This window comes from Kineosporiaceae bacterium, assembly GCA_016713225.1.
Lineage (GTDB): Bacteria > Actinomycetota > Actinomycetes > Actinomycetales > Kineosporiaceae > JADJPO01.
This window is the reverse complement of the sequence record JADJPO010000001.1, coordinates 115,344-173,014: the sequence shown is the minus strand read 5'-3', so window position 1 is coordinate 173,014 and position 57,671 is coordinate 115,344. Positions and strand designations below refer to the sequence as shown.

General features: G+C 70.3%; 40 protein-coding genes (1 of these 40 only partly in view). 29 read left to right on the top strand and 11 right to left on the bottom strand.

Going from position 1 to position 57,671, the window contains the following annotated elements:
- The 3 genes from IPK24_00695 to IPK24_00685 all read left to right on the top strand — a co-directional run.
- Window positions 1-493: the 3' portion of a PadR family transcriptional regulator gene (locus IPK24_00695; protein ID MBK8074091.1), read on the top strand. The gene continues 128 nt to the left of window position 1, outside the view; only the last 493 of its 621 coding nucleotides appear in the window; its start codon lies beyond the left edge, outside the window; it ends in the stop codon at window positions 491-493.
- A gap of 60 nt (window positions 494-553) precedes the next feature.
- The gene (locus tag IPK24_00690; protein MBK8074090.1) at window positions 554-1,627 is read left to right on the top strand and encodes an inositol-3-phosphate synthase; all 1,074 of its coding nucleotides are present in this window, start codon (window positions 554-556) and stop codon (window positions 1,625-1,627) included.
- A 103-nt stretch (window positions 1,628-1,730) separates the two neighbouring features.
- Complete coding sequence (locus IPK24_00685; protein MBK8074089.1) at window positions 1,731-1,922, top strand: hypothetical protein; 192 nt, start codon at window positions 1,731-1,733, stop codon at window positions 1,920-1,922.
- A 200-nt stretch (window positions 1,923-2,122) separates the two neighbouring features.
- Here the strand turns inward: IPK24_00685 and IPK24_00680 are convergent, their stop codons facing one another.
- Entirely contained in the window at window positions 2,123-4,336 is a 2,214-nt protein-coding gene (locus IPK24_00680; GenBank protein MBK8074088.1) for a 6-phosphofructokinase, read from the bottom strand.
- Between the two features lie 86 nt (window positions 4,337-4,422).
- Window positions 4,423-5,622 (bottom strand): DUF418 domain-containing protein, encoded by a 1,200-nt coding sequence (locus tag IPK24_00675; GenBank protein ID MBK8074087.1) that lies wholly within the window; start codon window positions 5,620-5,622, stop codon window positions 4,423-4,425.
- A gap of 249 nt (window positions 5,623-5,871) precedes the next feature.
- On the opposite strand from IPK24_00675, the gene IPK24_00670 reads away from it, so the two are divergent.
- From IPK24_00670 to IPK24_00615, 12 genes are all read left to right on the top strand, one after another.
- Window positions 5,872-6,489: a PilZ domain-containing protein gene (locus IPK24_00670; protein MBK8074086.1), complete on the top strand. Its 618-nt coding sequence runs from the start codon at window positions 5,872-5,874 to the stop codon at window positions 6,487-6,489.
- 232 nt (window positions 6,490-6,721) lie between these two features.
- A complete protein-coding gene (locus tag IPK24_00665) occupies window positions 6,722-8,548 on the top strand; it encodes a HAMP domain-containing protein (protein MBK8074085.1) in 1,827 nt (608 codons plus the stop codon).
- Window positions 8,545-9,210 (top strand): purine-binding chemotaxis protein CheW, encoded by a 666-nt coding sequence (locus IPK24_00660; GenBank protein ID MBK8074084.1) that lies wholly within the window; start codon window positions 8,545-8,547, stop codon window positions 9,208-9,210. The genes IPK24_00665 and IPK24_00660 overlap by 4 nt, the downstream gene beginning before the upstream one ends.
- On the top strand, window positions 9,194-10,036 hold the full coding sequence (locus IPK24_00655) for a methyltransferase (GenBank protein MBK8074083.1): 843 nt from the start codon (window positions 9,194-9,196) through the stop codon (window positions 10,034-10,036). Before IPK24_00660 ends, IPK24_00655 begins: the two co-directional genes overlap by 17 nt.
- Before the next feature lie 21 nt (window positions 10,037-10,057).
- Window positions 10,058-10,543: a chemotaxis protein CheD gene (locus IPK24_00650; protein MBK8074082.1), complete on the top strand. Its 486-nt coding sequence runs from the start codon at window positions 10,058-10,060 to the stop codon at window positions 10,541-10,543.
- Window positions 10,540-11,643, top strand: a complete 1,104-nt coding sequence (locus IPK24_00645; protein ID MBK8074081.1) for a chemotaxis response regulator protein-glutamate methylesterase — start codon at window positions 10,540-10,542, stop codon at window positions 11,641-11,643. Before IPK24_00650 ends, IPK24_00645 begins: the two co-directional genes overlap by 4 nt.
- 85 nt (window positions 11,644-11,728) lie before the next feature.
- Window positions 11,729-12,787, top strand: coding sequence for a chemotaxis protein (locus IPK24_00640; GenBank protein MBK8074080.1), 1,059 nt, complete (start codon window positions 11,729-11,731; stop codon window positions 12,785-12,787).
- Between the two features lie 9 nt (window positions 12,788-12,796).
- Window positions 12,797-13,165, top strand: coding sequence for a response regulator (locus IPK24_00635; GenBank protein MBK8074079.1), 369 nt, complete (start codon window positions 12,797-12,799; stop codon window positions 13,163-13,165).
- The gene (locus tag IPK24_00630; GenBank protein ID MBK8074078.1) at window positions 13,162-13,473 is read left to right on the top strand and encodes an STAS domain-containing protein; all 312 of its coding nucleotides are present in this window, start codon (window positions 13,162-13,164) and stop codon (window positions 13,471-13,473) included. The genes IPK24_00635 and IPK24_00630 overlap by 4 nt, the downstream gene beginning before the upstream one ends.
- Window positions 13,470-15,674 (top strand): chemotaxis protein CheA, encoded by a 2,205-nt coding sequence (locus tag IPK24_00625; protein MBK8074077.1) that lies wholly within the window; start codon window positions 13,470-13,472, stop codon window positions 15,672-15,674. Before IPK24_00630 ends, IPK24_00625 begins: the two co-directional genes overlap by 4 nt.
- A 106-nt stretch (window positions 15,675-15,780) precedes the next feature.
- The gene (locus IPK24_00620; GenBank protein MBK8074076.1) at window positions 15,781-20,496 is read left to right on the top strand and encodes a toll/interleukin-1 receptor domain-containing protein; all 4,716 of its coding nucleotides are present in this window, start codon (window positions 15,781-15,783) and stop codon (window positions 20,494-20,496) included.
- Between the two features lie 257 nt (window positions 20,497-20,753).
- Entirely contained in the window at window positions 20,754-22,688 is a 1,935-nt protein-coding gene (locus IPK24_00615) for a chorismate-binding protein (GenBank protein MBK8074075.1), read from the top strand.
- Between the two features lie 159 nt (window positions 22,689-22,847).
- On the opposite strand, the gene IPK24_00610 is transcribed toward IPK24_00615, so the two are convergent.
- The 4 genes from IPK24_00610 to IPK24_00595 form a co-directional block, all read right to left on the bottom strand.
- Window positions 22,848-24,041, bottom strand: a complete 1,194-nt coding sequence (locus tag IPK24_00610) for an iron-containing alcohol dehydrogenase (GenBank protein MBK8074074.1) — start codon at window positions 24,039-24,041, stop codon at window positions 22,848-22,850.
- Between the two features lie 216 nt (window positions 24,042-24,257).
- Window positions 24,258-25,646 (bottom strand): glutamine synthetase, encoded by a 1,389-nt coding sequence (locus IPK24_00605; GenBank protein ID MBK8074073.1) that lies wholly within the window; start codon window positions 25,644-25,646, stop codon window positions 24,258-24,260.
- A gap of 26 nt (window positions 25,647-25,672) precedes the next feature.
- The gene (locus IPK24_00600) at window positions 25,673-27,202 is read right to left on the bottom strand and encodes an aldehyde dehydrogenase family protein (GenBank protein MBK8074072.1); all 1,530 of its coding nucleotides are present in this window, start codon (window positions 27,200-27,202) and stop codon (window positions 25,673-25,675) included.
- Window positions 27,203-27,288: 86 nt separating this feature from the next.
- The gene (locus IPK24_00595) at window positions 27,289-27,981 is read right to left on the bottom strand and encodes a FadR family transcriptional regulator (protein MBK8074071.1); all 693 of its coding nucleotides are present in this window, start codon (window positions 27,979-27,981) and stop codon (window positions 27,289-27,291) included.
- Window positions 27,982-28,151: 170 nt separating this feature from the next.
- Between IPK24_00595 and IPK24_00590 the strand changes: the two genes are divergently transcribed.
- The 5 genes from IPK24_00590 (at window position 28,152) to IPK24_00570 (ending at window position 35,967) form a co-directional block, all read left to right on the top strand.
- A complete protein-coding gene (locus IPK24_00590) occupies window positions 28,152-29,771 on the top strand; it encodes a methyl-accepting chemotaxis protein (GenBank protein ID MBK8074070.1) in 1,620 nt (539 codons plus the stop codon).
- A 205-nt stretch (window positions 29,772-29,976) separates the two neighbouring features.
- Window positions 29,977-31,275 (top strand): MFS transporter, encoded by a 1,299-nt coding sequence (locus IPK24_00585; GenBank protein MBK8074069.1) that lies wholly within the window; start codon window positions 29,977-29,979, stop codon window positions 31,273-31,275.
- Between the two features lie 848 nt (window positions 31,276-32,123).
- Entirely contained in the window at window positions 32,124-33,236 is a 1,113-nt protein-coding gene (locus IPK24_00580) for a hypothetical protein (protein ID MBK8074068.1), read from the top strand.
- Between the two features lie 66 nt (window positions 33,237-33,302).
- Window positions 33,303-34,361 (top strand): GNAT family N-acetyltransferase, encoded by a 1,059-nt coding sequence (locus IPK24_00575; GenBank protein ID MBK8074067.1) that lies wholly within the window; start codon window positions 33,303-33,305, stop codon window positions 34,359-34,361.
- Between the two features lie 325 nt (window positions 34,362-34,686).
- On the top strand, window positions 34,687-35,967 hold the full coding sequence (locus IPK24_00570; GenBank protein ID MBK8074066.1) for an HlyC/CorC family transporter: 1,281 nt from the start codon (window positions 34,687-34,689) through the stop codon (window positions 35,965-35,967).
- A 131-nt stretch (window positions 35,968-36,098) separates the two neighbouring features.
- Here the strand turns inward: IPK24_00570 and IPK24_00565 are convergent, their stop codons facing one another.
- Window positions 36,099-37,484: a CCA tRNA nucleotidyltransferase gene (locus tag IPK24_00565; protein MBK8074065.1), complete on the bottom strand. Its 1,386-nt coding sequence runs from the start codon at window positions 37,482-37,484 to the stop codon at window positions 36,099-36,101.
- A gap of 285 nt (window positions 37,485-37,769) precedes the next feature.
- On the opposite strand from IPK24_00565, the gene IPK24_00560 reads away from it, so the two are divergent.
- The 7 genes from IPK24_00560 (at window position 37,770) to trxA (ending at window position 48,261) form a co-directional block, all read left to right on the top strand.
- On the top strand, window positions 37,770-38,255 hold the full coding sequence (locus tag IPK24_00560) for an NUDIX hydrolase (GenBank protein MBK8074064.1): 486 nt from the start codon (window positions 37,770-37,772) through the stop codon (window positions 38,253-38,255).
- 2,627 nt (window positions 38,256-40,882) lie between these two features.
- Window positions 40,883-42,487, top strand: a complete 1,605-nt coding sequence (murJ, locus tag IPK24_00555) for a murein biosynthesis integral membrane protein MurJ (GenBank protein ID MBK8074063.1) — start codon at window positions 40,883-40,885, stop codon at window positions 42,485-42,487.
- 219 nt (window positions 42,488-42,706) lie between these two features.
- A complete protein-coding gene (locus IPK24_00550) occupies window positions 42,707-44,722 on the top strand; it encodes a hypothetical protein (GenBank protein MBK8074062.1) in 2,016 nt (671 codons plus the stop codon).
- A gap of 9 nt (window positions 44,723-44,731) precedes the next feature.
- Entirely contained in the window at window positions 44,732-45,511 is a 780-nt protein-coding gene (sigM, locus tag IPK24_00545) for an RNA polymerase sigma factor SigM (GenBank protein ID MBK8074061.1), read from the top strand.
- A gap of 5 nt (window positions 45,512-45,516) precedes the next feature.
- Window positions 45,517-46,692, top strand: a complete 1,176-nt coding sequence (locus IPK24_00540) for a hypothetical protein (protein ID MBK8074060.1) — start codon at window positions 45,517-45,519, stop codon at window positions 46,690-46,692.
- Between the two features lie 145 nt (window positions 46,693-46,837).
- A complete protein-coding gene (trxB, locus tag IPK24_00535; GenBank protein MBK8074059.1) occupies window positions 46,838-47,833 on the top strand; it encodes a thioredoxin-disulfide reductase in 996 nt (331 codons plus the stop codon).
- Between the two features lie 101 nt (window positions 47,834-47,934).
- Window positions 47,935-48,261, top strand: coding sequence for a thioredoxin (trxA, locus tag IPK24_00530; protein ID MBK8074058.1), 327 nt, complete (start codon window positions 47,935-47,937; stop codon window positions 48,259-48,261).
- A 116-nt stretch (window positions 48,262-48,377) separates the two neighbouring features.
- Here the strand turns inward: trxA and IPK24_00525 are convergent, their stop codons facing one another.
- From IPK24_00525 to IPK24_00510, 4 genes are all read right to left on the bottom strand, one after another.
- A complete protein-coding gene (locus tag IPK24_00525) occupies window positions 48,378-49,025 on the bottom strand; it encodes a GNAT family N-acetyltransferase (GenBank protein MBK8074057.1) in 648 nt (215 codons plus the stop codon).
- Window positions 49,026-49,414: 389 nt separating this feature from the next.
- Complete coding sequence (locus tag IPK24_00520) at window positions 49,415-49,813, bottom strand: VOC family protein (protein ID MBK8074056.1); 399 nt, start codon at window positions 49,811-49,813, stop codon at window positions 49,415-49,417.
- Between the two features lie 4 nt (window positions 49,814-49,817).
- Window positions 49,818-50,954, bottom strand: coding sequence for a ParB/RepB/Spo0J family partition protein (locus IPK24_00515; protein MBK8074055.1), 1,137 nt, complete (start codon window positions 50,952-50,954; stop codon window positions 49,818-49,820).
- Window positions 50,951-52,042, bottom strand: a complete 1,092-nt coding sequence (locus tag IPK24_00510; protein MBK8074054.1) for a ParA family protein — start codon at window positions 52,040-52,042, stop codon at window positions 50,951-50,953. The genes IPK24_00515 and IPK24_00510 overlap by 4 nt, the downstream gene beginning before the upstream one ends.
- Before the next feature lie 3,100 nt (window positions 52,043-55,142).
- Between IPK24_00510 and IPK24_00505 the strand changes: the two genes are divergently transcribed.
- Window positions 55,143-55,538 carry a hypothetical protein gene (locus IPK24_00505; GenBank protein MBK8074053.1) on the top strand — a complete coding sequence of 132 codons (396 nt, stop codon included), beginning with the start codon at window positions 55,143-55,145 and terminating at the stop codon, window positions 55,536-55,538.
- 97 nt (window positions 55,539-55,635) lie between these two features.
- Window positions 55,636-56,661 carry a nitrogen fixation protein NifH gene (locus IPK24_00500; GenBank protein MBK8074052.1) on the top strand — a complete coding sequence of 342 codons (1,026 nt, stop codon included), beginning with the start codon at window positions 55,636-55,638 and terminating at the stop codon, window positions 56,659-56,661.
- Window positions 56,662-57,671: the final 1,010 nt, after the last annotated feature.

The window sequence follows — 57,671 nt, the reverse complement described above, 5'->3', positions numbered from 1 at the left end:
GTCCTACGGCACGCTCTACCCGACCTTGAAGGGCCTGGTCGCCAAGGGCTGGATCCGCGAGAGCGCCACGGACGACGCGGCATGTGACGCGCCGCTGCCCGACGCCCCCCTCGCCGGGGCACTCACCGGACGGCGGGGCCGGATCGTCTACGAGATCACCGCCGAGGGCAAGGAGCACTTCCAGAACCTGGTGACCGACGCCGGGCCGCAAACCTGGGAGGACGACACCTTCGACGTCCACTTCGCGTTCTTCGCCCGCACCGACGCCGGCACCCGGCTGCGCATTCTCGAGGGGCGCCGGATGCGACTGCAGGAGCGGCGCGAGGCCGCCCGCGTCGCGATGCAGCGCACCCGCGAACGCCGCGACGCCTACACCCAGGCGCTGGCCCGGCACGGTCTCGAGGCCGTCGAGCGCGAGGTGCGCTGGCTGGACGAACTGATCGACTCCGAACGCGCCGGGAACATGACCCACCTCATCGAGCCACCCGCCTGACCCCGCCCCACCCTCACCGCCCCCGCCCCACCCTCACCGCCCCACCACGGAAGGAACACCATGGGTTCGATCCGCGTCGCCATCGCCGGAGTCGGCAACTGCGCTGCCTCCCTCGTTCAGGGAGTGCACTACTACGCCGATGCCGACCCGAGCGGCAGCGTCCCCGGTCTGATGCACGTGCAGTTCGGCGACTACCACGTGCGCGACATCGAGTTCGTCGCCGCCTTCGACGTGGACGGCAAGAAGGTCGGGCTCGACCTGGCCGATGCGATCGGGGCGTCCGAGAACAACACCATCAAGATCTGCGACGTGCCGCCGTCGGGCGTCACCGTGCAGCGCGGCCACACCCTCGACGGACTGGGCAAGTACTACCGCGAGACCATCACCGAGTCGGACGCCGAGCCGGTGGACGTCGTCCAGGTGCTGCGCGACGAGCGGGTCGACGTCCTGATCTCCTACCTGCCGGTCGGGTCGGAGGAGGCGGACAAGTTCTACGCGCAGTGCGCGATCGACGCCGGGGTGGCGTTCGTGAACGCGCTGCCGGTGTTCATCGCGAGTGACCCGGTGTGGGCCGAGAAGTTCCGCGCCGCGGGCGTGCCGATCGTCGGGGACGACATCAAGTCGCAGGTGGGCGCGACGATCACGCACCGGGTGATGGCGCGGCTGTTCGAGGACCGGGGGGTTGTCCTCGACCGGACGTACCAGCTCAACGTCGGCGGCAACATGGACTTCAAGAACATGCTCGAGCGTGACCGGCTGGAGTCGAAGAAGATCTCCAAGACCCAGGCCGTGACGTCGAACCTCGACCACGATCTGGGTGCCCGCAACGTGCACATCGGCCCGAGCGACTACGTGGCCTGGCTGGACGACCGCAAGTGGGCCTACGTGCGGCTCGAGGGCCGCGCGTTCGGCGATGTGCCGCTGAACCTGGAGTACAAGCTCGAGGTCTGGGACTCCCCCAACTCGGCCGGCGTCATCATCGACGCGCTGCGCGCCGCCAAGATCGCCAAGGACCGGGGCCAGGGCGGCCCGGTGATCCCCGCGGCGGCCTACTTCATGAAGTCCCCGCCGGTGCAGGTCGAGGACCGCCAGGGCCGCGCCGACCTCGAGGCCTTCATCCGCAACGAGGCCTGACAACCCCTCAACAACCTGCTCATGCTCCGCAGGTGACCGCTCATGCTCCGCTGGTGCGCTCCAGAAAGCCACATATCGGGCAGCGGCGCGGCACCTACGGAGCATGAGCCGGTTCGAGGGTGACGCGCGCGGCGCTGCAACAGGGGATGCCGGGCGGGCAGCGCCCGGCGTCCGAACCGGCCTTTCCGGTGCCGGTGCCTCGCGCACGCGACGCAGTCACCGAGCCCGAACCGGCGCTGCCCGGTGGATGCCGCCGCCGTGGAACGTGGTGCAGCGTTCGGCGATCTTCGTCTGAGCGCGCTCCCCTCACGCAGATGGTGAGCGACAACGTCGCGTTCCTGCGTCTGCAGCTCCGCAGCCCCTGGACCCGAGTCAGCCTGCCGCCCGCCCATGCTCCGCAGCGACCAGCATTCATACCCGAAATGCCGGTTTCATCCCCTCACCCGCGGAGCATGACCCGTCACCCACGGAGCATGAGCGGGTTTCTTGGGGTGGTCAGGTGGGGCGGTCGGCGAGGGCGGCGAGGGTGGGCAGGTGGGCGAGCCACCACTGGTCACGCGGGCGGCGGGACTCGGGGTCCAGGTGATCGGTCAGTCTCGCCAAGGGTGCCGTGCGGAGCTCGCCCTCGACCGAGCCCAGGTAGACCGCCTCGCAGCGGCCGTCGGCGCGTTGTTTGGTGATCACATCCAGCGCCTCGGTGACCAGGCGAACGGCCAGGATCCGATCGAACGGGGACGGCGCGGCGCCCTGCTGGACGTGTCCGAGCACCAGACTCCGGACGTCGAACAAGCCCTCGCTCTCCTCGGTGAACAGCCGGGCCAGGACGTCGCCGGTGTAGTTGTCGTTGGCCCCCTCGGCGCGCAGCACCAGGAACAGCCGGCGCCCGGCGCGGAACGCGGCCCGCATCGCCTCGAGGTCGCCCTGAATGCCCGGCAGGTCGACGCCGGTCTCGTGCAGGTAGACCCGCTCGGCGCCCCCGGCCAGGGCGGCCATCGTGGTCAGGTACCCGCAGCGACGTCCCATCAGGTCGACGATGAAGCAGCGTCGGTGCGCCCCGGCGGACTGCTTGATGCCGTCCAACGCCTCGACCGCCACCCCGAGCGCGGTGTCGGCGCCGATCGTGACGTCCGAACCGGGCAGGTTGTTGTCGATGGTCGTCGGCACGCACACGATCGGCAGCCGCAGCGCCGGGAACCGCGCGCTCTCGGCGACGAACGAGGCCGCCGACAGGTAGCCGTTGTAGCCACCGATCACCAGCAACGCATCGAGCCGGTGCTCCTCGACAGCCCGGCTGATGGCGTACAGGTGCTCGACGTCCGGGATCGCGCGCTGGGTACCCAACGCTGCGCCGCCCTCGGCGATCCACCCGTCGACCTCGTGCCACGACAGCTCGCGCACCGTCCCCGCAGCCGAGCCCGCCGCGAGGCCCTCGAACCCGCCGAACACCCCCATCATCCGCAACCCGCGGGCGATCCCGAGCCGCACCGCCGCGTACACGGCACTGTTCATGCCCGGCGCCAACCCACCGCTGTGGATCACGCCGACGCGCGGGGCGTCGTCCGGCAGCGCCTGCTCGGGCGGCGTGGCCGTCGCCGCCAGGATCTGCATCATCGTCGCGAAGGTGGCGCCGCGGGCCGCGACCGCCCCGGCCGTGTCCCCGGCGGACATCCGCACGCCCAGCTCTCGAGTCGCCGCCACCGCCGCCAGCAACGGCAACCGGCTGACCCGGCTGTGCTGCAGGCCGATCAGCACCGGCTCGGCCCCCGGGACGGCGTCCAGCACCTCGCGCGCCGCACCGTGACCGAGCAGGGTGCTCATCCACCGATCGAAGGCGCTCGGCCGCCCGCCACGCTGTACGTGACCGAGGTTGGTGACCCGGGTGTCCTCACCGAGCCGATCGCGCAGCACGGTCATCACCTGCTCGGCGCGGATCGGCTCACCCTGCGTGTCGACCGCACCTTCGGCGACGATCACCAGGCTGTCGCGGCGTCCGGCGGCCCGCCCGGCGCGCAGCGCCTCGCACAGCTCGTCCTGCCAGCCGGGTCCGGCGGGCTGCTCGGGCACGAACACGTAGTCGCAGCCGCCCGCGATCGCGGCCATCAGGGGCAGGTAGCCACAGTGGCGTCCCATCACCTCGACCACGAAGCTGCGCTGGTGGCTGGCCGCGGTCGAGGTGATCGCGTCGATCGCATCGACGATGCGGTGCAGCGCCGAGTCGGTGCCGATGGTCATGTCGAACCCGACCAGGTCGTTGTCGATCGAGCCGACCAGTCCGGCGATCATCAGGTGCGGGTGCCGCGCGGCGGTCTCGGCGTCCAACCGCCCGTCGGCGACCAACTCGCCGAGCAGGTCGGGCCACTCGGTGTGGAACTCGGCCGCCCCGGACAGGCTGCCGTCACCGCCGATCACCACCAGCCGATCGATGCCTTCGCGCACCAGGTTCAGCGCCGCGGTGCGTCGTCCGTCGCGGGTGCGGAAGTCGGCCGAGCGCGCGGTGCCGATCATGGTGCCGCCGCGGTGCAGGATGCTGCCGACGTCCTCCCAGTGCAGCCGGCGGATGCGGTCGCCGCCGTCCACCAGCCCTTGCAGGCCTTCGTAGACCGCGTACGGCTGCGCGCCTGCGGCGATCGTGCTGCGAACGACGGCGCGCAGCGCGGCGTTCATGCCCTGGGCGTCACCGCCGCTGGTGAGGACGGCGAGGCGGGTCATGGGCGTCTGGGTGTCGGACACGGCCTCGATCCTCTCTGGCGCGGCGTGACCCACGGTGAGCGACACCTTGCCCAGAGGTGTGATCTCTATGTCTTCCGGGGGAAAGGGTGGGTGAGGCGGCGGACGGCCCACTCGAGAGGGCCGCGGCGGCGGCGGAGCAGGCCGCCCAGAGCGAAGGCCACGAGCCAGAACACCGCCAGTTCGATCGTGGTCCCGGTCGCCGTGAGCGGGCCGGTCACCGAACCGCTGGGGGCGGCATCGTCCGCGATCAGCCTCGGGATCGTCTGCAGCAGCAGCAGGTGGCCGACGTAGAGCGTCAAGGCGATCCGTCCCGGCCAGGCCAGCACCCCGGCGATCGCCGGGCCGGGGGCGCGCGCCGTGGCGAGCCCGGCCGCCAGCGCATACGTGCTCGCGGCGACAGCCAGGATCTGGAGTAGTTCGAACGTCGTACCGCTGTGGTGTCCGGCGGTGAGCAGGCCCGACCAGTCCAGGGTCAACGGGACGCCGTAGACGTGGTCGACCGTCGCCACCGCCTCGTCAGCAGCGAAGCCTTGCGCCGACAGTACGGCCAGCGCCTCGGCCCGTGGCCGCCAGATCGCCTCGACCAGGGCCGAGCCCCCGAATCCGAGGCCCACCAGGGCCGCGCCGGTCGCCGCCAACTCGACCCATCGGGACGGGGCGAGAAGCCCGGCGCGGTGCGCCCCCCAGGCGATGAACATCAGCGCCAGCCAGGTCGGCACAGGGTAGGCGCCGTCCAGCAGCAGGGTGCGGGCCACGATCCGCGCGGCGTCCGGATCGGTCAGCGCCCCCCAGCTCACGTCGAGCGCAGGTGGCGGAGTCCGAAGCCGGCGACGGATGGCCAGCGAGATCACGGGCCAGGCGAGGGCGAGCGTCGCGCCCAGGGCGATCAGGCCCCATCCCAGCAGCCGACGGAACGCCGGGGCGATGACGAACAGAGCGCCATAGACGCACAGAATTACCAGCACCTGCTGGGCAACCGGTCGCACGAGCAGCCCCAAGAGGAACAGGACAACGCCCCGTAGCACGGTGGGCGACCAGGCACGCCACCCGGAGCCACCCCGAGCCGGCAGGGTCAACGACAGCGACACCCCCGCCGCGACCGCGAACATGCCCGCCGCGTACCCCGCCGCCAGGTGCAGCACCCGCCATGCCCCCGCCGGGAAGTAGACCCACGGTCCGCCGACATGGATCGCGATCATGCCCAGAATCGCGGCGGTGCGAGTCACGTCCAGCGCCGGCAATCGCCGCCCGGATTCCCCCGCCATGGCGACCATCGTCCCCCACCACCGTCGGGGGCGCCTCACCGTCAGGGCGCCACCACCCGAACCGTGGCTCGCGGCTCACCAGCACCCGTCCCCAGGGCTCCTGGGACCGGACCGCCTCACGCGCGTTCTGAACGCACCGTCCGGATGGCCGCAAGCTGGGCCGCTCGACGGCCGATACCTCGGTGAGGCAGAGGTCAGGTCCTCGCCGTCGATCTCGCAGGCCCCCGCACGCGGAGGGTGGAGAACACCGTGAACAACTCGCCGGCTCGGACCGGGGCACCGATAGCCGACCTCCTGGCCAGCCTGGACGCCGGCAACGAGGTAGGGCTGGTGGTCGCCGGGGCCACGATGACGGGAAGGATCCAGCACATCGGACCGGACACCATCAGTGTCCGGATCCCGGTGGCCGACCAACCGGATGGCCTGCGGCAGCGCCGGATGCACGGCGTCGCAGTGATCTCGGTGCGCGACGGTGCAGCCAACGTTCCGGTCTCGATCTGGCTCAAGGGCCACGACCTGCTCGTCCTGCAGTTGATCGGTCCGCCCGAGTTCATCCAGCGGCGGCGCTTCCGTCGGGCCGAGGTCGAGGTGCCGGCGACGATCCTCTGGCAGGACCCGCACACCGGGACCTGGTCCTTCGCCCGGTCCCGGACGCTGGACATCTCCCTCGGTGGGGTCAAGGTGGCCTCCGCTGCCACGGTGTGGCCGTCGCGAGGTGCCCTGGTCCGGGTGAAGCTCGACCTGCCCGGCGGTGAGGTGGACGAGCAGGCCCAGGTGATCGGCAAGACCGCCGGCTACGACCTGCGCCTGGAGTTCCAGGAGCTCAGCACAGCGACAGCGGCATCGATCCGCGCGCTGACGGGCTGAGCCGGGCGCACGGCCGGCTGGCTGCCGGGCCATCTCTGGTTCGACGGCTTCAGCCAACGTCCCCGGACGCCGATGTTCACACGTGACCAGTGGGCCGATCACGGCCCCACTGACCCATCCGGTGAAGGAAGATCACATGCTCAGGCGTACGAGTATCGGTGTCCGGTTGAACCTGCTCGTGTCGGCGTTCGCCGCTGCGGTGATCGGGCTCGTCGTTCTGGGGTTCGTGGGAATGGCCGGCCAGACTGCCGCCATGGACCGGCTGCACAACCTGGCCATCGCCGCCGAGACCGCCAAGACCGTCCAGTTCGACTTCGCGGACTTCAACGGGTGGCAGACCGCATACGCCTTCGACGTCGCCCGGCTGGGTCCGTCGGCCGCGGCCGACACCGCTGACTCCCGTAAGAACTTCTTGCAGTCCGTGGCACGCACCCGAAAGGACCTGGACCAGCTCACATCGCTCACGTCGGGGCTACCGGTGAACCGGCCCGAGCTGGTGGCGGCGACCGAGGGGGTTGCCGCCTTCATGAAGACCGATGACGAGATCGTGGCGCTGTACCGGCGGGGTGACGCGGCGTCGCGAGCGAAGGCGGACAACCTGGTGCTCGGCGCCGAGATCAAGGTCTTCACCGACGCCTCGGACCGGCTCGCGGGCATCGCCACCGACCTGGCCCAGGCGCAGGAGACCCAGAACAAGGACGCCGAGCGCAGCGCGGCCCTGACGACGTGGCTGAACGTGGGGATCGGACTCGGCGTCCTGATCCTGGTGATCGCCGGGTCGATCCTGATCGGCCGATCCATCCGGCGGCCGCTGAACGAGCTCTGCGAGGCCTCGGAGAAGATCGCTGATGGCGATCTCGACTTCACCGTCGACGCCACCGCCACCGACGAGCCGGGCAAGGCCTTGGCAGCGATCAGTCAGGTCCAGGAGAACCTGCGTGGACTGATCACCGATGCGACGGCCTTGTCAGAGGCTGCGGTCGAGGGTCGGTTGGACACTCGGGCGGACGCCTCGCGCCATCAAGGGGACTACCGCCGGATCGTGCAGGGCGTCAACGACACCCTGGATGCGGTGATCGGCCCGTTGAACGAGGTGAACCGGGTCCTGGCGGCGATGGAGCAGGGGGACCTGACCCAGAACATCACAGCGCAGTACCAGGGCCAGTTGGAGGAGTTGCGGGTCACCGCGAACAACACGATGACGACCTTGGCATCGACGGTGTCGGAGGTCGTGGCGGCCACGGATCAGCTGACGAGCGCCTCCAACCAGATCAGTGGCGCGTCCCAGTCGCTGTCGCAGGCGGCAACGGAACAGGCGGCCAGCGTGGAGGAGACCAGCGCGAGCATCGAGCAGATGGCGAGCAGCATCAGCCAGAACTCGGACAACGCAAAGATCACCAACGGGATCGCGAGCAAGGCCGCAGCGGAGGCCTCCGAGGGCGGCGGCGCGGTCCAGCAGACGGTGGATGCGATGAAGGAGATCGCCTCCAAGATCGCCATCATCGACGACATCGCGTTCCAGACCAACATGCTGGCGTTGAACGCCACGATCGAGGCAGCTCGGGCCGGGGAGCACGGCAAGGGGTTCGCGGTGGTGGCCACGGAGGTCGGCAAGCTCGCCGAACGCTCCCAGGTCGCCGCACAGGAGATCGGGGAACTGGCAGCCGGCAGCGTGAAGACCGCCGAACACGCCGGAATCCTGTTGCAGGAGATCGTGCCCAGCATCGGCAAGACCTCCGACCTGGTGCAGGAGATCGCCGCGGCGTCGGCCGAACAGACCGTGGGCGTGACCCAGGTGAACAGCGCCATGTCGCAGATGAGTCAGATCACTCAGCAGAACGCCTCCTCCAGCGAGCAACTCGCGGCCACCGCCGAAGAGATGATGAGCCAGACCGGCCAACTCCAGCAGCTCATGCGCTTCTTCACGGTGCCCCAGCAAGGACGTCCCGCTGTCGGCTCGCCCTCGACCCCGCCGGCAGTCGCCCCTGCGAAGGTCCCGCAGCCCCGCGTGCGCGAACAGGCACTCGCCATCGATGAAGCCAGGTTCGACCGGTTCTGAGGGAGATCGCTGTGACACAGACCGACGTCAAGCCGGCCACCGCGGACGCGGCGTCCGGTGGCCTGGCCGCTGCCCGCGGCAGTGCAGAACCGGGACGGTATCTGACGTTCGTCCTGGGGGGTGAGGTCTATGCGCTGGGGCTGCTGGACATCACCGAGATCATGGAGTACCGCCCCCTGACGGTGGTACCCATGATGCCGTCGTTCATCCGGGGGGTGATCAACCTTCGGGGCCGGGTCGTCCCGGTGGTGGACATGGCCGCTCGCTTCGGGCGGGGGAACACCACGGTGGCCCGACGGACCAGCATCATCATCGTCGAGGCCGCCGGCTATGCCGCGGCGATCGGCGACGACGGCGGGTCCCCGCACATCGGGATCATGGTCGACGCCGTGAACAAGGTGGTTCATCTGGGCGCCGACGACATCGAGCCGGCACCGGCCTTCGGCGCCGGGATCCGGGCGGACTTCATCTCCGGCATGGCCAAGTGGGACGGCGAGTTCATGATCGTCCTGGACGCCAACCGGGTGCTGTCGCTCCACGAGATGTCGGCGCTGGGCAGGGCTCACGTCCACGCATCAGCCACCGCCGCGGCCGAGCGTTCGGACCCGGCCCGAGCACTCGTCGATCCGGCGGAGGCGACCGGCGATGCTGCCCACTCGTGACTCGGCAGCTCGTGACCTACTGCCTGCCGGAGCCAGACTGACCACCGACGAGTTCGCGCGGATCTCTGCATTCCTGCTCGATCGGACCGGCATCGAACTGCGTCCGGGCAAGGAAGCAATGGTGGCCGGCCGGCTCGAACGGCGGCTACGCCACCACGGGATCACGACCTATGCGGAGTACGCGCAGTTGCTGAGCTCGGGCGATCCCGAGGAGACCCGCATCGCGGTCGACCTGCTGACCACGAACGAGACGTACTTCTACCGGGAGTCAGCGCACTTCGAGTTCCTGGCCGACGTCCTGCGGGACCGCCCGCCCCAGCCCCCGGTACGGATCTGGAGCGCGGCCAGCTCCAGCGGTGAGGAGGCGTGCACCATTGCGTTGACCCTGGCCCACACCCTGCCCGCGCGGAACTGGGAGATCATCGGGACGGACATCTCCTCGCGGATGGTCGAGACCGCCCAACGCGGGCTCTACCCGATCGACGCCGCACAGAAGATCCCGCTCGACATCCTGAAGCGGTTCTGCCTGCGCGGCCGTGACGAGTACGAGGGCTACTTCACCATCGAATCCGCGCTACGGCAGCGGATCCGGTTCCTGACCGCCAATCTGCTGGAGCCGGTGGGTCACCTCGGCGCCTTCGACGTGGTGTTCCTGCGAAATGTCATGATCTATTTCGGGCTGGACACCAAGCGGGCGGTCGTCGATCGGATCGCGGGCACGCTTCGGCCGGGCGGGTATCTCATCGTGAGCCACTCGGAGTCGTTGAAGGAGCTGGGATCCACTCTCGAGCTGATCTCGCCGTCGATCTATCGGAAGGCGGCGTGAGTGGTTGACGGCGGCCCAGTCATGGAGGTCCTCCTCCACCCGGGGGAGTTCTACTTCGGCGACGCCGACACCCGGATTCGGACCTTGCTCGGGTCCTGTGTCGCCATCACGGTGTGGCATCCATCGGAACGCATCGGCGGCATGTGCCACTACATGTTGCCGACCCGGCATCGGCGAACAGCGGGCGAGCCGCTGAACGGCAAGTACGCCGACGAGGCGGTGGCCTGGTTGCTGGAGCAGATGGCCGGCGCGGGAACCACTCCGTTCGATTACCAGATCAAGATGTTCGGGGGTGGCCGGCAGTTCGTCGACACCGTCTCGGCAGCCGCGATCGACGTCCCCGAACGCAACGTCCAGGTCGGTCTGGACCTGTTGGCCGCCAGCGGACTCACCCTCACGGCCCGGCATCTGGGCGGCACGGGCCATCGCCAGGTGATTCTCGATATCGCCACGGGTGACGTGTGGCTCAGTCACGTCGACCGGGCGGCGCCCGAGCTGATCCCATGACTCCGCCACCCCCGATCAGCGTCCTCATCGTCGATGACTCGGCCGTGGTCCGGCAGGTGCTCACCTCGGTCCTGGGCAACGCCCCGGGAATCACCGTGCTGGGTGCGGCGTCCGACCCGATCTTCGCCATGGATCGCATGAACCGGAACTGGCCCGACGTCATCGTCCTCGATGTCGAGATGCCCCGCATGGACGGGATCACCTTCCTGAAGAAGATCATGTCCGTCCGGCCGACCCCGGTGGTGATCTGCTCGACACTCACCGAGAAAGGGGCCGAGACGACCCTTCAGGCGCTGAGTGCCGGCGCGGTCGGATTCGTCACCAAGCCGCAGAGTGGACTGAAACAGTTCCTGGAGAGCGACGCCGGTGAGCTGGTGGTCGCCGTGAAGGCGGCCGCGGCCGGCAACATGCGCCGGATGCGGGCGGTCTCTCGTGGCCTGGTCGCCCCCTCGACGCCGGCGCCCGCACTGAGCGCGGCACGGGGCGGGACGGGCTCGGCGGACGCCGTCGGCGCGATGGCGGTCACCACGGACCGGCTGGTGGCCATCGGTACCTCCACCGGGGGCACCCAGGCCCTGGAGTTGGTGTTGACGTCCATGCCGCGACTCGGGGTCGGTGTGGTCGTGGTCCAGCACATGCCCGAGAAGTTCACGGCCGCCTTCGCCACCCGTCTCAACGGCATGTGTCAGTCCGACGTGGTGGAGGCGACCAACGGGGACCGGGTGCTGCCCGGTCACGTCTACATCGCCCCCGGGGGTCGACACATGACCGTGATCCGCGACGGTGCCCAGTACCGGGTGCAGGTCGACGACAACCCCCCGGTGAACCGGCACCGTCCCTCGGTGGACGTCCTGTTCGACTCGGTCGCCAAGGCAGCGGGCCGCAATGCGCTGGGCATCATCATGACGGGGATGGGCGATGACGGTGCCCGAGGGCTGCTCGCCATGCGCCGGGCCGGTGCCTCGACCCTCGGGCAGAACGAGGACACCTGCGTGGTCTACGGGATGCCGAACGAAGCGAGGGCGCTGGGGGCGGTGGAGCAGGAGGTGCCGCTGCAGGCCATCGCCACTCACATGAGCAGATACGCCGCGACCCGATGAGTCCGGAATCGGTGAGCTCGACGTTCGCGGGTGCAGGCGCGAGCCCATCGTGCCGACAAACAGGTGCACGAGGGAGGTGGACCACATGGTCGTGACCGTGGTGACGGCGCTCGTCTGCCTGGCGGGGGGCGCGGGACTCGGATACCTGGGTGCGCGCCGACGTCAGGCGACCGAACGGCCGGCGCGAGCTGACCAGGAGGCTGCACTCGGTGCCTTCCTGTCCAGCCTGGATGACTTCGCCGAGCAGGTCACGCCGGTCTGGTCGGCGCATCTGGAGTCCTCCCGGATCCAGATGCAGGAGGCCGTGAACGAGTTGGTGGCCCGGTTCGCCGGGATCGTCGGCCTCATCGAGAGCGTCCTGCAGTCCTCCCGACTGTCCGGCGGGGACGCCCACAGCGACGTCTTCGACACCAGCAGCCGACAGCTGGGGTCCGTGATCGACAGCCTCGACGGCGCGCTCGACATGAAGCGCCGAACTCTGGACGAACTGCGGGTGCTGATGGGACTCAACGGGGAGATGAAAGCCATGACGGCGGACGTCACCCGCATCGCGGGGCAGACACACCTCCTGGCCCTCAACGCCGCCATCGAGGCCGAACGCGTGGGCGAGGCAGGGCGCGCCTTCACGGTGGTGGCCAAGGAGGTTCGGCAGCTGGCGGACCTCTCGGGGGCCACGGGGGAGCGGATCGGCGTCAAGGCCGAGGAGGTCAGCGCCGCGATATCGGGGGCGTTGACCATGGCCGAGCGCAGCGCCGAGCAGGAGAGCACGCTCGTGGCCGACGCCAACACGCGGGTGCAGTCGGTGCTCGAGGACCTGCGACAGCTGGTCGACGGGCTGCGCGAATCCTCGTCCGACCTCGGCCGGGCGACCGAGAACGTCCAGCAGGAGATCGCCGCCTCGCTGGTGCAGTTCCAGTTCCAGGACCGGATCAGCCAGACGCTGGAGCACCTGCGCGAGTGCATCGACGCCTTCCCGAGCACGTTGGAACGTGCCCATCGAGGCGAACCGGACCAGCTGCGTCCGCTGGATGCTGCCGGTCTGCTCCAGCAGCTCAAGGACAGCTACACCATGGTCGAGGAGCATCACACCCACAGTGGTGGGACGCCGACCGTCGCGCGGGAAGCCGAGATCACGTTCTTCTAGGAGACCCACATGGGAAAGACGATCTTGATCGTCGACGACTCTGCTTCGGTGCGGCAAGTGGTCGGGATCGCGCTGCGCGGTGCGGGGTACGAGGTGATCGAGGGCGTGGACGGCGTCGACGGGTTGAGCAAGCTCGACGGGACGAAGGTCCACCTCATCATCTCCGACGTCAACATGCCGCGCATGGACGGGATCACCTTCGTCCGGGAGGTGAAGAAGCTGCCTGCGTACAAGTTCACCCCGATCATCATGCTCACCACAGAGTCGGAGGAACGCAAGAAACAAGAGGGACAGGCAGCCGGGGCGAAGGCCTGGGTGGTCAAGCCGTTTCAACCGCCGCAGATGCTCGCGGCCGTCTCCAAACTGATCCTCCCGTGAGCCACCCGCCGGAGCCCGTGCTGTCGATCGTGGGCGAACTCACCATCTTGACCGCGGGTGACGTCAAGACCGCACTGCTGGTAGCTCTGGAGGGCACGGACGAACTCACCGTGGATCTGTCGGGGGTCACGGAGCTGGACACCGCCGGTCTCCAGGTGCTGCTGCTCGCCAAACGCGAGGCGGCCGGGGTGGCCAAGACGGTGCGGTTCCGCTCCCCCAGTGAGGTGGTCATGACGATCCTGGCGATCACCCGCCTGTCACCGGACCTGGACGACGACCGCACGGCCGATCTGGTGGAGACGCGATGACGTTCGAGGACGAGATGGCGGCGGCCCTGACCACCTTCGTGGTCGAGGGTCGCGAGCTGCTGCAGGACATGGAGGCAGCCCTGCTCGGGCTGGAGGCCGGCGGTGACACCGCCGAGGTGGTCAACGAGATCTTCCGGGCCGCTCACACCATCAAGGGTTCCTCCGGACTGTTCGGCCTGGATCATCTCGTGCGCTTCACCCACGTGATGGAGAGTGTGCTGGATCGCCTGCGCACCCACGAGATCGCGGTCAGTTCCGATCTGGTGGGAACCCTGCTCCCCTGCCGCGACCACCTCGCCGAACTGCTGGAGGGGGTTCCCTCGGGCGCCGTCGAGTCGCCCGAGCAGGCGGCCGCTGGCGAGGCACTGATCGCTGAGCTCATGCCGTACCTGACGGGTGCACAGGGACCCGATGCCGCACCTGGTGACCCGGCCGCGCAGGACGCTCCCGCTCCGGATCGCCCGGACGACGCCGCAACCGCCCGCCGGCTGCATCTCAGCCTCCGATTCGGGCCGGACTGTCTGCGCAGCGGCATGGATCCGCTGTCGTTCATCAGCTATCTGAGCACGCTGGGTGAGGTCCAGGACGTGACCACGATCGCCGACCTGATCCCCGAGGCCGCCCTGATGGACCCCGAGGTCTGCTATCTCGACTTCGAGGTCACGTTGCGGACCGAGGCACCGCTGGCATCGGTCGAGGGCGTGTTCGAGTTCGTCCGCGACGAGAGTGCGATCCAGATCCTCGAACCGGACTGCCCTGCCCAGGCGTACCGCGACCTGCTGAATTCCTTCGGGGAGCACGCCGACCGCGTGGCGGAGGTCCTGGTGCGCACCGGGGCCGTGGGCGCCGAGTCGCTGGGCGCCGTGCCCGGAGCCGGACCGGAGGAGTTCGTGGGGTCGGCGCCGGTGGCCCCGCCCGTCGCAGAGGCGTCCGGGGAGCGACGAGGGGCGGATCGGCGGGTCGCGGATCGGCGAACCGGCGATCGACGGACCGAGGCCGGTGCCGCCTCGACGACAGCGGCTCGTCGTGAGGGCGCCAACATCCGGGTGGATGCCGACCGGCTGGACCGCCTGATCGATGTCGTCGGCGAGCTGGTCATCGCCGGGGCCAGTGCAGGACTGCGTGCCTCGCAGACCGGTGACGAATCCCTGGTGGGATCGATCGGTGAGGTCATGCGCCTGGTCGAAGAGGTCCGTGACAGCGCGCTGCAGCTGCGGATGGTGCCGATCGGCACCACTCTCGGCCGCTTCCAGCGCGTGGTCCGCGACGTCTCGGCCGACCTGGGCAAGGACGTCGACCTGGTGATCACCGGCGGCGAGACCGAGGTGGACAAGGCGCTGGTGGAGAAGATCGGCGACCCGCTGATGCACCTGGTTCGCAACTCGCTCGATCACGGCATCGAGCCCCCCGAGGTGCGCGCCGCCCGAGGAAAGCCGGCGCGGGGTACGTTGCGGCTCAACGCCTTCCACGACTCGGGCAGCATCGTGATCGAGGTGGCCGACGACGGGGGTGGGATCAACGCCGAAGCGGTACTGGCCAAGGCGATCGAGCGAGGCATCGTCGAGCCGGGGAGCACCCTCACCGACAAGGAGGTCTTCGATCTGATCTTCGAGCCCGGGTTCTCCACCGCCACAGCGGTCTCCAACCTCTCCGGCCGTGGCGTCGGCATGGACGTGGTGAAGCAGAACGTGGCGGCGTTGCGGGGCACGATCGACGTCGAGAGCACGGTCGGGGCGGGGTCCACGGTGCGAATCCGGTTGCCGCTCACGCTGGCGATCATCGACGGATTCATGGTCGGGGTGGCCGGTGCCACGTACATCGTGCCGCTCGATCGGGTGGTCGAGTGCGTGGAGCTGCCTGTCGGCAAGAACTCCCGCGATTGCATGGATCTTCGGGGCGAGGTGCTCCCGTTCATCCGTCTGCGCCAGCTGTTCAACGCGTTCGGCCAGCGCCCCCGCCGGGAGAGCGTGGTGGTCGTCGAGTACGCGGGCATGAAGGTGGGCCTGGTCGTCGACTCGCTGATGGGCGAGTACCAGACCGTCATCAAACCTCTGGGACGGCTGTTCAGCCACGTTCAGGGCATCGGCGGGTCCACGATCATGGGCAACGGCGACATCGCCCTGATCATCGACGTCCCCATGTTGATCCGGCCGTACGGCGATCGCAGCGGCAGCGCAGCCGCTGTCGGGGTGTCAGCCTAGAAGGTCCCGCGCTCCCCCGATGTCGGGCCGCGACGGGTCGCGGACCCCGTAACCGGTCCGCCCCACGGCATGGCGGACACTCCCGCCGCCCGGTGACAATGTCCCCATGGCGATCACGGACGTCGACCCGCTCGTCTTCGTGAGCTATCGGCGCAGCGATGCCGCCGGCCACGCCCGCGCCCTCTACCGCGACCTGTGTCGCCGATTCGACAAGGACCGCATCTTCTTCGACCGGGAGTCCCTCGAGGCCGGAAGCGTCTTCCCCGAACGCCTGCGGGAGGGCATCCAGTCATGCCGGGTGTTCCTCGCCCTCATCGGACCGGACTGGCTGGACGCCCGGTCGGCGGACGGCGGCCGCCGCCTCGATCGCGAGGACGACGTGGTCCGCCAAGAGCTCGCCACCGCACTGGACCTCGGCAAGGCCATCATCCCGGTGACCTTCGACGACACCCCGGTGCCACTCGCCTCCGACCTGCCGCCGCCGCTGCGGGCACTGGTCGACCACGACGTCCTGATGCTGCGCGGCAAGAACCTCGAGTACGACACCCAACTGGAAGAGCTCGTGCGGCTCCTGACCCGGGTTCCCGGCATGCCCCGGCCATCGCCACCCGAGCAGGGGGTGCTGGTGGGTGCCGGGCTCGACTTCGACGTCTACCGACGTGGCCGCTACGTGCCGATCCGCCCTCGGGTGCCACTGCGTGCCGCGTTCAAGCCCCTGATCGAGGACCGCACCCAGATCTTCACAGGCCGTCGAGACGTGTTCCGACGGATCATGGAGTTCGCTGCCCGTCGCGACGGTGGCTACCTGGTCGTGACCGCGCCACCGGGGTTCGGCAAGACCTCCCTGGTGGCCAACCTCGTCGCGGCCACGCCCGAGGCCTTCGCCTACCATTTCTTCGCCCCCGTGTACGGCGCCGAGACCCTCGACGAGACGTTCTTCCTGCAGAACGTGGTGCAACAGATGAGCGCCTGGGACGATGCGGCACAAGAGGTTCCGGACTCGCTCAATGAGCTCCGGGCGCTGTACCAGCAGCTCGTCGAGACACCGCGTGAACACAGCCAGGTGCTGGTGCTCGACGGGCTCGACGAGGTCGGTTCCTGGCGGCTGGCCCCCTATCTGAGTCGGCGGGTGCCCCCGAATCTGCACATCATAGTCACCGTCCGCGACGTCGGGCAGGACTGGCGAGCCGACTACGAGTTCCCTCGGGATCAGGTCACCCCGTTGCCACTCGGCGGTCTGGACCGGGAGGAGGTCCGTGAGCTGTTCGCCGGACTCGGCACCCCGGACGACGGCGTCATCATCGACGACGACCTGCTGACCGAGGTGATGTCACGTGCCGCCCACGAGGACGATCCACGCCTGGGTGCCGACCCGTTCTACGTCCGGTTTCTCGCCGAGGACGTCGCCGCGGGCCGGATCACCCCGCGCGACGTGGCCCACCAGCCGCACGGCCTGGACGCCTACCTGGACCGCTGGTGGCAACAGATTCGGCAGCTGGCTGGCGACACCCCGATCCGCGACCTGTTCGGCACCCTGGCGGCCGCCGTGCGCCCGATGTCACGGGCCGAGTTGGAGGCCGTCAACCCGAGTCTGCTGGACGACTGGTCGGGGGACTTCTTCGACCAGGTCCTCGAGCGGGTACGCCGGATGGTCCGACGGCACGAGGACGGTCGCTACAGCCTGGTGCACCCCAGGCTTCGCCGCTACATCGCCGACCCTCGACGGATCGGCAAGATCAGCGACTACCGGGGGAGGCTGCTCGCCTATTGCGAAGGGTGGCCGCAACACCGCAGCCCGTACGCCCTGACGGCCCTCGGGGCGCACCTGCTCGAGGCCGGCCGACTCGACGATCTGTATCGACTCCATTCGGCGGAGTGGATCGCGGCGCACTGGTCCGTACTGGGCACCTATGCAGCCCTCGTCCGGGATCTGGACGCGGCAGCCAAGGCACTCCTCGGCGTGCCGGAGGCGGACCACGCACGGATCGCTGCCTTCGTGGTCGCCCGTCAGACCGCCCGGGAACTCATGCTGTCCTTCCCCGAGGAACTCTTCACCGCGTGGGTCGCGGACGGTGACGTGGACCGGGCGCTGGCCTGCCTGCGGGAGGTCAGCTCCGCCCGAGGCCATGCCGTCGGCGTGCTCACCGCAGTGGCGACGGCGATCCTCGATCAGGGCAACGACCACGACGGCCGTGCCGACCACGCCGGCGAGCTCGCGCTGCGCGCGGCGGATGAGATCCGCCTGATTCGCATGACGAACCAGCAGTACGGCGCCCTGGTCGACCTGGTGGAGCTGCTGCCCGTGGACCGCGGACTACCCGAGGCCGCTCGCGGGCGACTGCTCGCGATGGTCGACGAGTTCATCCGCCAGGCCCCGGACGACGTCCTGCGGGCTGCCTCGCTCGGGGCCCTCGCCTCCGCGCTGAGCTCGTCCACCCCCGATCTGGCGCGAGCGCGCGACCTCACCGATCAGGCTCGGGCCGCCGCCGCGACCATCCAGTCCCCTGCGGACCGGGCGTACGTGTGCAGGGCGCTGCTGCCGGCACTCGAGGCCCTGACCCCGGACGCCGTCTTGTCGGAGCTGGAGCTGCTGGTCGATCACGGGGCGGCGGTGTTGCGGCACGGCTCCCTCATGAAGAACCCGTTCTTCCGGCTGCTGGACAGGTGGCGCCCCCAGGCCGGCCCCGATCAGGATCGGGCGGCCCGCCTCCTGCTGCGGGCGGCGCAACTGTGCTTGGCGGAATCCGAGGACTATCTGGGCGCCGCCCTGACCAGCATCGTGCCGCACCTGATCCGGCTGGGCCGCTCCCCCGAGGCGTTGGCGCTGCTCGACAGCGGTCTGCAGTTCGATCAGGTCGAGGGCACTCGCGCGATCTGTGCGTCGGTCGTCGAGCTGCGCGAGGTCGCCGCCGACCAGCTGCCGCAGTGGTTGGCCCTGGCCGTCGAGGCGACCGATCCGTCCTTCCACGAGATGCCGATCAACCGTGAACTCTTCACCGAGGTGGTGGTCGGTGCCCTGGCCCGGACCGGCGACTGGGACGCCGCGGTGGACCTGATGCGCACCGTCAGGCCCCGCGAGCTGGCCAGGGTCGCCCTCGGGCTGCTTCGACTCATCGCCACCACCGATGGCCCGGACACCGCGGCTCGGGAGGCGCGAATGGATCGAGTGGCAGCCGTGGTGGAGGAGTTCGGTGAGCAGATCCCGTCCGACGACCGAGCCCGGGTCGCCGCCGTCTGGGCACAGGCCGCCGAACCCGCACGAGCCACGCGCGAACTCGCCCGAGCCAGTGCGCTGTGTCTGGCCCACCTCCCCGAAGGCGACTGCGACGTCCTGCGCCGGATTCAGGTGGCTGCACTGCACCAGTCCGGTGCCCACCAGCACATCGCCGGCGTTCTGCGCGCGATGACCTGGGTGACGACGGTGTCCGCGGCGACGGCGGCGCTCGTCCAGTCCGATGACGTCGCCGCGGCGGATCGTTCTCGCTGTGCGCTGGCCCTGCTCGAGGAACTGAGTGCTCGCCGCGGTGCCCCGCTCTACGGCGAGGCGCTCCGGACGGCGGCGCCACTGGTCGCTCGCGTCGCGCCCGACGACCCGGTGCTGGCGGACCAGCTGGCCCAGCTGCTCCTCGCCGGCACGGACGACGTCCCCGGGGGCGACGAACGCCTCATGGTCGCCACGACCGTGGCCGCCGGTCTGGTCGGGGTGGAGGTCGACCGAGGCGCCCGGGCGCTGGCCGGCGTCCTCGGCTGGATTCGAGCGCTCCAGGCCCAGGGCTTTCGGCCGTCGGTGCACACCGTCGAGCTCGTCGCAGACCAGTTGGCGTCGGTTGTCGGCGCGCTGGGCGAGCGCTCGACACCCCTGGAGGAGGAGCTGGCGGCTGTCGTCGACGTCGTCGGCGCCGACGACGTCGTGGACAGCTTCACCGCCCGGGCAGCGCAGTGCCGAGTGCTGGCGCAGCACGACATCACGGCGACCCTCGTCACGCTCGAACGCATGGTGCCCGAGATCGCGGATCTGGCCGAGGTGTCCTCGCCCGCCCTGTACCTGACCCGCATGATCGCGGACCTCACGGGTCGGCGCGTGGGGGCCAACGAGGTGCAGGCGCGCGCGGTGCGGGTGCTGGCCGACACGACAGCCCGCTGCGCCCACCGATCGGCCGACGAGGCGTTCCGGGTGCTCGAGCTGATCGTCGATCAGGCGGTGTCGATCCTGAGCCCACTCGATCGGGCGCAGGCGCTCGTGGCCGTGAGCTCCAGCCTCCCCCTCGGGCCGGCGGCCTGGTCCCCTCGGTGGCCGGACCTGGTGATCGGGGCCCTGCAGCGGGCCTCATTCGAGGATCCCGGGCTCCGGTCCACCGTCCTCGAGGCAGGGGTCGAGGCGCTGTGCGCCGTGGCCGACCCGGAGACCGCCGAACGGCTGGCCGAGCGGGAGGAGGACGAGGTCGCACTCGACCTGCTCCGGAACCAGGTCATGATCGCCCGCGAACGCGCCGAGCTGGGGCGACTGACCGTCTTCGAGGAGGCGTGTGTGGCCGGCGGCAACGGTCAGTTGGCCGGTGCCGTGCTGCACTCGGTGCGGGTCGAGGACGACGCCGACGGGGTGCTGCGGGCGCTCAGCGAGCTGCTCGTCCACGAGCAGACCGGGGTGCGGCGCGCCCGGCTGCTCTCGGACTTCGTTCCGGCTGTCGCGGCGCCGCTGTTCGCCCTCGGCGGGACGCCGGCGCTGGACCAGATCATCATCGAGATCGAGCGGTTCGACCGTGCCTTCGTGGACGCCGCCTGGCTGATCGGCCCACCAGTCACCTCGGCCGGCTCCGGGTAGCCGGGTCCGCGCCCTCAGGAACCGTAACCGTCACCGGCGGAGCATGAGCGGGGTTTGGGTTGGGGCGGGGTGACCTGGGTGGCTTAGGGTGGGGATCGTGCGCATGACCCATCGACTGTGGTGGCCCGCCGGCTAGGCGGTCACCCACGCGCACTTACCCCGCGGCCGCCTCGATCGAGGCGGCCGTTGCCGTGTGCCCCGTGGTGCCGCACGCCACGACGGAGCCTCGATCAGCAGCCCTGATCGAAGGAGCTCCGATGACCCCCGCCGCCCGCCTGCTGCTCGCTCTCGCCCATGACCCTTCGCCGCCCCCGTTCGCGCTGCTGTGCCGCCACGAGGCCGAGCGCGGCGGGCACGACCCCGCAGCAGAGCCGATCCTCGACCTGCTGATCGGTGAGCCGGACGACGTCCACGATGTCGCGCGGTTGGCCGACCTGCCGCTCCCCGCCCCGGGGATGCCACCGGTGTTCGCCATGGTGCCGTTCCGCCAGGTCGCCGAACTCGGCTATGCCCACCACGATGACGGCGCTCCCTTGCGCTACCTGCAGGTCCGCGAGTGCCACGAACTCACCCGCACCGAGGCACTCGAGGTGCTGCCAACCGACGACATCCCGCTCACCGCAACGGGTTTCGATCTGGACGACGACGCCTACACCGAGGTCGTCAAGCGGGTGATCGCGGACGAGATCGGGCGCGGCGAGGGGGCGAACTTCGTCATCCGCCGTGAGCTGCGCGCCGTGCAGCCGGTACCCCCGGTGCGGGCCGCGCTCGCTGTCCTGGGCCGATTGCTGCGCGGTGAGCGGGGCGCCTACTGGACGTTCGCCGTCCAGCTGGGTGACCTGACCGCGGTGGGTGCCACGCCCGAGCGCCACCTCAGCGCGGCGTCCGGGCGGGTCGTGATGAACCCGATCAGCGGCACGTTCCGCTACCCGCCGGGCGGCCCCACCCGCGATCAACTGCTCGCCTTCCTGGCGGACCGCAAGGAGGTCGAGGAGCTGTTCATGGTGGTGGACGAGGAACTGAAGATGATGAGCCGGCTGGCCGTGGCGGGCGGGCAGGTGCACGGGCCGCTGCTCAAACCCATGGCCCACCTGGCCCACACCGAGTACCTGCTCACCGGGTTCAGCGACGCCGACGTGCGAGAGGTGTTGCGCGAGAGCATGTTTGCGGCCACCGTGACCGGGTCACCGGTGCAGAACGCCTGCCAGGTGATCGCGCGACACGAGGGCGGTGGGCGCGGCTACTACTCCGGCATGGCGGCCCTGATCTCGGCCGGGCCGGACGGGCCGCAGCTCGACGCCCCGATCCTGATCCGCACCGCCTACCTCGGTGACGACGGGTCGGTGAGGGTGCCGGTCGGGGCCACCCTGGTGCGGCACAGCGTGCCCGAACACGAGGTGGCCGAGACCCACGCCAAGGCCGCCGGGGTGTTGGCGGCCTTCACGGCGAACGCATCCGAGGCCGCCGAGGCCTCACGGCGCGCCCTGCCCGCCGACCTCACCGACGATCCTCAGGTGGCCGCCGCCCTCGCCTCGCGCAACGCCACCCTGGCGCCGTTCTGGTTGCAGCAGCAGGCGGATCGCCCCGACGCGCGGTTGCGCGGACGCCGCGCCCTGGTGATCGACGCCGAGGACGCCTGGACCGCGATGCTCGCCCACATGCTGCGTCGCCTGGGCATGGTGGCTCACATCGAGCAGTGGGATGCCGTGAGCCCGGCCCAGATCGCCCGCGCCGATCTGCTGGTGGCCGGCCCGGGCCCTGGTGATCCCCGCGACCTCGGCGATCGCCGGATCGCGGCCCTGCACGGAGTGATCGCCACGCGCCTGGCCGGGCGGCGTCCACTGCTCGCGGTCTGCCTGAGTCACCAGATCCTGGCCGGCCTGCTCGGGTTGGTGATCGCGCCCTTGGCGCAGCCGTACCAGGGCACGCAGCGGCGGGTGGCAGCGTTCGGCCGCGACGTCCGGGTGGGCTTCTACAACACCTTCACCGCCCGCGCCCCCCGCGGCGCCGCGCCGTCCGGGGTCGAGGTCTGGACGGCCGGCCTGACCGAGGACGACGACGAGATCGTGGCGTTGCGCGGCGATCGGTGGGCGTCGGTGCAGTTCCACCTCGAATCGGTGCTCTCACCGGACGGCGTCGATCTGCTCGCCGACCTGGCCGCCGCGCTGCTGGTGTCCGGGACCGGCCCGTGACGGACCGAAGGGACCACCGGGGGTCGCCCTCAACCCGCTCATACTCCGCAGGGATTGCGCTACGTGCCTGTTATGCCCTGAATTGCGCCGCGGTCAGGGAGTATGACCGGTCACCTGCGGAGCATGGGCGGGTTGGGGGTGGGTTGGGGGTGGGGGTTGTCAGCGGACGGTGAGGGCCAGGGCGCGGCGGTAGGCGGTCGCGATGTCGTCACGGGTCCACGGGCCGGGTTCGACCGGGATCCAGCCCGCCAGCGCGGCATCGGTGAGTGGCTCGATGTCGGCCTCGGTCACCCCGCACTCGCCCAGCGTGGGGCAGCCGAGCTCGGCCAGCAGCCGTTGTACGGCGCGGACGGCGCGCCGTCCGTCGGCCGCCTCGCCCGCCCCCAGCGGGGGCTCACCGAGGGAATCCGCGACGCGCTCCAGACGAGCGGGCACGTACCGGCGATCGTGCTCCATCGACTCGGCCAACATCAGCGCCACCGTCAACCCGTGCGGCAGCTGGTGCCGGCTACCGAGCGGATGAGCCAGACTGTGCTCGCTGCCGGCCTCGCTGACGTTCATCGCCAGGCCGGCCAGCAGGGCGGCGGCAGCCATGTCGGTGCGCGCCTCGAGGTCGCTCAGGTCGGCGATCACGGCCGGCAGGGCACGACCGATCAGCCGCACGGCCTCGAGGGCGAGACCGTCACCGACCGGGGTGTGCACGCTGGACACCGTGGACCCGATGGCCTGCCCGAGTGCGTCGATGCCGCCCCACAGGGTGGGACCGGCCGGCAGGCTGAGCGTGAGCCGCGGGTCGACGAAGCAGTACTGCGCTCGATTGTGTGGGCTGGGCGCCGCGACCTTGAGACCGCTGTCGGGATCGGTCATCACCACCCCTCCGGTCACCTCGCTGCCGGTGCCCGCCGTGGTCGGCACCGTGATCAGCGGGACGAACGGCGCCGAGACCGGCTGTGGGTCGCCCGGCCAGGTGTAGCGGCGGATGGAGCCGGGGTTGGTGAGCAGCAGCCGCGCCCCCTTGGCGGTGTCCAGCGCCGCGCCGCCGCCGACGGCGATCACGATGTCCGCCCGGCCGGCGGCGTGAGCCTGACGTAGCTGATCACCGAGTGCGTCGATCGTCGCCAGGGTGGGTTCGCCGACCGGCACCTCGGCAATGCTCACGCGGTGACCGAGCCCCACCAGCTGCGCCAGCAACTCCTGGATCTCGGGCAGGACGATCACGGCAGGGTCGGCGATCAGGAAGGGCGCCTGGCAGACCTCGGCTGCCAGCGCGTCACCGAGCCGTTCCAGCGAGCCGGGGCCGAAATCGATCCGGACGGGTAGATGGTTCTTGAAGTCAGGAACCTGACTGGTCACTGCGGGCTCCTCGGGCCAGAGGATGAGGTGGTCCACGCCAGTGGTCACCTCGAGAGCGCAGTGTGCTCCCGGTAGCCGAGCAGGAGGGTGGCTCAGAACGTGATCATGGGAACACCGGCGAGTGGGTCACACGGTCGGTGAGGCGCGGTGGAATGCATCACAGCGTGTGGGTTCAGTCACAAGAATAGGTCCAAGAATAGGTCCCAGAATCTGCCCTCAGATCAGATCGAAGTACCGCGTGCGTTCCCAGTCGGTGACCGCGTCGAGGAACCGGGTCCACTCGAAGCGGCCCAGCGTGGCGTAGTGATCGACCACGCTGTCGCCGAATGTTGCTCGCGCGAAGCCGGACGCCGCGAACGCGGCCACCGCCTCGCCCAGGTGATCCGGCCCCCCGGACGGCGCGTCATAGGGATTGCCGGTCACCGGTTCTCCCGGATCGGTACCGGCGGCCAGGCCCTCACGAACCGAGGCCAGCAGAGCGGCCAGCACCAGGTAGGGATTGGCGTCCGCGCCGGGCAGACGAAACTCCATCCGTAGATCCTCGGGCCGATGACCCACCACGCGAACCGAACAGAACCGGTGGTCGATCCCCCAGGTGGTGCCCCACCCCGCGGCGTCCTGGCTGCGCAGGCGTCGATAGGAGTTGACCGTCGGGGCGTACCACGCCGTCAACTCACCGGCCCGGGCCAGCGAACCGCCCACCGCGTGACGCAGCGTCGGCGAGATGTGCTGCGGCGCATCGTCGTCCCAGAACAGCGGGCGACCGGCGGCGTCGCGCACCGAGAGGTGCACGTGGCACGACGATCCCGGCCCGCCGTCGAACGGCTTGGCCATGAACGTCGCGGACATCCCGGCGCGGGCGGCCAGACTGCGGGTGGCCAGCTTGTAGAGCACGTGCCGATCGGCCATCGCCAGCGGGTCGCTGTAGCGCAACGTGGTCTCCCACTGGCCCAGCCCCCACTCACCCTGCGAGGCCTCGAGGTCGATTCCGCTGGCCTGCAACCGGTTACGCAGGTCGGTGAAGAACGGCTCGTACGCCTCGCCCTCGTAGATCGCATAGTCGGCCGGGCTGAGCGTGGTGGGTTCGAGATCGCGATAGCCGGCCGCCCGGCTGGCGCGCGGGTCACCGCGATAGAGGTAGAACTCCAACTCGGTGCCCACCACCGGGTGTAACCCGAGCTCGTCCCAGGCCGCCAGCTCGGTGCGCAACAGGGTGCGCGGCGCGAGAACGGTCGGCGTGCCGTCCGGTTCGACCACATCGGCCAGGCAGATCGCTGCTCGATCGAGCCACCCCGCTCGGCGCAGCGTCGTGAGGTCGGGATGCAGGGTGACGTCGCCGATGCCGGTGTGCATTCCGGTGTAGGGCAGCGATCCGTCGGCCAGCAGGGTGGCGTCCTGGGTGATGTCCCAGCCGAAGACGCAGTTCGACATGTGGATGCCGGTGCCGAGCGCGGCACGAAAACCCTCGACCGTCGTCCGGCGCCCGACCAGGCGGCCCTGGACGTCCGGGGTCGCGACCACGACGGTGTCGACGGCTGTCAGATCCAGGCCGGCGCCGACGAGATCAGCGGGGGTGGCCCCGGGGGGCCCGCTGACCCGATGCATTCAGTCCTCCAGAGACCAGCAGAGAATCAGATCGGTACATCGGGATTGTCGACCCCGACGATCCGGTTACCGCGAAAGAACTCCAAAGCTTCACCCGCACCGTGCCCGCCGTACCCGCTGGTCCCCCAGAAGCTCTGGTGGGAAGCGTCGGTGAGGTCCAGCAAACTGGTCCCGTTGATCTTGATCTCGCCGCCACGAAGCCGCGCGCCCAGGTCGAGCGCCGCCTCGAGATCGCGACCGAAGACGTATCCGGCGAGGCCGTCAGGGGTGGCGTTCGCCGCCGCCACCGCGGCCTCGTCCGAGGCCACCGGGTGCACCGTGATCACCGGACCGAAGATCTCGTCCACCGCGTCCTGCGGGTCCAGGCCCACGATCACCGTGGGAGCCATGAACCAGCCCTGGTCGGGCAGCTCCATCGCCGGGGTGAGCGCGTGCGCGCCCTGCGCGACAGCGTCGTCGACCTGCTCGGTGAGCCGGGTGAGATGGCGCCAGTGCGAGATGGGTCCCAGGTCCGTGGACGGCGCCAGACTCGACCCGATGGTGAGCCCCGACAGCTCGGCCAGCAGCGCCTCGACCAGTTCGTCGTGCCGTTCGGCGGGGACGAACACCCGACCCGGTGCCTCGCACCACTGCCCGTTGAGTTTCGTCATGCCGGCGGCCAACGCGGCCGCGGTCACGGCCAGGTCGGCGTCCGACCGCACGATCACCGGGTTGTTGCCGCTCAACTCGAGCTGCAGCCGAGTGAAGTTCACGGCCGCCGACCAGGCGACCACCCGCCCACCCGCCAGGCCGCCGGTCATGGCCACAGCGCGGACCCGGGGGTCACCGGCCAGTTGAGCCCCGGTGCGGCGATCACCGTGCACCAGTTGGCACACCCCGCTGGGCACGCCGGCGGCGACCACGGCCTCGGCGAACAGGTCGCTGCTGCCCGGCGCCCACTCGCTGGGCTTGAGGATGACCGGGCAGCCCGCGGCCAGCGCCGCTGCCGACGTGCCGACCGCCGTGGGTGAGGGGGCGTTCCACGGCGCCAGCACCACCGCCGGACCCCAGGGGTCGCGGTGCAGCCGCACCGGCCCGCCCCGGCCCCGGCCCGGCAGCTCGGTCACCGTGCCCGCGGCCCGCAGCTGCTCGACCAGACCGCGCACCTGATCGGCGCAGCCACCCGCTATCGCCGTGGTGACCCCCAGCACGATGCCGGTGTTCAGCGACTCGGCCAGCGCCATCGACTCGGTGCGGGCGGTCAGCTCGTCGGCCAGGCGCAGCAAGACCTCCGCACGCCCTTCGACACCCGCCGCCGCCCAGCTGCCCTGCTCGTGGACGGCGTGCGCTGCCGCCAGGGCGCGGTCGACGTCCTCGGGGCGGGTCGCGCATCGGGGAGCCAGCGGCAGCCCGGTGTTCGGATCGTCGAGGGTGCCGTCCAGCACGAGGCCCGGTACGCACCGCCGTCCGGCGATCAGGTCCCGGCTCGCCGGTAGGCGGTCGTCGAGGGCGAACGGAGGAGCTGCATGGTCCGGGGCGTCATCCCCGCCGACGGAGGGGTCGAAGGTGGGGGTCACGGGACCTCCGGTGTCGAGAACGCCCAATGGTACGAAAGCTGCACCTCGAGGGCCAGGGGTTGGAGCTCCCACCATCTCGGTCAGGATCACTGCGACAGGAGTGCCCTCAGCCCCTGACGGGTGAGCTCGAGATGTGCCTGCATGGCCGCCGCCGACCCCGCGGGGTCGCGGGCCCGGACCGCCTCGAGGATGGCGCAATGCTCGGTGATGGTGTCGTCGATCAGCTCGTCGTAGATCAGGCGATCGGTCTGCAGGAACAGCTCGCCGCGGGCTGCGGCGATGGCCTCACTCAGTCGTGGGCTGCGCGCCGCCTCGGCCAGGCCCCGGTGAAACGCATGGTCGGCACTGCGGTACCCGGCTCGGTCGGTGGCCTCGCGCATCTGGTCGAGGGTCGCGTCGAGCAGCGCCAGGTCAGGTTCGGTGTGCCGGAGAGCGGCCAGGCTGGCCGTTCTGAGTTCGACCGCGATCCGGAATTCCAACAGATCCTCGAACTCGGCGATGTTGCTCCGCATGCGGCTCAACCAGCGGCCGTAGGGCACCTCGAGTTCGGTGACGAAGGTGCCACCCCGCGCACCGCGTCGGGCGAGCAGATAACCCTCCTCGACCAGGATCCGGATCGCCTCGCGCAACGTGATCCGGCTGACGCCCAGTTGCGCGGCCAGGTCGCGCTCCGCCGGCAGCCGGTCGCCGGTCGAGAGATCGCCACGGTGGATGGCGGCGCGCAGTTCGTCGGCGACGCCTTGCACCGCCGAGACGTGTTGCGGGGGGCCGATCGACATGGTGATCAGAATAGGTCCGGGCCGAGCCCTCGCCTGCGCAGGAGGCTCGGACATTCAGACCAGCTGACTCGGGGTCTGATCGAGTCATCGGTGTGCCGGATGCCTCAAGGACCGCCCCAGGGTGCCCGATGCCCTGCGTGACTCAGCCCTTCGGGCCCCCAGGGAGCGTCATGTCCGTTGTCCTGCGCAATTGGCGCATCACCACCCGCATCACGGTGATCGCCGCACTCGGCGTCCTCGTGTGCGTGGTCATGATGGCGACCTCCATCAGCCGCCTGCGGGAGCAGGAGGTCGCCGGTCACGCGACGTCGCAGGCCCTGGAACTGAGCCATGTCGCCATGGAGGCCAAGTTCCGCACCGCCGACGTCGCCGGCTGGCAGACCGGATATGCCTTCGACTTCAACCGTGGCGTCCCCGGTGCAGCCGAGGACGGCGTCGGCCAGCGCAAGGAGTTCGTGAACTCCGCCGCGGCGCTGCAGACGTTGTACGCCGAGCTCGGCGCGGCTCACCTGCCGGCGGAGCAGGCAGCCCTGTTGTCCACCGCGACAACGGCTTTCGCGACGTTCCTCGAGATCGACAAGAAGATCGTGAGCGGCTACCGCACCGGCACCAAGTCCGCCGTCGCGGCGTCCAACGAGTTGGCGTCCGGCTCCTCCTTGGAGGCGTTCGGGACAGCCGCCACCGCCACCAGCGATCTGGCAGCCAAGATCACCGATGCGGGCCAGGCGGTCGCCGATCGCAGCACCTCCGCCGCCGCCCAGGGGGAACGCTGGGTCTGGCTGGTCGGCGTCCTCGGCCTGGTGCTGTTGATCCTGACCGCCGGCCTGATCGCCCGCAGCATCGCCTCACCGCTCAACCAGGTGTGGTCGCGGCTCGGGGACCTGGCGCGCGGGGCCGGTGACCTGAGCACCCGGCTGGACGAGACCGGCCGGGACGAGGTGAGCCTGGTGGCCACGACGATCAACAGCTTCCTCGGATCGATGGTCGAGACGGCCAACAGCCTGAACTCCCAGGCGGCCGACCTCGCCTCCCGCTCCCAGGACCTCGACCGCTTCGCGGCCTCACTGACGCAGATCGCGGGCGAGTCGGCCGACCGCGCCGGGGCGGCCACGGCCACCGCGCACCAGGTGTCGGACAGCGTGCAGACCATGGCCGTGGGCACCCAGGAGATGGGCAACTCGATCGGTGAGATCGCCCGCAGCACCGCCGAGGCCAGTCGGGTGGCCGGTGAGGCGAGCGCCGTGGCCCAGACCGTGAACGACACGATGCGTCAGCTGGGTGAGTCGAGCCGTCAGATCGACGAGGTGGCCCAGGTGATCACCTCGATCGCCGAACAGACCAACCTGTTGGCGCTCAACGCGACCATCGAGGCCGCCCGGGCCGGTGAGGCGGGCAAGGGCTTCGCCGTCGTGGCGAACGAGGTCAAGGAGCTGGCCCACGCCACCGCCAAGGCCACCGAGGACATCTCGGCCCGGATCGCGGCCATCCAGACCGACACCGGTGCCGCCGTCGGGGCGATCACGCAGGTCACCGACGTGATCGACCGGATCAACGCCCTGCAGACCGTGGTGGCCGCGGCCATCGACGAGCAGAGCGCCACGACGGACGACCTGTCCCGGCGCATCGGCGAGGCCGTCGATCAGAGCAGCACGATCGCGGTCGACGTGGACGCCGTGGCCGACACCGCGCGAACCACGACGGACCAGGCACATCAACTGCGTGCAGTGGCTGCCGGCCTCGGCGAACTGTCCGGTCAGTTGCAGCAGACGGCGCGCCGATTCCACAGCTGACCTCGACCCGCCGGTTGAGGACCTCCTTCTGAGTTGCCACTGAGTTCCCACTGAGTTGCCACTGAGTTGCCACCGAGTAACCACCGAGTAGCTGTCGACAACCCTCGGTGACGACCCCGCGCCGTCCCGCATCACGAGTGGCCGGCTCGCGCGATCACCGTGCCCGCCGGCGCATCTCGGAGCCGTAGCCTGTGCGGTCGTGGGCATCGGCGGGCAATTCGTCAGCGATCTGCGGATCGTGTTGCGCAGCCGTGACTTTCGCCGGCTCTACGCGACGCGGCTCGCCTCGCAGTTGGCCGATGGGACCTTCGAGGCCGCCCTGGCGAGTCTGTTCTTCTTCTCCCCGCAGCGGGCCGCGAGCGCCGGCGCGATCGCCAGTGCCTTCGCCGTGGCGATCCTGCCGTACACCCTGGTGGGCCCGTTCGCGGGGGTGTTGCTCGACCGGTGGAGTCGACGGCAGGTGCTGGTACGAGCCAACCTGATCCGATCGACGGTGGTGCTCGCGGTCGCGGCACTGGTCGGCACGGGCACCATCGGCCTGCCGCTGTTTGCGCTCGTGCTGGTCTGTCTGTCGATCAACCGGTTCTTCCTGGCCGGGCTCGGGGCGAGTCTGCCGCATGTCGTCGTGCGCGATGAGCTGGTGATGGCCAACGCGGTCTCGACCACCAGCGGCACCGTGATGGCGCTGCTCGGCGCGGGGGTTGCCGTGGGAGTGCGGCAGGTGGTCGGGGCCGGCGACGGCACCGACGCGCTGATCGTCGTCCTCGCCGCGGCGATGTACCTGACCTCGGCCGCCACGGCCCGCTCGATGCACCGCGACCTGCTCGGGCCGGACGACGCCGACCGGCTGCCGTGGGCCGACGTGCCGGCCGCCGTCCGCGGCGTCGCCGTCGGGCTGGGCGAGGCGAGCGTGCACCTGTGGCGGCGCCGTCCGGCCTTCGACGCCCTGGCTGTGGTGGGCGGGCAACGTTTCGCCTACGGCCTGGTGACGGTGGCGATGTTCCTGCTGTGCCGGGCCACCTTCGCCGACCCGGCCGATCCGGACGCCGGTGCACTGGCTCTGGCGGTGGCGTTCGTGGTGTCCGGGGCCGGGTTCTTCGTCGCTGCTGTGATCACCCCCGCGGTGACCCGGCGGATGCGGATGGAGACCTGGATCGTGCTGTGTTGCGTGTTCGCGGCCGCGCAGGCCGCCCTGTTCGCGGCGGTGACCACCTACCCGATGGCGCTGGCCGCCGGGTTCGCGGTCGGCATCGCGATGCAGGGCACCAAGATCTGCGTCGACTCGATCGTGCAGGCTCACACCGACGACGCCTTTCGGGGCCGGGCGATGTCGTTCTACGACGTGCTGTTCAACATCACCTTCGTGGCCGCCGCGGGCGTGTGCGCCCTGGTGTTGCCCCCCGACGGCTACGCGCCGGGGCTGTTCGTCGCCGTGGCCGCGGTGTACCTGGTGTCAGGTCTGGCCTACCGGACGGCGCGGCGTCCGCAGAAGCGATCTCACTGAGCGTTGCATCATTGGGGCACAGCGTGCCCGACAGGTAGGGCCTTCCTATGCGACCCTCAAGTCTGCCCTACAGACGGTGACGATCACTGAAACCGCTGTAAGACTCGTTGGCATCGGCTGCCGCAGGACCCGGGCAGCGACCACCGAGTCTCGGGGAGTCGGTTCAGGTGGGCGGGGCGAGACGGCGCGAGCCATCGGATGCGGTGGAGGCAGTGCCCAGCCGCCGCAGTCGACGCGAGGCGCCCGAACCACTGCCCACCCGGCGCAGCCGACGAAGTGCGCGGAGCGAGTCGGCGCCGGCTCCCCCGACCGGTGAGCACTGGTGGGAGACGCCCGAGGCTCCCGCGGCCGCTCACAACAGCTGGTGGATCGCTCCCGAGATGCCCTCCGGAGACCCGGGGTGGGCGGCCCCGCCACCCGAACCGGCGCCCGCAGGACACGGCGCGCCGATGCCCCGGCCGCGTCGCCGAGCGGACGCGGAGCCATTGCCCACCCGACGCAGCCAGCGCAGTGATCGTGCTGAACCACCGCCACCCCCGAGCCGACGGCAGGCCCGTCAGGGCCGCCCGGATCGCTCGGATCGACCGGATCGCGAGAGTCGCCCGGATCGCCAGGCTCGACCGAGCCGACGGAATCGACGGGCCGACCGGGCTGCCGACCAGGCCGTACGACGGACAGCCGGGCGCGCGCCCGAACCCGCCCTGAGCCCGTCCCTGAACCCGACCACGGACCCGACCACGGCGTCCTTCTCGGCCGCCTTCTCGTCCCCGTTCGCCCCGCGGTTCGAGGAACCACGCGCCCGTCGGATCTCGCTGGGAGGCGCCAGCGTCTGGGAAGTCCTCGGCCTCGTGACCGTCGTCGCGAGTCTGGTGGCCCTCGCCGTGATGGTGCTCGCGCCACGAGGGTGGCTCACCCGCGAGGACGGACGCTTTCTCGACACCGAGACCCTTGCGCAGCAGGGCCTTCCCGCAGCGCCGTCCTCCGCGCCGTCCGCCGCCCGGGCCGGTGCGGCACAACCGGCGACCGCGGGCGTGTGGTGGTCGGGCGTCGGGGCATCGGACGCGGTCGGGGTGAACGGCACCTGGGAACGCTGGCGCGGCGAGACCGTGTCGGTGGCCGGGGTCTGGGACAACGGCAACGCCCAGATGGTCGAGATGCACTCGATCTGCGTCGGCGGCCTGTGGTCCCGGTGGAACAAGCCGTTGGACCTGGCCATCGGTGCCATCGAGGGACGCAAGGGCGAGACCTGGGCGAAGGCCGCGCGCGGGGCCTACGACGCCCGCTGGCGCGCCAACCTCCAGCGCATCAAGAGCTGTTGGGCACCGCGGGACCCCGCCCTGCTCTACATCCGCTTCGCGCACGAGATGAATCTGAAGGACATGCCCTGGCAGGTCAGGGGCGGCGAAGAGGCGGACTTCGCCGCGGCGTTGACGCGGTACTCCACGCTGAGGTACCAGATCCTGCCCCGGGCCAACCTGGTGCTGTGCCCCTCGGATGGCACCAGCGCCGGCATGGGCATCGACCTGCGCAAACTCTGGCCGGGGCGTGATGCGGCCGGGCGCCAGGTGGTGCAGGTCTATGCCGTCGACAGTTACAACAGCTGGGTGGTGACCAGGAGTGCCGCCGAGTTCACCGCGAAGTTGACGGCCGATCAGAACGGCCAGCCGTTGGGCCTGGAGAAGCACCGGCTGCTGGCGCAGGAATGGGGCGTGCCGTTCGCGGTGGCCGAATGGGCCGGCAACGGCGACCCCCTCGATGAGGGCACGGGCGCGGACCTGCCGATCTACTACCAGTTGATGAACGAGTGGTTCCGGGCGAATGCCGCTGACCCGTGGCACCCGAAACCGGGGCAGTTGCTCTACGAGCTCTACTTCAACGAGCAGGACCGTTTCACGTTGCTGCCCACGAAGTTCCAGCCCAGGTCCGCCCAGCAGTACCGATCCCTGATCTGGGGTCGGTGAGCGAGCCCGGCACGGCCGAACGATAACTCGGGTGACAACGGCGCCCACTCGTGCTCGGCTGGGGTCATGGGGTGGGATGTGGTCATCGAGCCGGTTGACGTCGGCGATCCGGGGCACCTCGACCGCACGCTGGCCCACCTCGCGGTGCGCACGGCGTCCGGACGCGCCGCGATGGGTGAGCGGCATCAGCCGTACACCGTCGCCGAACTGCGGGTGGACGCGCGGCCGACGACCCAGCATCGATGCGAGCACCTGGTGGCCGTGGAGCACGATGCAGGGCAGGTGGTCGGGGCGGCCGAACTCTATTTCCCCTTGCTGGACAACACCGATCACGCCTTCGGTCAGGTCGACGTGCTGCCGCAGGCACGGCGCCGTGGCGTCGGGTCGACGCTGGTCGAGCACCTGATCGAGCGAACCCGCGCCGAGGGTCGACGGGCGGTCACCATCGAGAGCGTGGCAGCGACGGAGCAGATCTCGGAACAGCGTCAGGACGCCGGGACGGCCTTCGCCGTCCGGCACGGGTTCAGCCTCGCCCTGGCCAATCACCGCAGCGATCTCGATCTGCCCCACGGTGCCGCCGACCTGGACGAGGTGCTGGCCACCGTCGAGGCCGAGGTGGCGATGGCGCGTCCCGATCGGGGGTACGACGTGATCACCTGTCACGGGGCCGTGCCGCCGCAGTGGCTGGACCAGCGCGCGGTGCTGGCCGGGCGGATGACCACCGATGCCCCGCTGGGTGACCTCGGCATCGAGCCCGAGGCCTGGGACGCCGCGCGGATCCGCGAGCGGGATCAGATGGCCGCCGATCAGGGCCGCCACCTGATCGAGACCGTCGCGGTCGAGCGCGCGACCGGGCACCTGGCCGCGGCCACCACGTTGGCGTTCCACCCCGACCACGGCGAGATTGCGGCGCAATGGGACACCCTGGTCTTACGTGAGCACCGTGGCCACCGGCTCGGCATGTGGGTCAAGGCCGCCAATCTGCGGGCGTTGCTGGCGGCATTCCCTCAGGTTCGACGCGTCAAGACGTACAACGCGGTCGAGAACAGCCCGATGCTGCGGGTGAACCGAGCCATGGGGTTCCGCCCGGTGGGAGTGCTGACGGAATGGCAGAAGCGTTGGTGAGCACCGGTCTCCCACTCCGGGGTGGGCGTCTGCTCCGAGTCCATGACCCGGACATTACGGGCGAACACCGACAATCACCCCTGTCCGCAGCGGAGTGAAAGCCCTTCCAGCACAGGAATTCTTGTGGACGACGTCACGGTCACAGAACGCCCTGCCCTGGCACTTTACCCACCGGGAGAGCTCCGCCTCCGAGGTGAGGCCTGAGGGCTCGAGCAGCAGCGTCCGCCCGCCACGATCGTTCGCCACCGAGGCGATCAGCGCGCAGAATGGTGCCCACGGCGCACCAACGGATGGTTCGGCCGGACGACAGGATGGCTGAGACAGGATGGGCGAAACGGCGATCGAACTGGTGCTCGTCGTCGTCCTGATCGCGGTGAACGCCCTGTTCTCGGGCAGCGAGATGGCGTTGGTGACGTTGCGTGAGGGTCAACTGCGACGACTGGCGCGGGAGTCGCCGCGGGGGGCACGGCTGGCCCGCCTCGCCCGCGACCCCAGTCGCTTCCTGGCCACCATCCAGATCGGGATCACCCTGGCCGGGTTCCTGGCTTCTGCGGCGGCGGCCGTCTCGCTGTCCGAACCGCTCGTGGGGCTGCTCGCCATCACCGGACCGGCGGCTGAGGTGCTGGCGGTGATGCTGGTGACCCTCGTCCTGACCTTCATCACCCTGGTGCTCGGTGAGCTCGCCCCCAAGCGGGTCGCCCTGCAGCGGGCCGAGTCGTGGGCGCTGGCCGTCGCCGGTCTCGTCGACGGCCTGGCCACCGTGTCGCGGCCGGCGGTCTGGCTGGTCGCGACGACGTCCGATCTGGTGGTCCGGCTGTTCGGCGTCGACCCCCGGGCGCCACGGGACGAGGTGTCCGTCGAGGAGATCCGCGATCTGATCGCCGCCCGACGGGAGTTCTCCGACGAGCAGCGGACCATCATCAGCGGTGCCTTCGAGATCACCGAGCGCACCCTGCGCGAGATCCTGATCCCTCGCGGCGAGGTGGTCTCGATCGCCGGTGCGGCGCAGGTCGAGCAGGCGCTGCAGTTGCTGGTCAGCACCGGTCGCTCCCGGTTGCCGGTCACCGGGCCGACCGGCTTCGACACCGTCATCGGCGTGGTGCACTTCCTCGATCTGTACGGCGACGAGGGTCCGGTGTCCGAGCACGTCCGGGAGGCGCTGTTCCTGCCCGAGACCCTCCTGGTCTCGGAGGCTCTGCGGCAGATGCGGCAGGCCCATCAGCACTTCGCCGTCGTGGTGGACGAGCACGGCGCCAACGACGGCATCGTGACCCTCGAGGATCTGGTCGAGGAGATCATCGGCGAGATCTACGACGAGCTCGATCGTGACGTCGCAGCCGTGATCCACGAGCCGGACGGATCGATGCTCGTGCCGGGTTCGTTCCCGATCCACGACCTGCCGGACCTCGGGGTCCACGTCGGCCTACCGGACGACGTGCCGTTCACCACCGTCAGCGGTCTGATCATGGATCGGCTGCAGCGCATTCCGGGCCGCCCCGGCGAGACCGTCGAGGTGGACGGTTACTGCTTCGAGGTGCTGGACGTCGCCGGACACACCGCGACCCGGATCAGGGTGCGGCCCACGCTCACCGCGAGCGCACCGTGACATCGCACTCGTCCGGGCCGAGCGCAGTGCCCCATCGCACCCGCTAGACGAGCGCAACGTGACATTGCGCTCATCCTGAGGGGTGGGGGGCGGGGGCCGGACGGGGGGCGGGGGCCGGGGGCGGGCGGGGGTCAGTGGGGTTGGGAGGCCCACCAGGTGAGGAGTTCGGCCTCGGCGTCCTCGCGGGTCAGCGGGCCGCGGTCGAGGCGTAGCTCCTTGAGATGTGCCCAGGCTCGACCGACATCGCGGCCGGGGGGGATGCCGAGCAGGGCCATGATCGCGTTGCCGTCCAGATCGGGCCTGACGGCGTCGAGTTCCTCCTGCTCGCGCAGCCGGGCGATCCGTTCCTCGAGGTCGTCGTAGGCCGCCGACAGGCGCAAGGCCTTGCGCTGGTTGCGGGTGGTGCAGTCCGAGCGGGTCAGCAGGTGCAGCCGGTCGAGCACCGGCCCGGCATCGGCGACGTACCGCCGCACCGCGGCATCGGTCCACTCGCCGTCCCCGTAGCCGTGAAAACGCAGGTGGAGCTCGATCAACCGGGTCACCGCCGTGATGGTGTCCTTGTCGAACCGCAACGCCTGCAGTCGCTTTCGGGCCAGCTTGGCACCGACCACCTCGTGGTGGTGGAAGCTCACGCCACCGCCGCCCTCGAACCGCCGGGTCTTCGGCTTGCCGATGTCGTGCAACAACGCCGCCAGCCGCAGCACCAGATCAGGACTGCCGGGCTGCTCCAGGGCGATGGCCTGTTCGAGCACGATCAGCGTGTGCTCGTAGACGTCCTTGTGACGGTGGTGCTCGTCGATCTCGAGCTTCAACGCCGGCAGCTCCGGCAGCACGTGGTCCATCACACCGGTCTCGACCAGCAGCTCGAGACCGCGCCGTGGGGACGGCGCGAGCAGCAACTTCTCGAGCTCCACGCGCGAGCGCTCGGCCGCCACGATCGTGATCCGCTCGGCCATCGCGGTCATCGCCGCGGCCACCGGCTGGTCGACGTCCAGGCCCAGCTGGGCACTGAACCGGGCGGCGCGCATCATGCGCAGCGGATCGTCGCCGAACGACTGCTCCGGCGTCCCCGGGGTGCGCAGCCACCCGGCGGCGAGGTCCTCCAGACCCTGATGCGGGTCGACGAAGGTCAGGGTGGGCAGCTCGACCGCCATGGCGTTGACGGTGAAGTCGCGCCGCGACAGGTCGCCCTCGAGGGTGTCGCCGTAGACGACGTCCGGCTTGCGGCTCGCCGGATCGTAGGACTCGCTGCGATACGTGGTGACCTCGACGATGGTGTCGCCGACCCGGGCGCCGATGGTGCCGAACGCCTTGCCGATGTCCCAGCAGGCCTCGCCCCAGCGCTTCAGGATCTTCTCGGTCGCCTCGGGCCGGGCGTCCGTGGTGAAGTCCAGGTCCGGCGAGGAGGCGCGTCCCAGCGCGGCGTCCCGTACCGGACCGCCCACCAGCGCGAGCCGATGACCGGCGGCGGCGAAGAGCTCACCGAGCTGGGCGACCTCGGGCGGCAGGGTGAGCAGTCCGGCCGCGAGGCGCCGACGCGCCAGGGCCAGCGCCTCGGCGGGTTGCGGATCCACGACGCTCCCCGGGGGTGTGGGGCTCGCCGGCGGGGTGGGGGGACGGACGCGGGACGACACGAGGTCCAAGCCTGCCAGAGGGACCCGGACGCCGCGTACCCAGTTCTGCCGGTTCGGTTCTCTGTCCGGTTCTCCGCTCGGTTCTCTGTTCGGCTCGGCACCGGCGCCGCCACCGGCGTCCTCCAGAGGACCGATGGGTGCCGCGCACCGACTCGTTACAGTGACAACATGGTTCGTCCGCCGCGCTCTCCGCGACCGCCGCGGCGGGACCTCCCCACCGTGCAGGAGACCTCCGCCGGCGGACTGGTGGTCGCGGTGACCGAGAACCCGATGAAGGCCGCGGTGATCGCTCGCCTCAACCGTGCCGGCCGCGTCGAGTGGTGCCTGCCCAAGGGTCACCTCGAGAGCGGCGAGACCGCCGAGGAGGCCGCCGTCCGCGAGATCGCCGAGGAGACGGGCATCATCGGACGGGTGGTCGCCTCGCTGGGCACCATCGACTACTGGTTCGCGGCCGAGGGACGCCGGGTGCACAAACGGGTGCACCACTATCTGCTCGAGGCCACCGGCGGGGCGTTGAGCCTCGACGGCGACCCGGACCAGGAGGCCGTCGAGGTCGCCTGGGTGGCCCTCGACGACCTGGCCACCCTGCTCGCCTTCCCGAACGAGCGGCGGATCGCCCGCGAGGCCACGGCATTCCTGGCAGACAGCGCGTGACCGTGCCCGTGACCAAGACCGTGACCGTGCCTGGTGGCCGCCAGCGGTCGGCGGCGAGGCGAGGCCTCGCCCGGCTCGCCGCCGCTCTGGTCACGGTCCTGGTCACGGTCCTGGTCACGGTCCTGTTGGTGGCCGTCGGCGGGACCGGCGCTGCCGTCGGCGCTCCGATCGCCACCTCGGCAACCCTCGAGTTGACCCAGAGCAGTTCGCTGTCGATCACACCGGGGGGCAGCTACGTCCTGAGTGGAGTGGTGCGCAACACCGGGGGGACGCCGCTGCGCTCCCTGGCGGTACGCATGCACCTGGACTGGCCCCGCCTGACCGGCCCGGAGATCGTGCAGTGGGCCGCTCGCAGTGGGTCCGAACGCCTGGGGGTCACCTGGGCGACGCAGACCCTGCCCGGCGCGTTGGCTCCGGATGGCTCGACCACCTTCGCGCTGACCGGGGCGGCCGACGATCTCGGTCTGCCCCTCGTGGACGGGTTCGGCCCGCGCGGGCTCGCCATCGAACTGCTCGCGGACGACGGGGACGGCGTCCGGCGGCTCGATCTGGAACGCACCTTCGTGGTGTGGGATCCCACCCGATCCGGTGCCGCCGGGCAGCAGAGCGCCGCCACCCGGGTCGCCGTCCTGGCTCCACTCACCCCACTGCTGCAGGACGCCAGCAGCGATGCCGGCACCCCGTCCGGAAGCCTGGTCCGGCAATGGCAATCGGACGGTCGGCTCTCGCGCATTCTGCGGGCCACCTCTGATCGCTCCGTCGGCTGGGCGATCGACCCGTCGTTGATCACGGCGGCGTTGACCGCACAGGGGCGCATCATCCCTGCGGCGACGGGGACACCGCAGACGGGTTCGACGGGTTCGACGGGTTCGACGGGTTCGACCATGCCCGCGGCCACCGGCGACTCGGCGAACCCCTCCCCCGGATCATCGCCGGGCAATGCGACGGGCTCGGCGGCGACCACCCCCGCCCCGGGGGCGATCGACAGCGTCCAGGCTGCCACGGCACGCACCTGGATCGAATCACTGCTGGCGGCCTCACCCGGCCGCGACATCTACGCCCTGCCCTGGGGTGATCCCGACCTGGCTGCCCTGGCCCACGCCCAGGCAGGTGAGCTGCTCGCGGCGGCCCGGGACGACGCCGTCCACACGGGGCGAGCGGTCTGGGGCCGGACGCTGGACACCTCCCTCGCCTGGCCGGTCGACGGCCTGGCCGACGAGAGCACGATCTCGATCCTGGACGACGTGCTGGGGGGCGCGGTGACCACGCCGGACGGGTCGCGTGGCGGTGGAGCAGCCCCCGCCACCCGCAGCCACGCCGATGTCGTCCTCTCGTCGGCCTCGATTCCACCCCGGACCTCCCCGGAGGCCCTGGCCAGTGGGCGGATCGAGGCACCTGGAGCGACCACGGACGCCACGGCCCTGCTGACCGACCCCGCCCTGAACTCCGCCCTGGCCGCCATCGCCGCGCCCGGGGCGGCCTCGTTCCTGGCCCAGCAACGCGCCCTGGCCCTGCTCGCGGCTCATGCGGTGGACGGTGACGCCGAGACCCCGGCCGGGATCCTCGCCGCGCTCCCCCGGGACTGGGATCCGGCCCAGCCCGAGGCGTTCGCGAGGGCCTTGGCCCAGTGGGGCCAGGTGGCATGGATTCACGTGGAACCAGTCGGCACGGCCCGCCAACGAGCGGCCGATCCGGCCCCGGCGACCCTGGTGGGGGGCACCGCACGCCGCGAGGTACCCCAGACCCAGGTGCTCGCCGTCCGCGAGGACTTCCATCGTCTGTCGGCCTTCCGGCCGGCGCTGGTCCAACCCGAGGTCAGCTACCAACCGGCTCGACGCGCCGCGCTCTCGTTGGTCGGGCGCGGGTGGCGCGGCCTGACGGCCACCGGCCCCGAGCGGGAGGCGATCCTCGCCCGGGCCCGGGCACCGCTGGCGCGTCAGGTCGAGCGGTACTACTCGGGCGTGTCCGTGGTCACCGGCAACGCGGCAAACCTGGTCTCGACCAGTGGCCGACTGCCGGTGACCATCACCAACACCCTGCCGGAACCCGTGTCGCTGGTGGTGGCGCTCGAACCACGATCGCGCCGGCTACGGGTGGGCGAACCACAACCTGTCTCGCTCGGGGCGGCCATCACCGGGACGGCGCGGGCGGGCGCCTTCATCGAGGTCACCGCCGTGGCCAACGGTGACGTCGACCTCGACCCGCTGCTCTACGCCCCCGGGGGCACCACGCCGCTGGTGCGGGACATGGGCACCATCCGGGTGAGGGTTCGCCACAACTGGGAGGGACGGGCCCTGGCCGGGGCCGGCGCCGTCCTGGCCCTGTTGCTGCTGGTGGGACTGCGGCGCAGCGTGCGCGGTGGCCGCCGGCTGCGGATCCCGCTCGACCAGGTACCCGACCCGGACGACGTCGCGTTGATCGCCGCCGGCGAGCGCGTGCCCACGCCGCCGTGGGGTGTGGGCCGCGCCATGCCCGCCCGTGTCGCGGCGTCCGGAGCCGCGACGGTCACCGCAGCGCCTTCCGAACGACCCTCCGGACCGCCCGCCGAACCGCCTTCCGAACCGCCTTCCGGACCGCCTTCCGAACCGCCCTCCGGCGCGAGATCCGAAGCGGTGTCCGCGCAGTCGATGATGCGCAGCAGCGCGCTGATGTCGGCCGGAACGTTGGTGTCGCGCATCCTCGGCTGGGTCCGCGCCAGTGTGCTGTCGGCAGCGATCGGCGGCGCCCTGTCCGGCAGCGTCTTCGCCACCGCGAACACCTTGCCCAACAACGTGTTCATCCTGATCGGCGGCGGGGCGCTCAACGCCATCCTGGTGCCGCAGATCGTGCGAGCCGCCAAGCAGAGCGACGACGGCGGCACCGAGTACATCGACCGGCTGCTGACCCTGGCCACGCTCATCCTCGGTGTCACCACCATCGTCGCCACCGCCGCGGCCCCCCTGTTGATCCGCCTCTACAGCGACAACTGGGACCAGCCCACCCTCGACCTGGGCACGGCCATGGCCGTCTGGTGCCTGCCGCAGATCTTCTTCTACGGCCTCTACACGCTCTACGGCCAGGTGCTCAATGCCCGGGGCAGCTTCGGGCCCTACATGTGGGCCCCCGTGGTCAACAACATCGTCGCGATCGCCGGCATGGTCGTCTTCATCGCCATGGCCGGGTCGGGTGAGCGGCCGGTGACCGGGTGGAGCGCGGCAGACGTCGCCCTGTTGGCGGGGACGGCGACGCTCGGGGTGGTGGCCAATGCCCTGGTGCTGGTGCCGGTGATGCGCCGGGCGGGCTACACCTGGCGACCACGATGGGGATGGCGCGGCATCGGCCTGCGCAATGCCGGCACCATCGCGTTGTGGACCTTCGCCGGGGTGGCCCTGGCCCAGCTCGGCTTCCTGGTGATCTCGCGGGTGGTCAACGCCGCGGGCAGCGCCGCTCAGAGGGACGGCATCCCGGCCGGACGCGCCGTCTTCGACTTCGCGTTCATGATCTTCATGATGCCGCACTCGCTGGTGGCGGTCTCCGTGGTCACCGCGGTGTTCACCCGGCTCTCGGCCCGCGCCGCCGACGGTGACCTGGACGCCGTCCGCTCGGATCTGTCGCTCGCACTGCGCACGGTGTCGGTGGCCACCATGTTCGCCACCGCGCTCTTCATCGCGCTGGGTCCCCTGATCACCGCGGGCATGTTCCCCGGCACCAGCCGGGTGACCACCGACCAGTACGCACTGGTGGCCACCGCCATGCTGCTCGGCATCGTCCCCTTCAGCGCCCAGTTCCTGTTCCAGCGGGTGAGCTACGCCTTCGAGGACGCCCGCACCCCGTTCTGGATCGGAACCATCGGCACCCTGCTGTCGACCGTCGGGGCACTGCTGATGCCCACCGTGCTCGCACCGCGCGACGTCGCGGCCGGGGTCGGGGCGGTCATGGCGGCCACCAACCTGGTCACCACGATCATCTGGTTCCCGGTACTGCGCCGCCGGCTGGGCGCGGTCGACGGGCCACGCATCCTGTCCACCCACCTGCGATTGCTGCTGGCTGCCGCGAGCGCCACCGGCATCGGCATCCTGGTGCGCGAGGGGGCCCAGGTGGTGCTCGGTGAGCGCGGCGTGCTCGGCGTGTACGGCGTCCTGGGCAGCGCAACCGTGGTGATGTCGATCACCTACCTGCTCGCGTTGCGGGCGTTGCGCGTCGACGAGGTGGACACCTTGCTGCAGCCCCTGCGGTCACGGCTGGCCCGCTGAGGCACGCCCGCGACGCTCCGCGAACATGATCACCGACTGTCCTACGGCGCTGCGCTCACCATGTGGCGGCGCAGGTGCCTACCATGGACCGCGGACGGTCGTCGGCACGATGACGAGAACAGTCACTCTCGCCGGCCGGGGGTGGGGGCCAGGTGCCGTCGACCGCACGGCAGGACCTGACAGGAGGAGACCACGCTGGACGGGGTAGGGAACGGCAGCGTGCTCGCCGGACGCTACCGGCTCGAGCAACAGCTCGGAGCCGGTGTCGACGGTTCGCTCTGGCGTGCCGTCGACGAGACCCTCGAGCGTCCGGTCACGGTGCGGGTCGTCAGCCCCGAGCATCCCTTCGCCGCCGATGTCGTGGACGCCGCACGCCGCGCCGCGCTGGTGGACGATGCGCGATTGGCCCGGGTGCTCGACGTCGGGGACGCCGACGGCACCACCTACATCGTCACCGAGTACGTCCAGGGCCGGCCCTTCGAGGACTTCCTGCGCAACGGACCCCTACCTGCCGAGACGGTGCGGCGCATCGTCGGCGAGACCGCCCAGGCCCTCGAGCGGGCCGGAGCCCGGGGCCTGCACCACCTGCGGTTGACGCCGGCGAGCGTCTGCATCGTCCCCGATGGTTCGGTCAAGCTGCTCGGGACGGCGATCGAGGCCGCTGCCGCGGGCGTCGAGCACGACAAGGCCGACGTCGCCAGCCGCCAGGACGCCATCGGGCTGGTCAGTCTCATCTACGCCGGACTGACCGGACGGTGGCCCGGCGTGGTCGATGGGCCGTTGGGTCCGGCGCCGTTGGTCTCGGGACGAGCGGTGCCCCCCGGGGACCTCGCGGCCGGCGTCCCGGCCGATCTCGACGCCCTGTGCGTGGCAACCCTCGGCCCCGGCAACGACGGACCCCGCACCCCGGCAGAGGTGGCGGGGCAACTGTCGCCGTGGGCCATGGCAACCCCGATGACCGACCCGCGGGGGATCGAGCTGACCGCGCCCGACCGGCCCCGTGCCACGGCCGGTCCGGCGGAGCCGACCGTCGAACCCTGGTTCGAGGTGGCCGACACGGTGGTCTCGCCGGCCCCGACCCCGACAGCAGCCCCGGCAGCCGCGGCGAGCGTCCCCTCCCCGTCGCCGACCACCCCGGCCGAGGTCACCATCACGCTGCCCGACCGTACGGCGCCCCACAACACGGCACCCCTGGCCACGAGACCCGCTGATCTCGAGGCACCGCAGCGGCACGAGCCCACCGCTCAGGAGCCCTTCCCCGTACGCAACGCCGGTTTGCAGCCGCCGCTCATGCAGGCTCCGGCCTTCCCGGTTCCTGCCGAGCGTCCGACGTCCGGCCGGGTGAGCGCCCTCGACTCCGGGGGGCAGGCCTGGCCGACGCCACCCGCCGCCGGACGCACCACCGTGGCCACTCCCCCGGGTACCGCGATGCCCCGTGGCGGGCTGGTGGACGACATTCTCGGCACCTCGGGCGCGCGCGGCGTCCGGCGACTCGACCCGACCCCGCCGCCGACCCTGGGCCAGCCCGCCGGGCCGAGCTCCTGGGGAGGCGGGCGGGACGACGAGCGCCTGGGTCCGTTCATGCCCCCGGTGCCGATCGATCGGCCGCCGCAGGGACAGACCCGGCTGGTCCTCGGGCTGATCAGTGGCCTCGTCGTGCTGGGGCTGCTGCTGTCGCTGCTGGCCCTGCGCGGGCTGATGAACGCCGATCCGCTCACCCCCAAGTCGAGCGAGGCCCCGCGCACCGCGGCGAGCGCCGGCCCCGCGCCCAGTGGGCCGGTCGTGCCGTCGGTCACCGGGACACCGGTCGAGATCGCCGGGGTCAAGGTCCTCGACCCGATGGGCGACCAGACCGAGAACAACGGGGCGGCTCCCCGGCTGATCGACTCGGACAGCTCGACCGAGTGGCGGTCCGAGCGCTACGACTCGGCCCGCTTCGGAGGACTGAACAAGAGCGGGATCGGGTTCGTGCTCGACCTGGGTGATGTGTCCACGGTCAGCCAGGTCGTGGTGGAGCACCGCGGCACGGGCGGGGTGCTGGAGCTGCGCAGTGCCACCCGGCCGACCGTGGACGGCTCGACCCTGGTCAGCACGGTGCCCATGGAGGGCAGCCAGCTCACCGTGACCTTGCAGCAGCCGGTGTCGACGCGATACCTGGTGTTCTGGTTCACCAGCCTCACCAAGCAGTCCACCGGGGAGTACCGGATGCGTGTCTTCGAGGTGTCCGTCAGGTAGGTTCCGTCCGTGAGCGGTAGCCATGCACCGCAGGCGTCGACCGACGACCGGGAACTGCTGGCTGCCCATCTGCGCGGCGATGCCGAGGCGTTCGGCACCCTGGTCGCCCGGCACCGGGACCGGTTGTGGGCGGTCGCCGTCCGGACCCTGGCGGACCGTGAGGAAGCGGCCGACGCCCTGCAGGACGCGCTGATCTCGGCCTTCCGTGGGGCGGCGACCTATCGCGGCGATGCCGCGGTCACGACCTGGTTGCACCGCATCGTGGTCAACGCCTGCCTCGACCGGATCCGGCGCCGGCAGTCCCGCCCGACGGTCCCGTTGGGCAGCTACGACATCCCGACCACGCTCGACGCGGCCGGCCAGGTCGACGTCCGGCTCGCCGTCCGCGCCGCGCTGGCCGATCTTCCGGCCGAGCAGCGCGAGGCGCTGGTACTGGTGGATCTCGAGGACCTGCCCGTGCTCGAAGCGGCACGGTTGCTCGGCGTTCCCGAGGGCACGATCAAGTCCCGCTGCTCCCGGGGTCGTACCGCGCTGGCCCAGGCCCTGCGCGACGACGTCGGGGGGTCGGGATCGACGCCGCCCCCCGGCGAGCCCGACCGCTCCGTCAGCCGGCCACCGCGTACTGCGGGCGCCGCGGGCGCCGCGGGAGGCATCGCCGAACGTGAGACGTTGTTCGGGAACCCCAGCTCGTCGGCGAACGTCGCATCGGCGGACCCCCGAAGCGGACGCCACGGCCGCCGGGGCCGAGACGGCGTGGATTCTCAGGAGCGGGGTGATCAGGGATGGTGAGTGGCATGGCCGGACGGCACCCGGCGAACGACACGCTGGCCGACCTCGCCGCCGAGGTGCTCCCCGAGCACGACGCCCGCGTGATCGAGGCTCACGTCATCGGCTGCCCTCGCTGCGCCCAGCTGCTCGCCGACGCCGAGGGCATGCGGCAGCTGCTGCGCTCGACCGACCCGGGCCCCATGCCCGAGGAGGTGTGGCAGCGCATCGCCGGTGCCCTCGCCCGGGAGGCAACCCTCGGCTCCTCGACCGGACCGGATCGTCGTGTGCCGTCCACCGAGGCGGCCGCAGCCGGCGCGGGGGCCGACCCCTGGATCACCCAGGAGTGGCCGGTGGACGCCGGGTGGGTGCCACAACCGGCCGCCCACCTGGTGGCCTCGGACGACGCCCCCACCAGCCAGTGGGAGCGGTTCGTCGAGGCCGAGGAGGAGCCGGCCGGTGACGGCTTCCCGGACGGCGTCCGGCTGACCGGGACGTCGGCGGCCTCGGAATCGCTCTCTCGGCTGCGCCCGACCCGGCGACCGTCCTCGGTGCGGACCCGGCGCGACGTGCGGACCGAGGGTGAGGCGCGGGGCGGGGCGCTGATGCGCTTCGCGAAGCCCGCAGCAATCGCAGCCGGGGTACTGGTGCTGGCGGGGGTCGGTGGCATGGCGGTGGTGAAGCAGATGCCCGTGGGCGGCTCCAGTCCCGTCGCGGGCGGTGGATCCCAACCCGCAGCGGGCAGTGACGCCGGTGCCTACGCTTCGGCGATCCTGCGCACCGGCACCAACTACACCGCCGCCGACATGGGCACCCGAGCGCTGGCCCTGGCGGACACCGCGCGCCGGCCGGTGGGTGGCGCCTCGGCGAGTGTCGCCGAGCAAGCCGAAGCCGGCACGGCGGCGCCCCCGTCCGCTGGGGGCCGGGTGGCCGCGACACAACCCCTGCCGGTCGGCAGCGCCAGTGCGCTCTCGGGGTCGACGCCGGGCCTCACCGATCCCGGCCGGCTCGAGGAGTGTCTCGAGGAGCTCAATGCCGGCGGTCACCAACCGATCGCCATCGACCTGGCCCGGTACGACGGACGCGAGGCCGCGATCATCGTGCTCGCGGGCCGGGACGGTGGATACGAGGTGTGGGCCGTCTCCCGCAGTTGTGGTCGGGGCAACGCCGGCCAACTCGGCTATGTCTCGGTGCCCGCTCGGTGACGGCTCCGTGACCGTGTCACACCCTCGGCAGGCCGGTTCGGGAACATCCGGGGCCTACGATCGAGTTGACAGCGCCGAGGGCGTGCTGCGGGGCGGTGTCCGACTCCCCCGTTGCTGAGCACACCTGTCAGACCAAGGGAGATCCGTGAGCGACGACGTCCGTGACGTGATCATCGTGGGCTCGGGCCCGGCCGGGTACACGGCGGCCATCTACTCGGCCCGAGCAGATCTGAAGCCGCTGGTGTTCGAGGGATCAGTGACCGCGGGCGGCGCCCTGATGAACACGACCGAGGTCGAGAACTTCCCCGGGTTCCCCACCGGGATCATGGGTCCCGACCTGATGACCAACCTGCGAGACCAGGCCGAACGGTTCGGGGCCGAGTTGGTGACGAACGACGTGGTGGCGCTGCGGCTGGACGGCGCGATCAAGGAGGTCGACGTCCCCGCCGACTCCGGTGTGGGCGTCGTGACCCACCGGGCTCGGGCCGTCATCCTCGCGACGGGGTCGGCCTATCGCGAACTGGGGTTGCCGAACGAGAAGCGCCTGTCGGGCCACGGCGTCAGCTGGTGTGCCACGTGCGACGGGTTCTTCTTCCGCAACCAGCACATCGTGGTCGTGGGCGGCGGTGACTCGGCGGTCGAGGAGGCCACCTTCCTCACCCGTTTCGCCGACACCGTGACCCTGATCCACCGACGCGACGCGCTGCGGGCCTCGAAGATCATGCAGGCGCGTGCCTTCGCCGATCCCAAACTGTCGTTCCGGTGGAACACCGAGGTGGTCGACGTCCTCGGCACCGACAAGGTGACCGGGTTGCGGGTGCGCGACGTGACCACCGGCGAGGAGCACGATCTCGAGGTGACCGGCGTCTTCGTGGCCATCGGGCACGACCCCCGAGTCGAGTTGATCCAGAACCAGCTCGAGCTGGACGACGCGGGCTACATCGCGGTGCGCGGCCGCACCACGCTGACCTCGCTGCCCGGGGTGTTCGCCTGCGGGGACGTCGTGGACCACACCTACCGCCAGGCGATCACGGCCGCTGGGTCGGGCTGTTCGGCCGCCCTGGACGCCGAGCGTTACCTCGCCGGCCTGGACGACGCGGCGGGCTCGGGCGAGGCGGCCGCACTGGCTGCCGTGTCCTGAACGATCTCGCCACCGATTGATCTCTGCCGCTGCGTCGGACGGACGGCGGCACGCACGACCAGATGAAGCCGAACGCACGGACGACGCCCAGAGGAGAACCCATGTCCGCCAGCCACGCAGTCACCGATGCCACCTTCGATGCGGAGGTGCTGGGTAGCGACAAGCCCGTTGTGGTCGACTTCTGGGCGCCGTGGTGCGGCCCTTGCCGCCAGATCGCCCCGATCTTGGACGAGATCTCCGCGGCGCACAGCGACAAGATCACGGTCGTCAAGGTGAACACCGACGAGAACCACGTGGTCGTGAATCGCTACCAGGTGACGTCGATCCCGACCGTCGCAGTGTTCGCGGGCGGCGAGCTCGTCAAGACCATCATCGGTGCGAAGCCGAAGCCGAAGCTGTTGCAGGAGCTCGAGGCCTGGATCAGCTGACCCTGCCGACCTGGCTCATCGCCCGATCCGAGCCGGAGCACGCTCGGCGGTCTCCGGCCGCCGGGCGTGACCGCCGTGGCCCCTCGAGGGACACGACCTGAGGTGGCGAGCGCCGGTCAGTCGGCGGCCTGCGAGGTCAGGGCCGGCTGCCTCACGGTGCCGAGGATCCGCTCCAGTGCCTGCTCGACGTCCTCGCGCCAGGACAGCGCCGTCTTGAGCTCCAGGCGTAGCCGTGGATAGCGGTGGTGCGGCCGGACGGTCTTGAAGCCCACGGCCAACAGCAGATCTGCCGGCACCAGACAGGAGTGCCCCTTCTCACCGGGCACCGACACACCCGCGGTCGCAGCCAGACCGAACGCCTCGATCGCCCGGACGCCCCGCCGCGTCAGATCCTTGGCCGCAGACTGGATGAGGAAGCGTGCCAGCCCTCCCCCGGTGAACTCGGGTAACACCCGGGCCGTGGTGAGCAGGACGGCGTCCACGCTGACCGGCGAGGTCGGGAACGACATCGATCGCGGAACGAAGGCCGGTGGGGCGTAGAGCACGAACCCAGCAGGTTCATCATCGACGTAGGCGACGCGGCCACACGACCCCCACTCCAGCAAGGTCGACGAGACCCAGACCTCCTTCTCGAAGGCGGTGTCCCCGGCCTCGGCCGCGCGTCGGCCCGCGACGGCATCCAGTTCCCAGATCACACATCGGCGACACGGGTCGGGAAGATCCGAGAGGGTGTCCAGTGTCAGCGCGGCGACGCGTCGTCCCATCAACTGATCCTTAGGGTTCGAGCGCACAGGGTGAGGATTGCGGAGCGATGCCCCTGGCCTCTGTGGGAACGAGGTCGCGTCAGCGAGACGACAAAGGCGATCGCAGCCCCGAGGATCAGACCGATGACGATCCAGCGGGTCAGTCTCATGCGACACCCCCAGGCGGTGGTGGTTGAGCTTCGATGAGCAGGGGCCCATGGTACGCAGTCGGGAGCGCTCCCGATGGAACGAGGACGCCATCCCACCGCGGCTCGTCACGGCTGGATTGTATACGTAGCGCTACGCATTGCTGCGTTCGGTCACCTGAGGACCATCGCTGGCGGCCTGGTTTCACGTGGAACACCGATTCACGTGAAACGCCGGCCGATCCGCCCGCCGGCCTGCGATCCTCAACTCGACGAGTTGACCTCAGTAACGGAACGCAGCACACAGAACTCGTTCCCCTCCGGATCAGCGAGCACAACCCAGCCGGACCCGGGGCCGTGAATCCCCCGATGGTCGGCTACGTCGATGGCGCCGAGGCCACGCAGCCGCTCGACTTCATCGTCACGGGAACCGGTCCTGGGTCGCAGGTCGAGATGGAGTCGATTCTTGCCCGACTTCTCCTCGGGCACCTCGATGAACAGCAGCCGATGATCCGTCTCCGGGTCCAGGATCAGGCACTCCTGGTGACCGGGCAGGTTCGGATCGCCCTCCAGGTCGATGTACCCCAGGACCAGCTTCCACCACGTCGAGAGCTCATACGCGTTGCGGCAGTCCACGACGGTGTGGGCCACGAACGATGTCACCGGCTCAGTCCTCGACGGCACCGGGCGCGGCGAAGACCCCGCGGACCTCTGGGCTCATCAGGCCCAGGATCCGGTTCAGGTCGTCGACACTGGCGAAGTCGATGCTCAAGCGCCCCTTGCGTTGACCCAGGGCGATCGCCACCCGAGTGTCGAGCGCATCCCCGAGCCGAGAGGCCAGGTCGTTCAACTCCGACCGATGACTCCCTGCACGCGGCTTCTTCTTGGCCGGTGCACCCGGCGTCGGGGTGTCGCCCAGAGACACGACCTCTTCGACCGCACGGACCGAGAGCCCTTCAGAGACGATGCGCTGAGCGAGTGCCTCCATCGCAGACATGTCGTCCAGTCCCAGCAATGCCCGGGCGTGGCCTGCGGTCAGCACGCCGGCGGCCACCCGCCGCTGGACCAGTGGTGGCAGTCGAAGCAGACGGATGGTGTTGCTGATCTGCGGCCGCGACCTGCCGATGCGGGTGGCCAGTTCCTCGTGAGTGCACCCGAAGTCATCGAGCAGTTGCTGATAGGCGGCGGCCTCTTCCAGAGGGTTGAGCTGACTGCGGTGGAGGTTCTCCAGCAGGGCATCCCGCAGCAGGTCATCGTCTGCGGTGTCCCGCACGATGGCCGGAACCGTGGCCAGCCCTGCCTGTTGCGTGGCACGCCACCGCCGCTCCCCCATGACGAGTTCGTACAACGCGCCGCTGTCATCCGGCTCACCGACTCGGCGGACGACGATCGGCTGCAGAACGCCGATCTCCTTGATCGAGTGGACGAGCTCGGCCAGCTCCTCCTCGTCGAACACCTGTCGCGGCTGTCGCGGGTTCGGACGGATCGACGTCACCGGGATCTCGGCGAACGTCGCGCCGGGCACCGGGACCAGATCGGTGTCGGAGTCCGGCTCGGTCTCGCCGTCGCCCGCTGGGACCACCGGTTCGAGGTCCGCCGTCACCAGGCTGGGGAGGTCGCCCGCCGGCCGCTCCAGGGTCGCCGTGGCGGTCGCTGCCCCAGCCTCGACCGGCTGCTGCCCGGACTCTGACTTGTCCCGGAAGAACACGTCGTCGACCGGCCGGTCGCCACTGGTCTTGGCCATGGGACCACTGGGGATGAGTGCACCCAGACCTCGGCCAAGACCCCGTCGCTTCTCGCTCACGATTGCTCCTCGCGCGTTGTTGATTCCCACGTGAGTACCTGTTCGGCAAGTTCGCGGGACGCCTCAAGGTAAGAGAGCGCTCCACTGGACGCCGGGTCGTACGTCATGACGGTTTGGCCGTGACTTGGTGCCTCGGAGATGCGGACCGATCGGGGAACGGTCGTCTTGACCACCTGTTCGGGGAAGTGCGTTCGAACCTCGTCAGCGACCTGCGACGAGAGTCTGGTCCGCGCGTCGAACATGGTCAGCATGATGGTGGAGACGTGCAGGGACGGATTCAGCTGACGACGAATCAACTCGATGTGCTTCAGCAACTGCGACAAGCCCTCCAGCGCGTAGTACTCGCACTGGATCGGGATCAGCACCTCGCGTGCGGCGACAAAGGCATTCACGGTCAGCAGACTCAGGCTCGGCGGGCAGTCGATCAGGACGTAGTCGATCTGATCCAGGCCCTGCTGACGCCGGCCCTGGAGGTAGATCTCCAGCGCCTTCTTGAGACGGACCTCCCGGGCGACGAACGACACCAACTCGATCTCGGCACCTGCCAGATCGATGGTTGCCGGCGCCACCCAGAGGTTGGGCAGGTCCGGACACGGCTGCACGACTTCGGCCAGAGGCCGATCCTCCACCACGACGTCGTACAGGCTCGGCACCTCGGCATGGTGATCGATCCCCAAAGCCGTCGAGGCGTTGCCCTGCGGATCGATGTCGAGCACCAGCACGGACAACCCCGCCTGAGCCAAGGCCGCGGCCACGTTCACCGTCGTCGTGGTCTTGCCGACGCCACCCTTCTGGTTGGCGACGGTCAGGATCCGGGTGTGTGGCGGCCGGGGGAACGAGCGCCCGACCAGGGAGATCCGGCGTCTGGCGTCCTCGGCCACCTCGGCGGCGAGCGGCGTGGTGTCGTCCACCGTGGGCAGGCTGGCCACCAACTGCACTCGGTCCGACTCGTTGAACGGCAGTGGAGCTGCCAGCGGGGCACCCGGAGGCTGCCACTCCGGGTCGAGCGCCGTCAGTTCCGTGTCGGCCACAGCCACTGCTGCGGATGCGGATGGAGGCGCCGTCGAAGGGCTCTCCGGCTGCTGCATCGCTGCACTCCCGTCGTCTGGCTCGTGCGTCACCGTCAAAGAATTGTCCCTTGATTCGGCATCGCCCGTGACCAGACCGCCGTGAGTCACGGAGGACTCGCCGACCTCAACCAACTCGCCGAGGTCAGCCGACTCCGTGGGGGCATCTGTCGCACGCGACTCGTCCAGGTCATCCAGCTCGCCCAAGTCATCCAGCTCGCCCAAGTCATCACCTGACGCGACCGGCGTCGGCAAGAGGTCGACCGAGACCCGTCCCTCGTTCTCCGCATCGATCTCGACGACGGGCTTCCCCGACTCCCCGGGGATGGCCGACGAGTCAGTCGTGCACTGATCCGTTCCCCTCGGGTCGACCGAGCCCTCGAGCAGGTGTGGGAGGTCCTGCGACATGGACGATGGCGCCTCGGGGGCGAAGGACAGTGGTGCCGGCACCAGGGGGTGCTCAGCTCGGCCGACGCGGGGCACGTCGTCCCGGGGCATCTCGACCGACGCGACGCTCCAGTCGGCGCTGGGGAGGGATGCGTCAGTGGTCGGCGCCGCGCAGGATTCGATTGGCACGGCCCACGAAGCAGCGCTGGCGTGAACGCGATGCGCACCGAGGTCGCCGGGTGATTCGACGTAGCCCGCAGACGGCATCCGTGGCGAGCCGGGAGATGTAGCCGCCATGGCCCCAGCCGTCACTGTTGCGGTCGACACCGAGTCGCTGGCCGGAACCGCCGCGAAGGCCGGCGTGGCAAAGGGTGGCACGTTCGGCGCCTCGCTCAGCGCACTCGCGTCGTGCCCGTTCCCCGCTGTCTGGTCCGAGTCATCGGGTGCTGGATCATCCACCGGAACACCAAGGTCAGGCCCGTCGTCCAGGTGAGGGGTTGGCGCCTCGACGATCGTTGTTTCACATGAAACGGGCCCGGGGCGAACTGCGAACCGCTCCCCCTGGGGACTTCGAATGGTGTGCGCCCAGGGCTTCATGTCCGAGGACTGCGGAGCCTGGCTCCCCCACTCGGGCGGGAGTTCACGCGCCGGAGGGTGGAAGTTCAGGCCCAGGGCAGGAGTGGGATCGTCGTTCCCGTCACCCCAAGGAGGCACTGGTGACGCCGCTTCAGGGACCGTTGTTTCACGTGAATCCGTCACGCTGACGACCCGATAGGCGCCCACCCCCGGGGACAGGGAGACCTGGGAAACCTGAAGGGTGTCCCGGCGCTGAGCCATCGCGGTCGCGGCGTCCACGTTCACGGTCCCGGGCGATCCTGCGTATACCTCGGCGTCGTCCTCCCACGTCAAGACCGGAACGGCGTCCGGCTCCACAGCCATCGAGACGAACTCATCCAGTGACCCTTGGGGGGTTGATCTGGCACGAGAGACGGTCGCGACGAGGTCCGTCGGCGTCCCTGCACCCTCGACATCAGCACCCTCGAGATCGGCGATGGCCACCACACCCTCGTCCACCTCGACGCCGACGTCCTCGTTCGTCACCGGCATCCCTCGAGGCGGCTCCTCCCCCACAGCCGTCGGGACGTCAACGGAGCTGGAGCTCGCAGTGGCGGCCGGCTCCACCGGCTCCACGGCCACCACAGACTCCACGGCCTCCACGGCTTCCACTTCGAGATGAGCGTCGGTCTGCTCTGGGCGCGGGCCGGCGTCGCTGAGCCCGGCGCCACTCTGCACGGCAGCACCAGCCGACCCCGCGGCGCCAGCGAGGACGTTCTCGTCGAGTTCGCCCTCGTCATCAACGAGTGGACGCTCGACGCTCGGCCAGCCCAAGCCCTGTTGCCTCGAGCGCGCCGAGAACTTCGGCCAGCCGATTCCCACACCCATCACTCCAACTCCCCATCCCCGCGCATCGTCCATCCTGACAACCTCGCCTGTGCTACGCCGATGGCCACGCCGATGCGCTCCTGTATCCGGATCGATTCCATCCGAGCAGAGCGTCTCGGGTCATCCGAATACATGACCTCAAGGCCGTCCTACGCTGCCGTGAACTACGGCGGAGCACCTCGCCTCGAGTCGCGCTCGGCACGCCCGACGACGACGGTCGAGCGACGCCGCCCCGCGGCACCCCTTCGCCGCCCACCACCGGGGCCCCGGCAGGGCACCCCCTGCTCGCCAGTCCGGATGGGTGAGGCCCGTCGTACTCCCCCTGCTCGGCGACAGGGCTTCCACCGAACTCGAGCAAGCTCGACGCCAGCTTGCCCATGATCGACCACCGCACGCCGGCTCCGCCCCCTGAACCCTGATGTCTCCACCCTGCTCTGCGTCAGCCGCTTCCCGTTGCACCACGCGACGGGTCCGGCAACGCCTCGACGGGCAGGCGCCTACGTCGGCACGCTACCCGTCGTGCGCCTCTCCCGCTTCTTCGCCCCCAGGTGCCTGTGGACAACCATGGTCGGCGTTTCGCCTGTGCACGGAACGTTCTCCGCGGTGCGTCCACAGAACACTCGAGGATATCCACACCCTGGAGAGACTCGAGGTGACGAGCGGATTCGGTGTCGAGTTGCTGGGACTGACGACCGTCATGACCCTCGACCGATCGACTGGTGCCGCTTCTCCTGGCCTCTCGGCCGGGGCACCTCGACGGTTCCGACGGACGGAACTCGACCGTCCCACGGGGCTCCATCGTCGACTCGAACCACGCCATCTCGACGCGGCCTCCACGTGTTCGTGCCTCCAGGCTCTCGAGTGGCGGCCCCACGGTGCGGCCTCTGGAGACCGTTGGCCAGTGGCGTCCGCTTGCCCGCATCGGCCGGCACCGGCCCCGGCCGACGCTCGCGGAACACCGTCGCACCACAAGTGCCTCAGGCGACAGGCGGGCCCGTTCCACGTGAAACGAGCTCTCTCTCCAAGGAGCGGCCCGAGGGTGAACGGCCGCGATCGCTGACGCGGCCATGGCGGCCCTCGGTCGCCGTCCTCGCGGCGGTGGACCATGCTGAGTTGTCACGCGATCCTCGGCACTCGGCCGTCACGTCGCATGCTGCCAGGGCTCCGCGCTGATCCACCAGCGGTCCGCCCGCAGACGACGCCATCCCGGTATCGAGCCGTCCACCTTCGCGAGTGGTCCGACGTCGCCGGGCTCACGTTGTTCCGGCGGCACGGAGCTGTCGCGTCCGATGTGGAAGTCAGCAGCGAGTGGAACCTCGATGAGTTGCTCGACTGGGCGGTCGACCGCGAGGTGGTCAGTCGGGCTGATGCCCGGCTGCTCGCCGATGTCTACGCGGTGAAGCCGGAGGCTCGTGGATCGTGCCGGGACGTGAGTGAGGCCTACGTGTCGCACGCGGCGAGCAGCGGGGTGAGCCAGGCCGCCCTGCGACAGCGGGCACATCGGGCCAAGCGTCGGCTCACCCTGGCCGTGCGGACGACGCTTGCCGCCGGCACGCCACCTCCCTCGCCAGTGCGCAGAACGTCAACGCCGAAGCCCGCGTGGATGGACCTGCATCGCTCGATGCGTCCCCGCGGCAACACCCCATTCCCCCTGGATGAGACAGTCCACTGGGTGGTGAGCACCTGAACCTCGCTGATGTCTCGCCGACCCAGGTCCCCGGCCGGACTCACCCCGACCTGCAAGGATCGACCACGAGGCGACCACGATGACCACGATGACCACGATGACCACGACCATGATGAACCGCAATCAGCTCGAAGCCTGGCTGCTGGAGTCCGACGCCCCCTCCGTCCGCGCCGCAACGCTGCAGCGCCTGCTCGGCCGAGAACCCGACGACCCCGAGGTGATCGAGGCTCGCGCGTGCGCGATGCGTACTGACCCGGTCGCGGCGATCCTGGCCGCGCAGCATCCCGACGGCTGGTGGAGCAAGCCTGGCCCCGGATACAGCCCGAAGTACCGCGGCACCGTATGGCAGGTGATCTTCCTCGACCAGCTCGGCGCCGATCCGGCCGACGAACGGATCCGCCGCGCCTGCGACTACCTGTTGCGCCATACCTCGTCGCCCTCCGGAGGTTTCGGCATCTCCAGTTCCGGCCTCGACAAGGCACCGCTGGCGAGTTCGGTCGCTCACTGCCTCAACGGGAACCTGTTGCGCGCCGTCCTCGGGTTCGGCTTTGGCGACGATCCTCGCGTGCTGGCCGCTGCTGAATGGGCCGCGTCCACCATCCTCGGGGACGGCGAGACCCGCTTCTATGCCAGCGGGACGTGCGGGCCGCTGTTCGCCTGTGGCTCCAACGACAAGCAGTCCTGCGCGTGGGGAGCGGTCAAGGAGCTGCGCGGGTTGTCGCGGATCCCGCCTGCTTCCCGGTCGCCGCGAGTCCGCCGAGCTGTCGACGACGGCGTGGCGTTTCTGCTCTCGCATGACCCGGCGATCGCCGATTACCCAATGGGTTGGGGCAACACCAAGCCGAGTGGCTCCTGGTTCCGGCTCGGGTTCCCGTCGGGCTACGTCGCCGACGTGCTGCAGGTGCTCGAGGTATTGACCGAACTCGGCCACGGCGACGACGAACGCCTCGACCATGCTCGAGCGTGGCTGCTCGACCAGCGCGACCCGGACGGCCGCTGGCGCAACCGCTATGCCTACAACGGCAAGACCGAGGTCGACATCGAGCAGCAGGGCAAGCCGTCGAAATGGGTCACCCTGCGCTCCCTCTCTGTGCTGTCCTTCGGCGACCAAGCAGTGGCCTGATGGGTGGGTCGCTCGGCGGAGAAGGTGGGCGACAACGTGGGCACGTCCGGTCAGTGCACTCTGACGGTCACTGGGTGGTGAGCACCTGAAGTTCGCCGATGTTCCGCGTGGTGGTGGCGCTGAGGTCCAGAGGGATGACGCCAGCCTCGCCGCCGCCGGTCCAAGCCACCTCCCAGTGTGAGGTGGCGGTGATCGGGCTCGGCGATGGACCAGATCTGCTACCCCACCCGTGAGGGAGTCGGCCATCGTCGCCACGATGTCGAGTCGCGAACTACGGCAGTCAAGGCGCGCTGACCCGGCTGATGCGATCGGCGGATCGGCAGGGCACCGTGAGAAGTCACCGGACACCGCTCTGGCCGGCGCGCCTCTCGGCTCGAGGCGCTGGCCGGCCCGGCGGCGCGCCAGGTCCTCCCCCGCAACGTTGCTGCGGACCCCTGTCACGCGGCTCCTCCCAGCCCCGAGAATCGTCCAGTCTTGCGAACGACCCGCACGCCCGACCACCTGGGTCTGCAGGTGCCCACGCCAGTTGCCCCACAACCAGCCTTGGTCCGTGTGCAGTCCCCCCGGAGCTTCTCGGCGGCCCAGGCAGATGACGTTGGCGCCCCGTGGAGTCGGTTGCCAGATGACTCGAGGACCCCAGCCCTGGTGGGCTGCCGACGTCGAGGCATGCCCGCTCAGGCACGCCGTGCAACCATAGAGGGCGAAACCCCTTGACCCACATCGACACCCACGACTGGACCTGGCTGAGGCCAGCTCCGCGTGGATGGGTGCACCGAACGCCGGCTGTCCTTCCGGTCAAGGCACAGCATCGAGGCGTGACCCTGCCGGGTCCTCCACGAAACAAGCGCCGCGTGCCTCGCCGGACCTGGCTCACCAGAAGGTGTTGACGCTGATCCAGCTGCTGCTCTGGCAAGGGGGCTGGCCGAAGCGATGTGGGTGTGCGGCGCCGCAAGCAGCACCCGCGGCAACAGGCGCATCTCAGGACGGCAGACACTGGCTCGACACCTCAC

What these genes read in the sequence shown, in the direction of transcription:
- IPK24_00690 (MBK8074090.1), top strand. Translation starts at nt 554, where the DNA reads ATGGGTTCGATCCGCGTCGCCATCGCCGGAGTCGGCAACTGCGCTGCC.
- IPK24_00685 (MBK8074089.1), top strand. Translation starts at nt 1,731, where the DNA reads ATGAGCCGGTTCGAGGGTGACGCGCGCGGCGCTGCAACAGGGGATGCC.
- IPK24_00680 (MBK8074088.1), bottom strand. Translation starts at nt 4,336, where the DNA reads ATGACCCGCCTCGCCGTCCTCACCAGCGGCGGTGACGCCCAGGGCATG.
- IPK24_00675 (MBK8074087.1), bottom strand. Translation starts at nt 5,622, where the DNA reads ATGGCGGGGGAATCCGGGCGGCGATTGCCGGCGCTGGACGTGACTCGC.
- IPK24_00665 (MBK8074085.1), top strand. Translation starts at nt 6,722, where the DNA reads ATGGCCGGCCAGACTGCCGCCATGGACCGGCTGCACAACCTGGCCATC.
- IPK24_00655 (MBK8074083.1), top strand. Translation starts at nt 9,194, where the DNA reads ATGCTGCCCACTCGTGACTCGGCAGCTCGTGACCTACTGCCTGCCGGA.
- IPK24_00650 (MBK8074082.1), top strand. Translation starts at nt 10,058, where the DNA reads ATGGAGGTCCTCCTCCACCCGGGGGAGTTCTACTTCGGCGACGCCGAC.
- IPK24_00645 (MBK8074081.1), top strand. Translation starts at nt 10,540, where the DNA reads ATGACTCCGCCACCCCCGATCAGCGTCCTCATCGTCGATGACTCGGCC.
- IPK24_00640 (MBK8074080.1), top strand. Translation starts at nt 11,729, where the DNA reads ATGGTCGTGACCGTGGTGACGGCGCTCGTCTGCCTGGCGGGGGGCGCG.
- IPK24_00635 (MBK8074079.1), top strand. Translation starts at nt 12,797, where the DNA reads ATGGGAAAGACGATCTTGATCGTCGACGACTCTGCTTCGGTGCGGCAA.
- IPK24_00625 (MBK8074077.1), top strand. Translation starts at nt 13,470, where the DNA reads ATGACGTTCGAGGACGAGATGGCGGCGGCCCTGACCACCTTCGTGGTC.
- IPK24_00620 (MBK8074076.1), top strand. Translation starts at nt 15,781, where the DNA reads ATGGCGATCACGGACGTCGACCCGCTCGTCTTCGTGAGCTATCGGCGC.
- IPK24_00615 (MBK8074075.1), top strand. Translation starts at nt 20,754, where the DNA reads ATGACCCCCGCCGCCCGCCTGCTGCTCGCTCTCGCCCATGACCCTTCG.
- IPK24_00605 (MBK8074073.1), bottom strand. Translation starts at nt 25,646, where the DNA reads ATGCATCGGGTCAGCGGGCCCCCCGGGGCCACCCCCGCTGATCTCGTC.
- IPK24_00595 (MBK8074071.1), bottom strand. Translation starts at nt 27,981, where the DNA reads ATGTCGATCGGCCCCCCGCAACACGTCTCGGCGGTGCAAGGCGTCGCC.
- IPK24_00590 (MBK8074070.1), top strand. Translation starts at nt 28,152, where the DNA reads ATGTCCGTTGTCCTGCGCAATTGGCGCATCACCACCCGCATCACGGTG.
- IPK24_00575 (MBK8074067.1), top strand. Translation starts at nt 33,303, where the DNA reads ATGGGGTGGGATGTGGTCATCGAGCCGGTTGACGTCGGCGATCCGGGG.
- IPK24_00570 (MBK8074066.1), top strand. Translation starts at nt 34,687, where the DNA reads ATGGGCGAAACGGCGATCGAACTGGTGCTCGTCGTCGTCCTGATCGCG.
- IPK24_00560 (MBK8074064.1), top strand. Translation starts at nt 37,770, where the DNA reads ATGGTTCGTCCGCCGCGCTCTCCGCGACCGCCGCGGCGGGACCTCCCC.
- murJ (MBK8074063.1), top strand. Translation starts at nt 40,883, where the DNA reads ATGATGCGCAGCAGCGCGCTGATGTCGGCCGGAACGTTGGTGTCGCGC.
- IPK24_00540 (MBK8074060.1), top strand. Translation starts at nt 45,517, where the DNA reads ATGGCCGGACGGCACCCGGCGAACGACACGCTGGCCGACCTCGCCGCC.
- trxA (MBK8074058.1), top strand. Translation starts at nt 47,935, where the DNA reads ATGTCCGCCAGCCACGCAGTCACCGATGCCACCTTCGATGCGGAGGTG.
- IPK24_00525 (MBK8074057.1), bottom strand. Translation starts at nt 49,025, where the DNA reads ATGGGACGACGCGTCGCCGCGCTGACACTGGACACCCTCTCGGATCTT.
- IPK24_00510 (MBK8074054.1), bottom strand. Translation starts at nt 52,042, where the DNA reads ATGCAGCAGCCGGAGAGCCCTTCGACGGCGCCTCCATCCGCATCCGCA.
- IPK24_00500 (MBK8074052.1), top strand. Translation starts at nt 55,636, where the DNA reads ATGACCACGACCATGATGAACCGCAATCAGCTCGAAGCCTGGCTGCTG.